Raw genomic sequence first — 57,671 nt, forward strand, 5'->3', positions numbered from 1 at the left:
GTACCTAGCATTAATGCAGCATAAACCCATAAAGCAGTAGAAGCACGCTTGTAGAGTTGCCATGCAACAATGAGGAGTAATACTCCAGCTATAATGTAGTAAATTGAACCGCCTAGTGTAGCGAGCCAAATACCTCCAATTAACAGGAATAACGCCAGTAACCCAATAATAATTACGGTAAAAGTCGTTAAACCTGATCTTGAAGTAGGTTGATTCATAAACCACCTCTTATCAATCATCATTTTTATAGGAAAGATGTGCCAAGAACCTTATAGAAAAATGGCATCACCAATACATCTAAAACAAATTCAGGCATCAAGAAAAAACGGAAGGTCAGGATAATTCAATTAATGAGTTAGCCCTCGACAATCCGTTTTTCGGAGTAATTACGCTTAGAATGCAGTTGAGAATTTAATACCGCCAACCCAAGTGTTATCACCATTTTTTAATGCGCCAACATGACGAACATATTGCACATTTGGACGAATAGTTAACCAGTTAGTGGCATGAATACCGTAGTAAAGCTCGGTATTGTATTCGGTGTCATATTCTTTAGTTTGAACATCGTTCCAGTCATCATTGATATGGATACGAGCAACACCGAGTGCCAATTCATCTTGAGGACGTTGATTGAGCAAACCTTTATAGACCAAGCCTACATTTTGCATGTTATCAATTTTGTTGGTATCAGAGTCGTGGAAAGTCAGGTTCACAAAACCTGTTAAACCGCGATCTGTTTGATCAGCAGGCTGGAATAATTTTTGTTTTGCAGTTACCCAAACACCTTGTTTATGAGAGTTTTTGGTTTCATCCGCAATTTCTTTTGCATCAGCAGTGCTGTAGTAATAACCTAAACGGTATTCACCCGCCATACTTTGAGCACCTAATTTAGGTGACCAAACCACTTCGGCAGGAATAATTGCACCGTGAGAACCATCAGTACTTAAGTTAAAACCTTTGCCTCGCTCCAGATTTTCTGGGTTATATTCATATACACCAACTTGAGTATATAAGTCAGGTTGCAAGTTATATTTAACACGCATTGCCCATTGGCTAACCGGCCAGTTATACCACTGATCACCCACCCAGTTACCGACTTGCGAACCACAAAGTGCCAAGTTCTGGAAATCACAGTCAAAACTGTTAAAGTCTTCACCTTCACCAAAACGACCAACTTTAACGTCTAATTTTTGATCCATGAATTTTTTCTTAATCCATAAATCGGTTAAACGCCAAGTTTGCTCACGCCCCCACACTTCTTGTACTGAGCTTAAGTGCCCTGCTAAAGCTGGTGAATGTTCAGAAAGGGACTGTCCATCACGATATGTTAATGTGATTTGAGCTTCAGTATCTTGCCAACCTAAAATTTTATTTAGATCAAAATGAGTTCCTAATGCCAGTTGCCCCGTATAAGCACTACCATGAGTAGATGTATTTTTTGAATCTAAAATACCGGCATATTCGCCGGTATATCCAAAAGAAAAATCATAACCTTGTGCTTGTAACGCGGTGCGTTGACCGTTCCAATCACCCAACATCCAAGGACTATTTGGGTCGAATGCAGCAGCAGCTTGTGCATGCTGTATAAAAAGAGTAATTGATAAAACGGATAAACAGGAAGCCATCAAGGATTTATGTGTTTTCATGTTTACATACCTTTTATGTCTTTGTTTATTAAGGGTACGCTAATTTTATGTAAAGAAATTATTCAAAATGTTAATCAATTGATTAATCTAATAATAATCTTAATACACATTGTATGAAAAATGGCCTCAGCTGTTTACCACTGCCCTTCACCAAGTTTTTGACCAATAAAGGAATATCTCATTTCCGATCTTGAAAACTTAATTGGACAAGCCAATTGTGGTTCTGTAACCGTCGCATTATTTTGCAAAGGTACATCCACAATCCATCCACGTTCTTGTGCTAAAGGCGAGTTTAAGGACTCTGTTAGGCTTAAAACAGGTTCTACACACACATCAAGATTTGCAAAAATTTCATGCCATTCTTTAAATGATTTCGTTTTGATTTTCTCTTGAATGGCTTGTTTAACTTCCTGTCGGTCTTCTACATCTAAGGAAGCGCCTTTTTGTAATAATAAAGGCAAATCAAGCGCCACTGATAAACCAGACATAAATTGTGGTTCAAGACTACCTATTGAAAAATAACGGCCATCTTGAGTCATATAATAGTCATAGAAAATGCCGCCATTGAGCATGCCATGCTCTGGTGCCTGTTCAACCTGTGCAGCAAGTGTGGCGGATGCCGCCATACTATTTAGGCTAGCAACACAATCAGTCATAGAAATATCAATATATTGTCCCATTCCACTACGTCCGCGTTCGACGACCGCAGCTAAAATCGCAATGACAGCATGAAGTGAACCACCTGCAATGTCTGCAACCTGAATACCGAGCGGTGGCGGACCACTGTCTTGTCGGCCGCTATATCCAGCAATACCAGCTAAAGCTAAATAGTTAATGTCATGCCCAGCCCTGTCTTTATAGCTTCCTGTTTGTCCATATCCTGTAATTGAACAATAAATGAGACGCGGGTTAATTTCGGCAAGTGTCGCGTAGTCTAATCCTAGACGGCGCATGACATCAGGTCGGAACTGCTCTATGACAATATCAAACTCAGAAATTTTGGTTTTAATCAGATCAATACTCGCCTTATCCTTTAAATCGAGAACAATCGACTGTTTATTTCGGTTTAGATAACTATGTGCTGTTGCTTGACCATTTGCGTATGGCGGCATGATTCGAATTAAATCAGGACGTGATGGAGATTCAATATGGATGACTTCTGCCCCCATATCGGCTAAATACATTGTGGCAAAAGGCCCAGGTAAGAGCGTCGAGAAATCGAGAACTTTAAGTCCATTTAATGCTGTCGTCATCGTATTTTTAACCACTATTATTCGAATTTTCTTTTATATTAGTTAAGCAAATATTCTAAAACAATGTCATGTTCAGCCATTTACCTTGATCATTTCGGCAATTTAACATGTAAAAAGTGCTTTTACTCTGTTGTAAATCGCCAATTTATTTTTTTAGACGGTCATTTAGGTCAATTTAAAGTGAACATCAAAGAGACTGAAGGATTCAATATGAGTCGCGATACGATTAGCATCCACTTCGTGAATGCGGCTTTGACAGGCGTAAAACGCCTTGGCATGGATGTTGAAATGCTCCTTTCACATGTGGGTATTGAAGCGGAATTATTACGTCAACCTAAAGCTCGAATCTCACCAGAACAATACACTCGATTTATAAAAATGTTGTGGATGGTCACACAGGATGAACACGTTGGATTTGACGTACAACCGCGTCGTCTGGGCACTTTTGCCATTATGTGTCAGTTGATTATTCACGCAAAAACATTGGGCCAAGCCCTTGAATTGTCATCTCAATTCTACAAATTATTTGGCGATGAATGGTCTGTAACTCTAGAGCGTGACAAACATGAAGCACGCCTAGTTCCCCTCATTCCAAAAACTTTAGATCCAGACCATTTCATTACTGAAAGTATGCTCATGATTTGGCACGGTCTAGCATCATGGTTGATTGAACGCCGTTTGCCATTAGAGCGCGTTCATTTTAGCTATCCACGTCCTGCACATGCAGATGAATATGATGCATTATTTTTTGCACCAGTCATGCAGTTTGATGCACCACGTACTGAAATTACATTTGCAGCTGATTATCTTGATTTACCAATCCGCCAAGATGAAAAAACGCTAGAAGAATTCTTGAAAGCAGCTCCTGCTCAGCTTTTAGTGAAATTCAAAAACACCAACTCGCTAACTTCTCGTATTCGTGAAGTACTCAAAAGCCAAATTGGTGAAGAAATGCCAACGCTTAATGACGTTGCATCAATGTTATATTTATCTCCTCAAACCTTACGCCGCCGCTTGGCCGCCGAAGGTAAAAGCTACCAAGGTGTAAAAGATGCTTTACGCCGAGATGCTGCAATTCACTTGTTACTCAACCCTGAGTTAACACTTGAAGATGTTGCTCAACAAGTTGGCTTTAGTGAAACCAGTACCTTCCACCGCGCATTTAAAAAGTGGACGGGTGTAACACCTGGCCTATATCGCCAGCTACATGGTTATCACTAATTCTCAAATCTATTTAAGTTTCACATTTAGCCCAAGTTCAACTTGGGCTTTTTTTGTATTTCTATTGGCAAAAATCATCACGTGACTGGTGCGCTTATCGTCATTGCGTTGCCTTTTAAAACCAGTACACTCAAAACACAACAAAGTTTAAGTAATAAAAAAGGAACTGTTATGAGCGAGGCTTATATTATTGATGCCATTCGCACCCCACGCGGAAAAGGAAAAAAAGATGGCTCTCTTTACGAAGTAAAACCAATTACATTACTGACCACCTTATTAAATGAATTACAACAACGCCATCAACTCGATACCTCTAAAGTCGATGACATTATTTTGGGGTGTGTAACACCAATTGGCGATCAAGGTGGTGATATTGCCAAAACTGCAGCGATTGCAGCAGGTTGGAATGATGATGTTGCTGGGGTGCAAATCAATCGCTTTTGTGCATCAGGTTTAGAAGCAGTCAATATGGCAGCAATGAAAGTTCGCTCTGGCTGGGAAGATTTAGTGGTTGCGGGTGGCGTTGAATCAATGTCACGTATCCCAATGGGTTCTGATGGCGGACCGTGGGCGTTAGATCCGGAAACCAACCTTAAATCATCTTTTGTTCCACAAGGTGTCGGCGCTGACCTCATTGCAACCTTAGATGGCTATAGCCGAGAAGATGTTGATAATTTTGCCGTAAAGTCACAACAAAAAGCAGCGGCAGCTCAAGCAAATGGTTATTTCGATCAATCAGTTGTGCCAGTCAAAGATCACGCAGGTGTTGTGATTTTAGAAAAAGATGAATTTATTAAAGGCAATACCACACTTGAAGGGTTAGCAAAGCTCAACCCAAGTTTTGAAATGATGGGGCAAATGGGCTTTGATGCTGTTGCCCTGCAAAAATATCCAGAAGCACAAAAAGTAAATCATGTTCATCATGCCGGTAACTCATCAGGTATTGTCGATGGAGCAGCTCTTGTTTTACTGGCTTCAGAAAAAGCAGTGAAAGAACAAAACTTAAAACCACGCGCTAAAGTTTTGGCGACTGCATTAGTCGGTACTGATCCAACCATTATGCTGACTGGCCCTGCCCCTGCCGCACGCAAAGCTTTGGAAAAAGCTGGTTTAACAATTGATGATATTGACCTATTTGAAGTCAACGAAGCATTTGCAGCTGTCGTGATGCGTTTTATTAATGAGCTCAATGTGCCTGCTGAAAAAGTCAACGTAAATGGCGGTGCGATTGCTTTAGGCCATCCCTTAGGAGCAACCGGTGCCATGATTTTGGGTACATTACTTGATGAGCTTGAACGTCAAAATAAAAAACGCGGTTTAGCAACGCTCTGTGTCGGCGGTGGTATGGGTATTGCCACCATTATTGAACGTGTATAAAAATTTAGGGATATATAAAGATGAGTGCAATTCAATACGAAAAAAATGCCGACAATATTGTCATTTTAACGCTTGATTCAACTGGTCAGTCTGCAAATACCATGAATGCAGAATTTCGTGACTCGCTTGATGAGGTCACCCAGAAACTTAAAGCAGAAACAGAGCTTTCAGGTGTTATTTTTCGCTCAGCAAAAAAAACTTTCTTTGCTGGTGGTGATTTAGATGAACTGATTCAAGTTCAACCTGAGCATGCAACTGACTTTTTCAATATGGTTGAGAAGTTAAAAGGTCATCTAAGAACGATTGAAACACTAGGGATTCCCGTGGTTGCAGCATTGAATGGCACGGCACTGGGCGGAGGATGGGAAATCGCATTAAGTTGCCATCACCGTATTGCAATCAATGATCCAAAAAGCAAATTTGGCCTACCAGAAGTTACCTTAGGTTTACTACCGGGCGGCGGTGGTATTGTACGTATGGTCCGTCTGCTTGGTCTTCAAAATGCATTCCCATTTTTAATGGAAGGTAAGCAGTTCGGTGTCGATAAAGCCAAATCTTTAGGCTTAATTCATGACACAGCTGAAAATGAACAAGAACTTTTAGATAAAGCGATTGCTTGGATCAAAGCCAATCCAAAATCTCAACAGCCTTTTGATGTGAAGGGTTATAAAATTCCGGGTGGTGATCCAAAAACTCCGGCAGTTGCACAAGTTCTCGCTATTGCACCAGCCATGTTAAAAGACAAAACCAAGGGCTGCTATCCTGCTCCTGAAGCGATTATGGCTGCCGCAGTTGAAGGTGCTCAAGTTGATGTCGATACCGCCTTGCGCATCGAGTCTCGCTACTTTACTCAGCTTACAACAGGTCAAATTTCTAAAAATATGATCGGCACTTTCTGGCATGGTCTAAATGCAATTAAGTCTGGTGCTAGTCGTCCTGCCGACGTTCCAAAATGGCAAGCGACTAAAGTTGGTGTATTGGGTGCAGGCATGATGGGTGCAGGTATTGCTTATTCAACAGCCATTAAAGGCATTCCAGTTGTACTTAAAGATGTATCTGTTGAAAATGCTGAGAAAGGTAAAGCTTACTCACAAAAGCTCTTAGATAAACGTGTTTCACAAGGCCGCATGACCGCAGAAAAACGTGATCAGATTTTATCTCTCATCACGGCGACAGCTTCCGCTCAAGATCTTCAAGGTTGTGATTTAATTATTGAAGCGGTATTTGAAAATCAAGAACTCAAAGCTAAAGTCACTCAAGAAGCCGAGCAATATCTAGCGCCTAACGGTGTGATGGCATCAAACACCTCAACCCTGCCAATTACAGGTTTAGCTCAGGCAAGTAAGGATGATAAAGCTTTTATCGGTCTGCATTTCTTTAGCCCTGTCGACAAAATGCAGTTGGTTGAGATTATTAAAGGTAAAAACACCTCTGCAGAGACACTTGCCAAAGCTTACGACTTTGTACAACAAATTGGAAAAACACCGATTGTTGTTAATGATAACCGTGGTTTCTTTACCAGTCGTGTGTTTGGTACTTTCATTCAAGAAGGTATGCGCTTGCTTGCCGAAGGTGTCCACCCAGCGCGTATTGAAATGGCAGCACTGAAAGCTGGTATGCCAGTTGGCCCCCTCGCTATTCAAGATGAAGTATCTTTAACATTAACTGAACATGTTGCTAGTGAAGCACGCAAAGCTCTACAAGCCGAAGGAAAAGATTTACCTAAAACTTCTGTAGATGAAGTGGTTCACACCATGATTCATGAGTTAAACCGTAAAGGTAAAGCTGCTGGAGCTGGTTTTTATGAATATCCTGAAAATGGTAAAAAGCATTTATGGGAAGGCTTAAACCGCTGGAAAAAAGATCATGATATTTCTGAACAAGATATGATTGATCGCATTCTGTTTGTACAGGCCTTAGATACTTTACGTTGTTATGAAGAAGGCGTACTGGAATCTGTAATTGATGCCAATGTCGGTTCTATTTTTGGAATTGGTTATGCACCTTGGACTGGAGGAGCAATTCAATTCCTAAATCAATATGGTACTGATAAAGCACAAAAACGCGCAGAAGAGTTGGCTGCCAAATATGGTGAGCGCTTCATACCCCCAACGTTACTAAAAACTAAAGCCGAGCAGAAACAAAATATTCAGTAATTTAGTCCTATTAAATATTTAAAAAACTGCATAAACCTTACCCATATAAATATATTTTATTTATATGGGTTTTTCTTTATGGCCTTTAAGATTTCAGCCCCCTGCCCAAATATGCTATAAATAGACTTCATTTTTGTGCTTCTATAGCACATTCGAGAAATTCTTATGTCCGATAAAAATTCTTCCGAGTCAGCAATTTTAGGCTGGAAATTTGTTCTGATCGTTGGTGTTTTAAGTGCGATTTTCCTTGGCTTTTTCTATTTAGCAATGAGTAATGAACCTGACTATATGCCAGGTGCACAGCGCAAAGCTCAACAAGAGCAAATGCAGCAAAAGGCTGAACACTCTACAGAGCAACATGCTCAGCATAGTGACAACATGCCTGAAATGGATATGCAAGAACATAAGCAATCAACTCAGTAATCAGATATTTTTCAAATGACAGATTTTTCCCGCAACGCACTGGTTGTAGAAGGTGGAGGCATGCGTGGTGCCTTTACCAGTGGTGTACTTGACTCATTTTTACAACAGCAGTTCAATCCTTTTGACCTATACGTTGGTGTATCGTCTGGTTCAACCAATGTCGCCAACTACTTAGCAGGCCAGCAAGGCCGCACTCTAACGTTTTATATTGATCACTCACTTCGTCCTGAATTCATCGATTACAAACGCTTTTTTAAAGGCGGTGATTTACTTGATTTAAAATGGATGTGGGAAATTGGTGAAAAAGAACATCCACTTGATCAACAGAGTCTTTTTGCCAAAAATCCTGATTTTTATATGGTGTTGACGCATGCTAAAACAGGCCATCCAGAATATCTTCGTGCGGGTAAAGATAATTTGCTAAATGCGCTTCGTGCTTCTAGCTCAATTCCAGTTTTAACGCGTCATCCCGTCGATATTATGGGTGAACCTTATTTTGATGGTGGCGTTGCAGATGCCTTACCCATTCGCTGGACGGCTCAGCAAAGTGGCGTAAAAAAACTGTTAGTTTTACGTAGTCGTCCGAAAAACTATTTCAAAGCAAGTAGTCGAGGTGATCAATTCCTCGCAAAATATGCTTTTAAACATCATTATGGTTTTGCAAACAGCTTGCGTAGCCGCTGTGCTCGTTATAACGCTTCGGTCGATTTTGTTCGTGGTGAAAATCCAGAACAGCAAATTTTAGAAGTGTGCCCACCACCACTTAAAAATATGGCTGGCCGTTTAACTACTAATCCGAAAAAGCTTCGCTATAGCTATGAAGTCGGTTTAGAGACTGGCTTACAAGCCATCGAAAACTGGAATGCAATGAAATAAATCTAAATTGAGATTTCTAAAAAGAAGTCTCAATTTAGCTCTAAAACCATATCAATATGTGGAATGCCACAGTCTTCGTAAATCTCACCTTGCACATGAAAACCTAAAGCTTCGTAAAAAGCTGTCACATAAGTTTGCGCAGAAAGCTTTAAGTAAGGCAGTTTATGACGACGTGCATAGTCAATAATATGCTGCATTAAAATTTTACCTACACCCTGCTTTCGATAAGGCATTAAAACAGCAACACGCCCTACGCTATGCTGCGGCAACAAACGTGCTGTAGCGATAGGCTGATCTTTGTCATAGACAATAAAATGTAGAACTGTGGCATCCAAGTCGTCCCATTCATCTTCAGGTGCAATTCCCTGTTCTTGGATAAAGACTTGTTCACGGATGTATTTGGCATCTTGCTCAAGCTGTTCCCAACCACCCTCTACAATTTTATACATCCATTCACCTTCCTAGCACTTACAGCCGATATTTTCGATCGGCAACTGATCTTGCAATAACAATTCCAACGTTTGTTTTTTAATTCCGTACATTTCTTTCAATGCTTGTATTTGAGCCATAATCTTGGCGTCAGGCTGTGAAACATTTCTACGTTTTGTCGCCAAAATCATTTTATTTTTGCTGGTATGTTCAAGAGACACAAACTCAAAAACTTTGGTTTCATAACCATACGCTTTTAAAAGTAACGCACGTAAAGTGTCAGTCAGCATCTCGGCTTGTTGTCCAGCATGAATACCAAACTGTAGCATTGGTTGTAAAACTTCTGGACTATGTAATTGAGGACGTAACTCTTTGTGGCAACATGGCGCGCACATAATCATCGAAGCGTTTAGACGAATTCCTGTATGAATAGCAAAGTCAGTCGCAATATCACACGCGTGTAAGGCAATCATTACATCCAGCTTTTCCGGTTGATAACTACGAACATCACCTTCAAAAAAGTCTAAATGATTGAAATGAACTTTGTCTGCAACGTTCTGGCAAAACTCCACCAAATTACGACGCAGCTCTACACCAGTAATTAATGGTGTTTTCTGTTGTTGTTGCAGATAATCATATAATGCAAAAGTTAAATAACCTTTACCTGATCCAAAATCGACAATGCGTAACTCTTGTTGAGACGCATCAATCTGTTCATAGGCACTCGCAAAAATTTCGATAAATTTATTAATCTGTTTCCATTTACGAGCCATGCTTGGAATGACCTGAGCTTTTTCATCAGTAATACCCAGCTCTTTTAAAAATGCATTCCCCTGCTGTACATAGCGCTGCTTTTCACGGTCATGCGCTTGAACCGTTTGTGTCGTATTTATTGCCTGCTTTTTGCCCATATTTAATATGGCTTTTTTCTTATTTTTTTTAAGTTGAATTTCTTGAGTAGTCGAAAATAAGTTTGCTTGCTTACACTGAGTGATTAATTGCTCAATCTGTTGCAAACCTTCTTGAAATGAATAGTTTTTAGTCACATCTTGGGTCGTGTGATGATATAGAGCTGAAAGCTGTTTTTGACCATGTAGCTCTACAACGCGGAAAGTGATTTTTTCCAGCTGCGCCAACTCTCCCTTATATTGGCTCAAGATCAAACGCTCAAAAGCTTGTTGGTCAAGCATTTGCTTGATTTCATGAAAGAATTGCTGTTCTTGCTCAAAGGAGAAAACCGACACAGATATACCTGAAAAATGAAGACTCATATAAAATAGAAGTTTAAAGGGTCTAGGATTAAAAATAAAATAACTTTACGACTGTTTTGTATTTCTATACATTTGTATTTTTAATCAAAAAAATTAAAGTTATGAGTAAATCTGTGTTGGAAACTTACGATCCAAAAGAAGAACTATTTAATGCCTATAGTCATGGTGCTGGTGTTGTTATGGCAGTTGTAGCGTCTATCTTTTTAATTATAAAGGGATCTTATCTTTCAACTGCTCAGTGGGTGGGCTTATGGGTATATTCATTTAGTCTAATTTTAGTTTTCACCAGTTCTACACTCTATCATTTTGCTCAAACACAAAACCTACGCTACTGGTATAAAAAACTCGATCACACTGCCATTTATTATTTAATTGCTGGAACATATACCCCATTCTTAAGCATTGCTATACCTACACAAAAAGCTCATATTTTACTTATTGCTCTCTGGAGCATTGCTGCAATTGGTACACTTTTCAAGTTAGTTTTTATTCATCGTTTTCAAAAAATTTCTTTGCTGGCCTATATTGTAATGGGATGGCTTGCCGTTTTTGTAATGGATGATATGCGTACTTATTTGAGTAAAGACGCATTGATTTTCTTGATTATTGGCGGGTTAGCTTATACGGTTGGAGCATTGTTTTACGCGTTAAAAAAGGTAAGATATACCCATGCGATCTGGCATATTTTTGTGCTTTTAGGTGCAGGAGCACACTTTCTTGCGATCTATTGGTACATTGTTTAGTCCATTTTTCACTCATATTCAGTGATCCTGAAAGAGTCATGGATGATGTTCTTTCACGCTATTCTTTGAGAAAAATACGTCTTTAAAAAGAGTAGCTATTAAAAATAAATTTTAACGGATATAAGGACTTATATGGAGTCAACTTCTGCGACTGCTGCTCCTGTAGTAGCCACTAATTCAAAAACACGAGTTTTGTTTGCAAGCTTAGTCGGTACAACTATTGAGTTCTTCGACTTTTATATCTATGCAACAGCCGCCGTGATTATCTTTCCTCACCTATTTTTCCCTGCTAGTAGTGGCAGTGCCGCAGTCTTACAATCTCTGGCAACCTTTGCAATTGCCTTTATTGCTCGTCCTATCGGTGCCGCATTATTTGGCCATCTAGGAGATCGTATCGGCCGTAAAGCAACTTTAGTTGCGGCTTTACTGACCATGGGTATTTCAACCGTATTTATTGGTTTACTTCCAACCTATGCCCAAATCGGGATTGTCGCACCATTACTATTAGCTGTTTGTCGTTTAGGACAAGGGCTAGGCTTAGGTGGTGAATGGAGTGGCGCAGTATTATTAGCGACTGAAAATGCCCCAGAAGGAAAAAGAGCATGGTACGGCATGTTTCCGCAGCTAGGTGCCCCAATTGGCTTTATTTTGGCAACAGGTTCATTCTTACTATTAAGCGCAGTTATTCCTGAGCAAGCATTCATGCAATGGGGTTGGCGTATTCCATTCATTGCTAGTGCTGTATTGGTTATTGTTGGCTTATATATCCGTTTAAAACTTCATGAAACTCCAGCTTTCCAGAAAGTCTTAGATAAGCAAAAAGAAGTTAATATTCCATTTAAAGAAGTCTTAACCAAACATACAGGTAAGCTTATTCTTGGTACAGTTGCAGCCATCTGTACCTTTGTTGTGTTCTATCTTACTACCGTATTTGCCTTAAACTGGGGAACCACTAAACTGGGTTATGCGCGTGGTGAATTTTTAGAACTTCAACTCTTTGCTACACTTTGCTTCGCCGCATTCATTCCTTTATCGGCTATTTTTGCAGAAAAATTTGGTCGAAAAACAACTTCTATTGGCGTCTGTATCGCTGCTGCGATTTTCGGCTTGTTTTTCTCTAGCATGTTAGAGTCTGGAAATACCTTAATCGTATTCCTTTTCTTATGTACTGGCTTGGCAATTATGGGCTTAACCTATGGTCCAATTGGTACAGTTCTTTCTGAACTTTTCCCAACCTCTGTTCGTTATACAGGTTCAGCATTAACCTTTAACTTGGCTGGTATTTTTGGTGCATCTTTTGCCCCACTGATTGCGACTAAACTTGCTGAAACTTATGGTTTATATGCGGTTGGTTATTATCTTACTGCTGCATCACTTTTATCATTAGTTGCGTTCTTACTTATTCGTGAAACGAAAAATGATGATGTCAATAATCAGATTTAAAGTTTTAAAGACACCCCTATAAAAAAAGCCAGTTCAATTTGAACTGGCTTTTTTTATACGTAAATGAATTAATTCATTGATGCAGGATTTGCTGGAGCAACACTATTTGTTGCAGCTGGCGCTGTTACATTACTTGCTGCAACTGCCGCTGGTCCTGCTACAGCTGCTTCACCGATTAAAGCAACTTTTGCTTTTTCTTGGCTTTTTGCAGAGAGAGCAGGGTTACTTGCCACAATACGATTAATGTTTGCTGAGTTTGCTGGAGCAATCGCAGTAGTTTGTAAAATAATTGGGCGATTACCTGTGTTACCCAACGTATAGCGAATACCTGTACGTGGACTAATCACTGTAGTATTTTCTTGCTTCACTACAGCTTGAGCCGAAGTTGGGCCTTTTGCTGCAAGTACTTTGTCAACCGTTGTCGTTTGAGGGGCTGAAGCTGCTTCTGCTGCAAAAACAAAACTTGGTACAGCAAGAACAGTTAAAAATAAAGGTTGTAATACTTTTTTCATTGTCTTTCCAACATACACTCTGGATGAGAAGTAAATAGCATTTAATGCTTAAAACTGCAAACATTATTCACAGGCTTACTACAAACATAAAAAAAGCAGAACAATTGTTCTGCTTTTTTTTGTGAAGGCAGATTAGATCTTACCGTGACATTGCTTATATTTTAGTCCTGAACCACATGGGCATGGTGCATTACGGCTTTCTGGAACAGGGAAAGCTTGCTGTTCAGCAGACTCGTTCATGGTTTCTTGAGAAAGTGTAACTTCACCAGTTAAACCATCTACATCATCATGTTCAAAAGAAAGCTTCATTGATTCAGCTTGCTGCTGCTGTTGAGCTTCCATTTCTGCAAGTTCTTCTGGTGTTGGGATATGTACACGAGACAAATCAGTCACAACATCAGTTTTAATAATACCCAACATGTTTACGAACAGGTTGAAAGCTTCTTTCTTATATTCCTGTTCAGGGTTCTTTTGCGCATAGCCACGTAAGTGAATACCTTGGCGCAAATAATCCATTGCAGCTAAGTGATCTTTCCAATGGCGATCAAGAGAGTTTAAAACGAAATGGCGCTCAAGCATTGCTGCTGATTCATCACCCATTTGAGCGCGGCGCTGACGATAACGTTCAATTACTTCATCACTAATACGCTCAACCAAACCTTCTTCATCTAAACGACGATCTTGGTCTAACCATTCTTGAATTGGCAGCTCAATACCTAAATCAATACGTAAAGCATTTTCTAAACCTTCCACATCCCACTGGTCATGAATTGACTCTGGTGGAATAAAGTTGGCAATCATGCCTTGCATCACTTCACGATGCATTTCTTCAACGTATTCTTTTAAGGTGTTTTCAGCTAATACTTCATCACGTTGTGAGTAAATGATCTTACGCTGTTCATTATTCACATCATCGTATTTCAATAAGTTTTTACGAATATCAAAGTTACGTGCTTCAACTTTACGCTGAGCATTCTCAATCGAACGGCTCACCATTTTATGTTCAATCGCTTCGTCTTCTTTCAAACCCATCGCGCGCATCATACCAACGACACGGTCGCCTGCGAAAATACGCATCAGATCATCTTCAAGAGATAAATAGAAACGAGAAACACCTGGGTCACCCTGACGACCGGCACGACCACGTAACTGGTTGTCAATACGACGTGATTCATGGCGTTCAGAACCAATAATATGCAAACCACCTGCTTGCAATACATCTTCGTGGTCTTGTTCCCATTGTGCTTTTAGACGTGCTTCATCTTCTGCAGTTGGGTTTTCAAGTTTGGCAAGCTTAGCTTTCCAGTTACCACCCAAGATAATATCCGTACCACGACCAGCCATGTTAGTTGCAATCGTTACTGCATTCGGGCTACCCGCTTGAGCAATAATGTCAGCTTCACGCTCATGTTGTTTTGCGTTCAAAACTTCATGATGAATACCAGCTTGCATTAACTTAGAAGATAAAATTTCGCTGGCTTCAATGGTTGCTGTACCAATCAGAATAGGAGCAACACCCTGCCGACGAATATTCATAATTTCTTGAATAATCGCGTTATATTTGCCGTTACGGTTTAAATAAATTAAATCGTTTTGGTCGTTACGAATCATTGGACGGTGAGTTGGAATAATCACAACATCAAGACCGTAAATTTCTTTCATTTCCGCAGCTTCGGTATCAGCAGTACCTGTCATACCCGAAAGCTTTTTATAGAGACGGAAATAGTTCTGGAATGTTGTTGTCGCTAAAGTTTGGTTTTCAGGCTGAATTTCTAAGCCTTCTTTTGCTTCGACAGCTTGATGCAAACCTTCTGACCAACGACGACCCGGCATCGTACGACCCGTATGTTCATCGACAATAACCACTTCACCATCATGAATAATATAGTGAACATCACGTTGGAATAGGAAATGCGCACGAATAGCAGCAGATACATGGTGAACAAGGTTTAGGTTTGTTGCTGAATATAAGCTTTCGCCTTCGGCCAACAAGCCCATTTGAATAAGTTCTTGTTCAACAGTTTCATAACCAACTTCGGTCATTTCAACTGAACGCTGCTTTTCATCAATCCAGAAGTGACCGCCATCTGATACTTTTTCTTCTTTTTGCGGATGCAATTTAGGTGGAATCGTATTGATTGCACTGTAGAGGTGTGAAGAGTCTTCACTTTGACCAGAAATAATTAATGGTGTACGTGCCTCATCAATTAAGATGGAGTCAACTTCATCGATAATGGCATAGTGCAAACCACGTTGTTTCTTTTCTGCTAAAGAAAACACCATGTTGTCACGTAAGTAGTCAAAACCGAATTCGTTATTGGTACCGTAAGTAATATCTGCAAGATAAGCTTCCGCTTTTTCTGATGGACCTTGCATTGAATAAATCGTACCAATTGATAGGCCCAAAAATTCAAATAATGGGCGGTTCAACTCGGCATCACGCTGTGCCAAATAATCGTTCACAGTAATGACATGTACACCCTGACCACTCAAAGCGTTTAAATAACACGCCAGAGTACCCATAAGGGTTTTACCTTCACCAGTACGCATCTCGGCAATCTTACCTTCATGTAAGGTAATACCACCAATTAACTGAACGTCATAATGACGCATACCCATTACACGTTTAGCAGCTTCACGACAAACTGCAAACGCTTCTGGAAGTAATTTATCTAAACTTTCGCCATTATTATAACGTTGTTTGAATTCTGGAGTTTTTGCAGATAAGTCTGCATCGCTTAAAGCTGATATCGTCGGCTCGAGCGCATTGATTTGCTCAACAATTTTGCGCATGCGTTTGAGTTCACGCTCATTTTTTGTACCGAAGATACCTCCGATCAGACTTGCCAACATGGATAAACTCTCTAAATCTTGCTTGGTCAAATGAATAAACTTTTTCTCAGTCGTTTATTATGGTGCCAGAAATTTGAAGTACAAGGGGTTTGCACAAAACCCCTAAAAAAAATCTGATAGTTAGACGAGTGGTTTTTCATTCATCTAATCTCCCCTTAATGTGCCGAGCACCAAAAACACACCATTAACGCTCATCGATTAAGCATAACTTCCGAGAAATCTAATTTAGCAAATTTACCTTAAAGTTACATTGATTAAGCACTTAAAATAATGAGTTTTAGTCATATATATTTACACTTATATAAAAACTTCATAATAAAATACAAAAACAATAATTTTAATCATAAAGTAAATACTGCATATTCATTCAATCAAATATCAAATTATGCGCAATTGAGGAAAGATCATGACACTACGATTAGGAGATACTGCTCCCGATTTTCAACAAGAATCGAGTGAAGGCACGATTAATTTTTATGATTTTTTAGGGGATAGTTGGGGAATCTTATTTTCACATCCAGCTGACTATACACCCGTATGTACAACTGAGTTAGGTTATACAGCAAAATTAAAAGATGAATTTACGAAGCGAAATGTTAAAGCGATTGCTTTGTCTGTAGACGATGTAGAGTCTCACAAAGGCTGGATCAACGACATCAATGAAACACAAAATACAACTGTAAACTTTCCAATCATTGCAGATAAAGACCGTAAAGTATCTGAGCTCTATGGTTTCATTCACCCTAATGCTAGCGAAACTCTGACAGTACGCTCATTAGTGATTATTGATCCTAACAAAAAAGTTCGCTTAATCATTACTTACCCTGCTTCAACTGGCCGAAATTTTAATGAAGTCTTACGTGTTGTGGATTCATTACAATTAACAGATAAGCATAAAGTCGCTACGCCTGCGAACTGGCAGCAAGGTGAAGATGTCGTTATTGTTCCGTCACTTAAAGATGAAGAAGAAATTAAACAGCGTTTCCCTAAAGGTTATACGGCTGTTAAACCTTATTTACGCCTCACGCCACAGCCTGAAAGCAATAAAACCGACTAGGTTTTATTGCTTTCAAGACAAGCGAAGCGCGTAGGCAAGCACTTGAAAGATTCGCTACAAGACAAGCAAAGCGCATAGGCACACGTAGATTAAATATCACACAAAAAAGTCATCTATAGTGATGGCTTTTTATTTATGTATTGAATAAGCATAGTTTTTATTGCTCAGATCAGTTATAACTCGAAGCGATTCGGTAAAAAAATAAAAATCATGATCTCTAAAATTCATCATTTAAAGTGTGGCAGCATGTGCCCAGTTTGCGCCCCTTTATTTGGACAAAAAGGCTTCCGAGCTGAAGTCATCTGTCATTGTCTTTTAGTTGAAACTGATCGAGGCTTAGTGCTTATCGATACGGGCTTTGGCTTGCAAGATTACTTACATATGAAGCAACGCCTAGGCTCATTAGTTAAACGTTTAGGCAAAATTGAGCCTAACCTTGAGTTTAGTGCGATCCAACAAATTCAAAAGCTAGGATTTAATCCGAAGGATGTACAGCACATCTTTATCACTCATCTTGATTTTGATCATGCTGGTGGAATTTCAGATTTTCCACATGCCACTGTGCATGTTTTAGCTGCAGAATATAACGCAGCCCAACTTCCAAATTTTAAGGGCAAACTTCGTTATAGAACCAATCAATATAAAGACCATCGCTACTGGAACTCTGTTGAATATCAAAAAGGTGAAGCATGGTTTAACCTCGAAAAAGTAAAAGGATTTCCACTGTTTCAAGATGAAATTTTAATGGTACCACTGTTGGGGCATTCAGCTGGACATTGCGGTATTGCAATAAAGCAGCAAAATCAATGGTTATTATTTTGTGGAGATGCCTACTACTCACACCTAGAGTTAAACCCTAAAAATAAATTAAGATCACTCGGTCTGTTGGAAAAAACATTTGCAGAAGATAATGAAAAGCGTCTTTTTAATCTCAAGCGTTTACAGCATTTAGCTCAACATGAACCAACGATTGAAATAATTTGTGCTCACGACCCTGATGAGCTGAAACGGTATCAAACATGAAAAAATTATCGCTCCTTACACTTATCATCTGTATAAGTTTACAAGGGTGTATGCAGCACGAAAGTATCGCCTATGAGCATCGACCACAAGATTGGGGAAGCTTAGTTTCTCAGACTCATAACTTTTATCAAATTAGTAATGATGTTTATCGCAGTGAACAGCCTGATGCTGCAATGATTTCTGAATTAAAGAATCATCAAATTGGAACGATCATTAATTTAAGAGCCAAAGACGCAGATACTTTAGTTTTTAAAAATGAAAATTTTAATCTTGTGCATATTCCTATCAACACTTGGGCAATTGACCGACAAGATCTCTTAGAAGTCATGCAACAAATCAAAATTGCCAAGCAGAATAATCAACGTGTTTTATTGCACTGTTACCATGGTTCAGACCGTACAGGTGCTAGCGTTGCCATGTACCGCATTATTTTTGAAAATTGGGCAATTGATGATGCGGTTAAGGAAATGAAAGAAGGTGGTTATGGTTATCATATTATTTGGAAGAATATTGACCGTTTATTCACACCTGAAAATGTAAAATGGATTCAACAACAACTGTCGAATCCATCTTAGTGACATCTTGAGTAGAATTTTTACTCTGGTTAACGTTGGTCTAACGGCACCCAGTCAATCACCCACGCCGATTTCATATTTAAACTTGAATCAGAAGAAATTTTCTTACGAGCAGCATCTGCTGTATCACGGTCTTTTGCAGGTCCAACCATAATACGAATACCCTTACTGGTTGGGCTTGTAGTGACCTTATAGCCTTTAGCTCGTAATTTGGAAACAACTGCATCTGCATTGGCCTGGTTAGCAGCCAAAGCGACTTGAACCATCCACTTTTTATCGCCATTTTCAAGCAATTCACGCGCTTTTTCAGCTTCAGCTTTTTTCTCAGCTTCAGCTTTTCGTTTAGCATCAGAAGCTTTTTTATCAGCTTCTGCTTGTCGTTTGGCTTCAGCAGCTTTCTTGTCTGCTTCTGCTTGCCGTTTCGCTTCTGCAGCCTTTTTATCAGCTTCTGCTTGTCGTTTAGCTTCAGCTGCTTTCTTGTCTGCTTCCGCTTGGCGTTTTGCTTCAGTTGCTTTTTTGTCTGCTTCAGCTTGACGCTTAGCATCAGCCGCTTTCTTGTCTGCTTCTGCTTGGCGTTTTGCTTCAGCAGCTTTCTTGTCTGCATCTATTTTTGAAGTATCAGTTGTTTTATTCACCGTATTGGTTTGCTGGTTTTTAGCTTTCGCCTCACCCACTAACTCCGGTGGAATATTATCTGAACTTTCTTGAGCCGCTGCACGGCGCGCATTAATCGCAGCGTACTCTGCTGCAGCTTTACGAGCAGCTTCAGCTTCAGCTTGCTGCTGCATTGCTAAGAACTCAGCTGCACGTGCTTCTTGTTCAGCAACGGCTTTTTCACGCGCACGACGCTGTTCTTCTAGCAACCGTTTTTCAGTTTCAACATCAACCGCAAGAGGTTGTAGTTGTACCATTTGCCCTTCAGTTGTCTGTTTTGGTTTAGTTTGAGTTTTTGGGGATGTGGATGCGGAGGGTTGAACTTCAACCTGTTTTATTTCCTCATTTCCTTTTAGGAGTAATGCTGCCAATAAAACACCACCTCCTAGTAAAACAACGCCACCCATCCAGCGTTGTTTGTTATTCATTGACATTCTTCCAAATACTCCCAAATCGCTTCTAAAGTATGAAACGAACCACAGGCCAAAATCAGCTGATTGTTATTTGTTTGCTCAAGCGCTGATTTAAAAGCCTCTTTGATATTGCCATATTGTTGTACTGTCTGGCCTTGCAAGGCATCATTGAGTTGCTGAATCGGTGCAGCACGCGGCACATTCAATTCAGCAATTTTCCAATGTAAAACAGTAGGTTTCAATAAATCGACTACTGATTTTATATCTTTATCTGCCAGCATTGAAAATACTGCGACAACTTCTGTGTACTGTTTATTGTATTCTAAGAAATTTCGCAATTGCTTTAACAAAAATTCAACACCATGTGGATTGTGCCCAGCATCAAAAATGACCGTCTTCCCATCCACTTGACGCTGTTCAAAACGCCCTGCTAAGCGAGCAGATTGAATACCTTTTTCTAATGCTGACTGAGAAATATCAAGTCCGCTATTTAAAATGGCCGCAACTGCTCCCGCAATATTTTCAATCGCTAATGTACCTAAAGGAAGTTTTAAAGTGGTTCCTTCCGAAGCAAAGTACCAGTTTTGTCCATCTTCTGCGAGCTTATAGAAATAATCACGATTAACGGTATATAACTCTGCTTGTGAACTTTGTGCTTTATCTTGAATTACTTGCGGTAATTGTTGCTCACCCGCAAAGATAACCGGAATATGTGGACGAATAATGCCTGCTTTTTCAAAAGCAATTTTTTCGATGGTATCGCCTAACCAGTCTGTGTGATCTAGGCCAATATTAGTAATCACTGCAACGTTGGGATCAATCACATTGACGACATCTAAACGCCCGCCCAAACCGACTTCGAGCACCCATACATCACATTGTTGTTGTTTAAAAATAACAAAAGCAGCCAATGTGGTTGCTTCAAAAAAAGATAAGCTTAAATCACAATCGCGACGAGCCTGATCGACTTGAACAAAAGCATCAATCAGACTTTGATCATCGACTTCGACTCCACCTAATTTGACTCGCTCATTAAAGCGATAGATATGTGGTGACTGATATAACCCAACTTTATAACCCTGTGCGTTTAATATCGCAGCCAGTGTGGTTGTGGTTGAGCCTTTACCATTCGTTCCGGCTACTGTAAAAACTTTAGCATTAGGCTGAGTTACACCCAGCTTTTCTGCAACAGGAATTACACGTTCCAGACCAAGATCTATCCCTGTAACGTGAACATGGCTCCAATAATTGAGCCATGTATCTAAAGAGTCTATTGAAAGTGGAGCTTGTTGGTTCAAGGTAAGTTCATCAATTTCGATACAAGTCGAGATACAGTATCACGTAAAGCGTGGCGATGAACAATCTGATCGATTACACCATGATCAAGCAAATATTCAGCACGTTGGAACGGTTCTTCAAGAGTTTCACGTACAGTCTGCTCAATTACACGTTTACCAGCAAAGCCAATCATCGCTTTAGGTTCAGCAATATGGATATCACCCAACATTGCTAAAGAAGCTGTTACACCACCATAAACAGGATGTGTTAATACAACGATATATGGTAAGCCAGCATCTTTTAATTTTTGAATCGCAGCAGAAGTACGCGCCATTTGCATAAGCGATAACATACCTTCTTGCATACGTGCGCCGCCAGAAGCTGCGAAACAGATTAATGGCTGACGTTTTTCAATTGCAAGCTCGGCAGCCTGTACAAAACGGTCACCTACAACTGTACCCATTGAGCCGCCCATAAAGTCGAACTCAAAAGCACATGCAATCATATCTACGCCATTTAAGTTACCTTGCATGGCAATTAATGCTTCCGTTTCACCAGTTTTGCTTTGCGCTTCACGCATACGATCTGGATACGGTTTAGAGTCAACAAACTTTAATGGATCTTTAGCAGTAAATTCTTGACCCAATTCAGTTACAACATTATCGAAGAACCAGTTCAAGCGGTCACGAGCTTTCATTCGTAAGTGTTCGTCACATTGCGGACAAACATATGCATTGAAAGAAATTGCTGTACGTGTCACTAGTGCATGACATTCAGGACATTCAATCGTTGGCTCAGTAAATGTTGCTTTGAGAATTTGTTGCTCATCTGCGACTTCAATACCTGGAACCGGACGTTTTGTCCATGGTGTCGAAGGGCTAAGAACTTTCCCTGGTTTCACTTCTTGATTCATACTAACTCATCGAGCGCTGCTCGAAGCTCCTTGACTTTACTCACCGTCTGTTCAACAGCGTCATCCGCTGCCAACGTTGCAAAATTTTTAACGAAAGCACTACCTACAATCACGGCATCAGCAACGTTACCCATTGCTTTTGCTGAGGCGGCATCACTAATACCAAAACCAACACCCACTGGAATATTAGTGGCATTTTTGATTTTTTGAATACGCGCAGCAGCTTCTGCCGTATCAAGTGTTGCTGCTCCAGTTACACCCTTAAGTGAAACGTAGTAAATAAAACCACTTGCCTGATTTGTCACATGTTGAATGCGTTGATCTGTAGAAGTTGGCGCAAGTAAGAAAATTTGGTCCATATCATGTTGTTTCAACACAGCACCAAACTCTTTTGACTCTTCTGGTGGTAAATCCACAAGTAATAAGCCATCTACACCACATTGTTTAGCATGAGAAACAAACTTCTCGTAACCAATCACTTCAACTGGATTCAGATAACCCATTAAAACAACAGGTGTTTCCTGATCCTTCTCACGGAACTCTTTTACCATGTTGAGTGCATCCAACGTGTTAGTCCCTGCTGCAAGCGCACGTTCAGCTGCAAGCGCAATTACCGGACCATCAGCCATTGGATCTGAAAATGGTAAACCAAGCTCAATGACATCTACTCCTGCCGCAACCATTTTATGCAGTAACGGAACCGTTACTTGTGGCTGTGGATCACCCGCCATAACATAAGATACAAGCGCTTTACGTTGTTGGGACTTAAGCTTTTCAAAACGGGTGGCAAGACGTGACATAGGGTTGTGCTTTCCTTGAATTATTTAAAATTGAGGAGTTGTTTGTAGAAATACAAGAACATCGCATTTTAACGCTATTTTTTGTCCATTGAACAGGTCTAACGTTATGGCGATATTCGATTGTATGATTCATACAACCCATGGTGTACATTTATCAATATTTTGAAACTTTTCTCAATGATCAAAGCTTCCTATTTTCGAGCCATTATTAGATCGTCAACTGACCAAAAAACCACCACACAAAGTTTATTTCTCAATATTTTTATTGGCGAGTTGTAATTCCCTTTTCCGCGCAAGTAAAGTTTGTCCTGTCAAATTTTTATGAGCCCGTGCAAGTGCCGACTGATCCGAATATCCCAACTGTTCAGCAATTGTGGTGAGGCTTTCATTTTGGTGAAGTAATATTTCACAGCGTTTCATGCGTTCAGTATCTAAAATTAATTTAAATGAAGTATTTAATGACTGTAATTGACGCTGCAAGCTTCGTACTGAAATATTCAACTCGATGGCAATATCCTCTATTTTCGGGGCTTGTTGCTTGTGTTTGAAATATTCATGAACAATCCAATGTATTTGCTGAGCTAAATCTGTATGTATTTTCCGCTGAGCCAATGCCTCTTCTGCTTGTTTCACTAAAAGTTGCATTAAGCTAGGGTCTGCATGTCGAGGACGAACATTCAATCCCTCACTTGCAAAAGTTAATGCATAGTAAGGTTGCTCAAATGACAATTTGCATTGAAAGAAACGCTGATAGTGAACTAATGGGCCACGTGAACGGTGCACGAACTCAACATGCTGCAAGAGAAAATCATGGAAAGGGGCAATTTGTTTAGCAAGCTGAACCATAGCAGCTAAAGTCAGCTCACAAAGTATGATATTACTGGCATCAACTAGCGGCCAGTACAAACGAATGTTAGAGGCATCTTGTTCAACTTGCATAGGCACGACTTGCTCACCGTCAATCACGAGACGATGAAATTTCATGACATATTCAAGAACCTCTGCGAAGCTGCCACTTCGAGAAGCCATATATCCCAGTACACCAAAATTGGCAGGTGTAATACAAGTTGCCATTTCTAGGACTAAATTAGAAACTTGTAGACGAGACTCTGTCAGCTCTAAAAGTTCAAGAAAAAAGTTTAAAGAAGATTGAGCATCAATAGATGAAGCTAAAATATTTTGAACTTGACGGGCCTGAACATCTGTAAGGTTTAATGCCTGCCAATCGATTCCTTTTTCTTTTAGATAAGTATTCCAAAGATAAAAATAACCATTTGAAATCGTAAAATCCTGCATGGCTCATCCTTTTTTTAATGCCATCTTGTCGCAAACTGTATAAAAATTGGCAATAACTGTCAAAACAAAGCCGACTATTGGCGACATACTAATCAACATGTTAGATGCGAGAAATAAAAATATGAACGCACATGTTTCTTATCAGGTCGAGCCAGTAGTTCGTAAAGATCTGGATTTTCATTTAAACGAAGCACCTCGCTTTTGGTTTAATAATGATCCTTTTTTGACTCGTATGTTTGATGCGCTCAGCTTAACCTTTCCAGATGGAGAGCGTTATTTTATTGAATGTGTCCGTATGTTCCGAGACAAAATTGATGATCCCGAACTACAAAAACGGGTTGCAGACTTCATTAAACAAGAAGCTCAACACGGTATTGCACATGACAAAATGAATCAGCTCATGAAAGAGCAAGGCATGCCTGTTGACCAGTTCACAGCCACACTTAAAAGAATTTTTCGTTTTGAACTCACCAAACGCTCACCGCAATACAATATTGCAATGACGGCGGCAGCTGAACATTTAACAGCGCTAATGGCAGAAACCTTTTATAGCCATAAAAAAACTTTGGAAAATGCTCACCCCTATGTTCGAGCACTGTTTGCTTGGCATGCCATTGAAGAGATGGAGCACCGTGATGTTGCTTTTGATGTCATGAAACAAGTAGGTGAAGTTCCTGAGTCGACTCGTCGATTTGTATTGGTTCTTACGACAGTACTGATGTTTGGCTTTACACTCTACCGCACGAATATTATGTTGAAATGTGATGGTTTTAGTTCTAGAGAACGACTATTAATGAGCCTTAAAGGCTTACCGTGGTTCTTTGGCAAAAAAGGGACATTAACAGCTATGAAAAGCCAATATTTAGATTGGTTTAAAAAAGACTTTCATCCAAGTCAGCATCCAGTCATTCGTCAATATCCTGTTTGGATTGAAACACTCGAAAAGACAAATGACCCAATTGCAGCTGGTGAAGCATTCTGGCAAGCAGGTTTATAACCTGCTTGTTACCATTTTGCATAATGTTGTTCTAGTAAACCGTATTGCTCATTGCAATTGATTATATCGGTTGCTTCATGCTCAATCGTGCCGCTAATTTTAGCTTGCCACTGGTTAAACTGACTACCAATCATTCTTAAATTAATATTTTCGTACCTGCACCAACCAATATGGACCTGTAGATTAAGTTTTTGATCTAGAGAGCTAATTTGCCAAAGTTCATCATTTACTTTTTCAAATAAAACATCAGTCAGTGGAAATAAAACTCCGTTAATCCATAAGCAATTTTCATTACCAAAGCTTTCATTCACACCAGAAGCTAAATTTAAACCGATACGTCGCCCTTGCTCATCCCAAAAATTACATGAAAGCCAGAACCAAGCTGTTTCAGGTCGCAAAAAACCGCAGGTATCATCTAAGGATGCAAATGTCTTTTCATCAAATTGTACGACTTGGTTTTGCTTATTAATAAACATTCCCTCTACAGCCAACGTGGTCTGCTTTTGGGTATAAGTCCAACCATTGATGCCAGTTGGTGTACACAAACTTAATATATCGGTCCCAGCACAAAAAATACGAGCGCTGAGTTGAATCTCACCATATTTGGTCACTCGGATATATCGCACACCATTGGCATGCTGGATATCAAACTGATAAGGAGATTTAGAAAAATAACTTTGATTAAATAAGGGTTGTTCATCAAGATAGGTTTTATGCCCCAAAGGCTGAATGGCATTCCACTCAATAACCTGCCCTGTTTCATGGTCATAAATATAGAAAAAGCCATGCCCGACCCAGCCGATATCTGCAATTGCCAGACCAATACTATAGTGTTTATGTTGAATGCCACAGAATTTAAATTTTTTATATTTTAATTGCTTACGCCAGCCTTTAAGGACCTTACCGTAAGGGGTTTTATAAATATAATGTTGTACGTGAATGGTTGACGGTACAGATTCAAAACGCCCGTAGCGAGGCTGTCCATTTTCTTGAATTAAATCCATTTACCCACTTCCATATGAATATTAGATTTCAAATGACCTATACCACGGTCAAATACGTATTTTCCCAAATTGTTTCAGCAAAATCGCCTTTTATTAAATGAATATAGCGTCCTGCTACACAATCTATCGCTAAGCAGTCATCAATATCAATGACTCGATCTGTATGTGCTTTTTGCCACTGCCGATCTATAAATTGTTTACCTAATTGTTTGGCAGCTACCGCATTCGGTGCAACCACAAACTCATAACGGTGAAGTTCACCGAATTCACTTGCATTATATCCACCTAGATTAATTAAATATAATTTTAAATCATCTGGTTGTGGAGCAGCGTCTGTAAAGTGAATTTGATAATTTTGTCCTTGAGAGCTAACGCCAGAGAGCTTGGCCCAAGCATCAATATGCAATCCTTGAGCCTCACCAAACCAAGCCTGTTTAAGTTGAGGATAAACTTCTTCCAAAGTATCTCCTACAGCCATGACAACATCATGAACTTCGGTATTAGCGCGTGCATGACGCCCGCCTAACATTACCATAAACAAACTTGACATTTTTTCCTCTTACATTTCAACCATTTCTACGCCATCAATGCGTGCAACTGTCATTAAATCTTTATCACCGCGACCTGAAACAGTCGCAATAATAATCTGATCTTTAGACATTGTCGGTGCAAGCTTAGACACATAGGCCATCGCATGCGAGCTTTCAAGCGCAGGAATAATCCCTTCAATTTTAGTTAAGTCACGGAAACCTTGTAGAGCTTCTGAATCGTTAATTGGCACGTACTCTACACGCTTCATATCTTTCAAGAAGCTATGTTCAGGGCCAACACCCGGATAATCAAGGCCCGCTGAGATACTATGTGTCTCAATAATCTGGCCCTGTTCATCACTCATCAAGTAAGTACGGTTACCATGCAATACACCAACATGACCCGCATTTAACGGCGCAGAGTGTTTACCAGTTTCAATACCAAAACCAGCTGCTTCAACACCATACATTTTCACATTGGCATCGTTTAAGAATGGATAGAACAAGCCCATTGCATTTGAACCACCACCCACACAAGCAACCAATGCATCTGGTAAGCGACCTGCTTGCTCCAAAATCTGTTTACGCGCTTCACGCCCAATAATTGACTGGAAATCACGTACAAGTTGTGGGTACGGATGCGGGCCTGCAACTGTACCAATCACATAGTACGTCGTATCAACATTAGTTACCCAGTCACGCATCGCTTCGTTCATGGCATCTTTCAGCGTTTTAGAACCACTTTGTACAGGAACAACTGTAGCACCCAACAAACGCATACGATAAACATTCATCGCTTGACGCTTAACATCTTCAGCACCCATATAAACAACACATTCAAGACCTAAACGTGCTGCAATTGTTGCTGTTGCTACACCATGCTGCCCTGCACCAGTTTCGGCAATAATACGTTTTTTGCCTGAAAGCTTTGCAAGTAATGCCTGACCAATCGTGTTATTTACCTTGTGTGAGCCTGTATGGTTCAAGTCTTCACGTTTAAGGTAAATTTGCGCACCACCTAACTCTTTTGACCATCGCTCAGCATAATAAAGTGGACTAGGACGACCTACATAGTAGGCGAGGTCACGGTCGAATTCTGCCAAAAACTGTTCATCATTTTTCATGCGGGAATAGAGATTTTCTAAATCTTCTAATGCCGCCATTAAAGTTTCTGACACAAAACGTCCGCCATGGATACCGAAATGCCCTGCAGCATCTGGGTACTGTGTATAGTCAATCACATTGTTTTGCTGATCCACGTTGGACTCCTTGCATAAATCGTTCAATGAGTTGTTGGTCTTTTATACCTTTTGCGGACTCTACGCCTCCGCTCACATCTACTGCAAAAGCACCGGTAGTATGAATAGCGTCAATGACATTGTCAGGGGTTAAACCGCCTGCCAAGATTAATGGAATATCAAGTTTTGGGAATTTAGACCAGTCAAACTGATGTCCTGTGCCCCCTTTGAGCTCAGGATGCCACGCATCGAGCAATACAGCACTGGCACCAGCTGCCTGATATTTTTGAATTTCAGCAACTACATCCAGATCAGGTTTAACCTGAATCGCTTTATACCAGCGACGTTTACAATGGCGAGCAATTTCCTGACATTGTTCTGGAGTTTCATCGCCATGTAGTTGTAATACATCTAGGGGAACACAATCAAGTACCTCCTGAATTTCAGTAGCACTCGCATTTACAAACAAACCTACCATTTGTACATAAGGTGGAATTACTTTTGCTAATTCTTGGGCCTGTTCAACCGTTACATGTCTTGGACTTGGCGGAAAAAAAACAAAACCAATCGCATCAGCTCCAGCAGCAACAACTGCCTGAACATCTTGAATGCGAGTAATTCCACAGATTTTTGCTCGTGTACGTTTTTGGTTTGATGGGCTCATGATCTGCCTAAACTACAACCATTTCTTAAAATAAGCGCCATTGTAATGCAATTTTTGTCCCTTGCGTAAAAGTTCTCTGGGAATTGCTCCAAATGACATTGTATGAAGTAAATCGCCACTTTATACTGCGTAAAATTGGAAGCAAGTGTAAGCAATTCATGCTTTAGGGAAGCTGGTGAAAGTCCGGCACTGCCCCCGCAACGGTAACAATGTAAAGCATATTTTTTAAGTCGTTCTCGACTTACACCACTGCAGTGATGTGGGAAGGTGAATATGTCCATAAATTAAATATGGCGCTGAAGTCCGGAGACCTACTTGTTTCATCTATCTACCCGATCATTCACGTGGGGTGAATGTATGGAGCATGTTATGTCTAAGTCTTTTCAACCTACTCGTCTAGTAGGGGCTATCGCTATTGCGATGGGGTTTTCATCTGTTATTTTTGCTGAAGATACAACGAATGTAACTCAGCTTGATCCAATTGTAGTGACTGCTTCAAAAAGTGCTGAAAAAGCAAGTGAAGTTCCGGCGCGTATTAATATTATTGAACCAAAAGTTCTCGAACAATCTCCTATCGCTTCTTTACCACAATTATTACAAACCGATGCTTCCATCAATATGGTGCAAAGTGGTGGTATGGGACAACTTGCAGAGATTTATTTAAGAGGTACAGAATCTGATCATACTCTCGTGCTACGAGATGGAATTCGACTAAATAATGCATCCTCAGGAACAGCAAGTCTTGCATTTATTGACACAACAGATATTAAACAAATTGAGGTATTGAAAGGGCCTGCCTCTGTTCTCTATGGTACTGATGCCATTGGCGGAGTAATTCAGCTCGTTTCAAAAACACCTGAAAAGAATAGAGCTTTTATCACAGGTGAAATTGGTGAGAATAAAACTTATAAATCAGTTATTGGTGCTGATTTATATGAAGATGGTTTTTATGCCCAAATTCGTGGACAACGCTTAGAGTCTGATGCAACCAAAGTAACTAACCAAAAAACTAACTCATCGGATACAGCATCATTTGATCAGAAAGGTTTTAGTACAAAGTTTGGTGTTGAGCAGAAAGATTACGGTATTTCTGTCGACTATAGCCATAATGAAGGTTCAAGTCTTTATGATGCTTATACATTTAATGGTGCATTGCTTAAACAAGACTTCGAAAATGAGATTATCAATTTACGTAGCCGTTTAAATGTAACAGATAACTTAGAATTAAATACTCGTTTATCACAATTCAAAGATGAAGTTAATCAAAAAGACTCTACTGATTTTGTTCATAGCAAAACTCAGGAAGTAGAACTATATAGCAAATGGAAGTTTTTACCACAGCAAACACTCTTAGTTGGTGCCACCCACCGTACATTGGATGGAGATATTCTATCTTATGGAGCACCATACAATGAAAACGTAGACTCGACAGGGTATTATCTTCAACATCAATTCAATGGTGATAGATTAAACACTCAAGCCGGTATTCGTATAGAAGATAATGAAAAATATGGCTCACATACTGTTGGTCAAATTGCTGCACGTTACCAACTTTTAGATAAAACAAGTATCTATACCAATATTGGTACTGCTTTTAAATCACCAACGCTTAATGAACTTTTCAACTCATGGAACGGCAACCCAGATTTAAAACCAGAAGAAAGTACATCTTATGAAATTGGTATAGATCAAACTCTACCAGCAGGTTTTAAAACAGGTTTATCTGCTTACTATACTGAAGTTGAAGATCTTATCGGTTCAGTGAATTTTGGTAAATTAACTAATATTAATAAAGCAACTTACCAAGGTGGTGAATTTTATGTTGGTTGGCAGAAAGATGATCTATTTGCAAAAGCAACTTATAGCTATGTCAAACCTGAGAATGAAGAGACTCATCAGGATTTAAACCGCCGCCCTCGTCAAGGATTGACCTTAACAACAGGTCTGCAAAATGAAGTGTATGGCATTAGTGCTTCGCTTGTTGCAAAATCAAAGTCGAAAGACTGGGATAGTAATTACAAGAATCCAGGTTACGCAACTGTAGATATTAATGCTTATTGGAATATGAATCCGCATATTAAATTGTTTACTAATATCCAAAATATTGGAGACGTGGATTATAAAACAGCTTATCAAGACCAAGGATACTACTATGTAAATGGTGGCCGCCTTGCATCAGCTGGTGTGACCTTAAGCTACTAAGCAAAACTTTATTATAAAAATATTTTCTTAACTCCAGTTTCGGGGTAATGTTCTGACCGACATTATCCCTTTTTTATGTTCAGGATATCCATCATGGGACACCGTTTAAGCAAAATCTATACACGCACAGGCGATTCAGGTACCACTGGTTTAGGCGATGGTTCTCGTGTTGCCAAGGATGATTTACGAATTACGGCACTTGGTGATGTTGATGAACTCAACGCCATTATTGGGGTACTTCGTGCTCAAATTACAGATAGCCAAGTAACTAATAAGGCTGATTGGGATAAAAGCTTAAGTCTGATTCAACATTGGCTTTTTGATTTAGGTGGAGAGGTTTGTATTCCAAATTACAATCTACTCCAGCCCGTTTGTATTGAATTTCTTGAAAAAGAAATTGACCGTATGAATGAAGACTTACCGATGCTTAAGGAGTTTATTCTACCATCTGGTTCTTTATCTTGTAGTTATGCTCATCAAGCTCGTGCCGTTTGTCGTCGTGCAGAGCGATCACTCATGTCGGTGCAAACTCGTGATCAAAATATTCAAGCTACAGCACTTCAACTTTTAAACCGTCTATCTGACTGGTTATTTGTCGCATCGCGTGCTTTACAGCGTGCTGAGGGTGGACAAGAAGTGCTTTGGCAAAAAAATATTAATGAGATTATTTAAAAATAGATTAGATTAAACATGGTCTCTACTCTTTTTAAAAGAGACCATAATCAAAAGATTTCATAGAAGAAAATTATGCGCATTATTGGTCATCGTGGTGCACGCCGAGAAGCTCCTGAAAATACACTTGGTGGGTTTCAGCACATAAAAAATTTAGGTATTCGTGGTGTCGAATTTGATATTCGTCAGCTTCAAGACCAAGAGTTAGTTGTTATTCATGATGACAATTTTTTACGTACAGCTGGAGTCGATCAAATTGTAGAGCAGTCGACTTTGGCTCAAGCGTTATCATTCGATCATCGTCAAAGCTGGCCCAATTGGCCAGCTTCTGAACCAACACCTACACTTAAAGGTGTTTTAAACTTACTTGATAATTTCGATCATATTGAAGTTGAGGTTAAAGCTGTAAGAGATATGGCGTTAGCCGAACAATTCGTTCAAAAGCTTGAGACGGAATTACAGGGCTTTGAGAAAGTCGTAACAATCACAAGTTTTGATCTTCAAATTCTAACTGCTTTACGCGATATAAACTCTCAATTTAAATGCGGATTGTTAGTTGAACTTCCAGTTGGCGCAACAGCGATTGAACTCGCGCATCAATATGGTTGCGGTCATATTGGTTGGCACGACCAGCTTGCAACAGATGAAGTGATTGAATTATCACATCAAGCTGGTTTGAACATCAGTGTCTGGACAGTAAATGATGTAGAAAGAGCAAAAAGGCTGCGTGATTTAGAGGTTCAGGGCTTAATTACAGATATTCCAACCACGATGTTACAAGCTTTATAAATATAAAAAAGGTGGTAAAAACCACCTTTTATTTCTTTTGTGCCTGAATGAGGCGCTGACCACTCTGGTCAAGTAGATATAGCGTATTACCTACGAGTTGAAAGCGTTGAATACGTTGCAAAGCATCTACCAGCTCTGCTTCTTGAGCCAAAGCACCATCACAGCTTGAATGACCTGCATTTACTTGCATATCAAGTTTTTGCTGACTGAAATTAAAGGTATAACGACCAAAAACAGCATTACAGCCCGTATGGCCCGATACTGTTTTGACTGCTGAGTTCAGTGAAAGAGTTGGCCATTGGTTAAAGAATTTTGCCTTATGACCACTGATCTGAGTGATCTGCCAATCAATATCTTGAATGCCATCTGGACTCACTCTCTTTTTTACAACAGGTGCTTGAGTCTGATGAGCTGTTCTTTTTGTTTGAACTTTTTTCGTACTTTGTTCGGGTGCACTTTGACATGCGGCTAATACAAGACTGATTGTGACCAAGACACATTTCAATGATAATTTTCTTGCAATATCAATGCTGTTCTTTTTTTTCAATCGTTGTACGTTCATTAAACAACTTCTCCTGCTTGAAAAACTCTTTGACATAGTTTAATTCTGTTACGGTTCTTTCAATACATCTGTACAATAATGCTAGTGATTCTCACTAAGCACGTGCTAATATGAAGGATAGAATAGCAATATATCTTGATGATTGGTTTTGCTATGTCGTTTTGTCTTTGTACCTTGTTTCACAAGGATTCTAGGAGCGCTGCCGGATATGACTTCCGCCCCACTCAAAGCCCCAATTAACTGGACCGCTAGCATTACCTTAATTGGTTTACCAATTCTTGCCGCAATAATAATCCCGATTTATGCGTATTATTATGATTTTAGTGTAAGCGCATGGGTAAGCTTATTTTTTCTTTTAGCTCTAAGTAGTATGGGGATTACTGCTGGTTACCATCGCCTTTGGGCTCACCGAGCTTATGAAGCGTCGTTACCGCTTAAAATTCTTTTAATGATCGGTGGAACATTTGCCGTGCAAAATAGTATTTTGTTCTGGGCATCTGGTCACCGTACTCACCATCGACATGTTGATGATGTTGATGAAGATCCATATTCAATTGAGCGTGGTTTTTGGTATGCGCATATGGGTTGGATGATCCGTGATCATTCACCATCTGAGCCAGACTTTAAAAATGCACCAGACCTACTCAATGATAAATTGGTCATGTTCCAGCATAAATACTATGGTTTACTCGTAGTTGCTGTTCATGTTGGTATTTTAGGCTTAATCGGTTGGGCAACTGGCGACCTATGGGGTGTAGTACTCTTGGGTGGTCTAGTACGTTTAATCATTAGCCATCAAGTTACATTCTTTATTAACTCACTTTGTCATATGTTTGGTAAACGTCCTTATACAGACGAAAACTCAGCACGTGATAATTTCTGGTTAGCCATTGCCACTTGGGGCGAGGGTTACCACAACTATCACCATATCTTCCAATACGACTATCGTAATGGTGTGAAATGGTGGCAATATGACCCAACTAAATGGTTGATCTGGTCATGTTCTAAAATTGGTTTAGCTAAAAATTTACGTCGTATTCCAAGCTTTAATATTAAGAAAGCAGAACTGGCGATGAAATTTAAATACGCTGAACAAGACCTCGCTATTTATGGTCATGATGTAAATGCAGACATTACTCAAATGAAGCAACGTATTGCACAAGAGTACGAAGCATTTACACACACCTTAAATGATTGGGCAAAACTTAAAGAACAAGAGTTACAAGCGAAAAAAGCAGCAATGGCTGAAAAGATTCATAGAATGGATCATAAGCTTAAAGTTGATTTCCAATTGCTTGAACATCGTCTAAGTCATCACCGTGAATGCTTAGAAACACTTATGCGTAGTGTTAAAAAGAATACCAACGTGGTGTCAGACTAAAATAAATTCTGATCTAAAATAGCTCTTTCGGGAGCTATTTTTATGCCTACTTTTTAACTATGGTATAGTGAAACCTGCTCTTTCTATTTTGCTAAGCCTATGCAGTTTAATCCGCTCTACCCTTCACTTCCGTCTAAATTATTTCATGTTCAGCAGCCATCACCTTTACGTGGTGCAAAAGTAGGACATTTTAACAGTGCTTTGGCTGATGAACTACAATGGTCAGAAGACGATAAAAATGCATGGGTTGAGATCTGTAGTGGACAGCGTACATTCCCTGAATTTCTACCTTTGGCAATGGTCTATGCTGGCCACCAATTTGGACAATGGGCAGGACAACTCGGCGATGGACGTGGCTTACTGATTGCGCAAATACTCAATACAAAGGGTCAAACCATCGATCTACACCTCAAAGGTGCAGGCCCTACCCCTTATTCAAGAATGGGAGATGGACGAGCAGTATTACGCTCTGTGGTACGTGAATATTTAGCCGGACATGCTTTAAATGCTTTAGGTGTCGCATCTAGTCATGCAGTCGGTTTCACAACCTCGACTCAAGGCGTACAGCGCGAAAAACTAGAGTTAGGCGCAATGCTACTCAGAACATCTGAATGTCATATCCGTTTAGGGCATTTTGAATGGATTAATCAATATGCGCCTGAATTGCTGTCAGAATTCACTCAAAAATGTATTGAATGGCATTATCCAGAATGCCTAGAAACCGAAAATCCAACTCTATCTTTTGCAAAAAAGGTGGTTGAGCGTACTGCGATCATGATTGCAAAATGGCAATTGGTTGGATTTGCTCATGGTGTGATGAATACTGATAACTTAAATATTACCGGCTCAACACTCGATTTTGGGCCATATGGTTTTATGGAGCGTTTCCGCCCCAACTGGATCAACAATCACTCAGATTACCAAGGTCGTTATACTTATCAAAATCAACCGAGTATAGGCCATTGGAACTTATGGACGTGGCTAAACAACTTAATTCCTCTCGCTGAATCTGAACAAAAAGATGAGTTCAAAGAAGAGTTAGCACGTTGCTTAGAACAATTTGAACCAATCTTTTTAGAACACTATGGACAAGGTTTATGTCAAAAAATGGGACTTCCTCATTTCCATAAAGACAGTCTTGATTGTAGTTTTGCGTTTTTAAGAATCTTACAAACTGAACAACTCGATTACACTCAAAGTTTTATTCGTCTTCAAAATAAAGAATTCAAAGCTTTACGAGATGATTGTCTTGATATTCGACAGTTTGATGAGTTTCTTAGCCAATATGAAAGCATTCGTGAACATCAAGATATTGATGAGCTGGATGCGAATATGCAAAAAGCAAATCCAGTTTATATTTTGCGTAATCACATGGCGCAGCGTGCTATTGAAGCAGCTGAACGAGATGATTTTAGTGAAGTAGATCGTTTATTTAAACTACTTAATCATCCTTACACAAGACAACCAGAGCTTGAGCAACCACAAGATTTAGGGCCGTTACCAAGTGATGTTCCAGATGTAGCAGTGAGCTGTTCGTCTTAATATTAAAAAACTAAACTCTCTTAAGTCATTCTCAACACTTAAGAGAGTTCATTGAGTATAAAAAATAATATATGAAAATTAGCCCCTTCATTATTTGCACACTTCTTATCATTCCACTGGGAATCGCTTTTTATAATTATGAAAAATATTTACCGACTTTTACGTCAAGTCATCAAGCACTCTCAAATGAAGAAATATTAGAACTCATAAAGACCAAGCAAGTTACCTCAATTGAAGTGTTTAAAAACCAACGCCTACTTCTACTTAAAAATAATGAAGAGGTAATTCGGCAATATCCGATTCGTCTCGGCTTTAATCCCAAAGGACATAAACACTTTAAAAATGATGGTAAAACACCAGAAGGGATTTATTCTATAGATTGGCGAAACTCACAAAGTGCTTACTATAAATCGCTGCATATTTCCTATCCCGATGCGAAAGATATTGCTTATGCCAAGCAACATAATCAACCAACGGGAGGAGATATCATGATTCATGGATCCGTTCCAAAATCATTAATATCGATGCCTTTTAGCTCGACTTATATGCCCCATAAGGATTGGACCTTAGGATGTATCGCTGTTAGAAATGTAGATATAGATGAAATTTGGCAATTAGTACCCAATCACACCAAGATTATAATTTATCCATAACTCTTTAAAACTATCCACATTTTCTGTGGATAACATTGTGGTTATCCACAGAATAACTTTTATGAAGACTTACTCTTCAGGATATTCAAAGCGATAACCTACACCATAAACTGCTTGAATCCACTCATGACGGTTACCAGTTTCAGCCGCTTCACTAATTTTTCGGCGCAAGTTTTTGATATGGCTGTCAATCACACGATCGGCAACATCAAAGCTATCTGGATTAATGTGATCTAATAATTGTGCACGTGAATAAACTTGCCCCACATGCTCTAAAAATAGCTCAAGTAAGCGAAATTCGGTTGGCGTTAAGCTCAACGATTTTTGTTGATACCAAATTCTTTGTTGTGCTTTATCAATTCGGAAAGAATCATTTTGCTCAGGCTCGGCCTTACGCTCTAAACGACGTAGCACAGCTTGTACACGAGCAACTAACTCTTTGGGACTAAATGGCTTACAGACATAATCATCAGCACCCATGTTAAGACCTAATACTCGGTCAATTTCTTCGGTGCGGGCCGTAACCATAATAATCGGTAAATCTGATTGTTCACGAACCTTACGGCAAATCGTTAAACCATCCATTCGTGGAACCATTAAGTCCAAAATCATCAAATTTGGTTTACGTTGCTGGAAGCTCGCATAGGCATCTTGACCATCATGAAACATACTTACTTCAAAACCGGCAGCTTCAAGATAATCACGCACCAAATGCGCTAATTCGACTTCATCTTCAACCAACATCACATGCTTCATGAGATATTTTTCCTTTTATATTTAACTCTGCTTTTTAAAAGTAAGTACACAACGTAAACCACCTAATGGTGAATGTTCAAAACTGAGTGTACCACCAAGTGCCTGCGCAATCTTACAAGACAAAGCTAAGCCCAGCCCTGTTCCACCTGTACTACGCGTACGCGAATCATCTACGCGATAGAAACGTTCACCTAAACGGGATAACTGCTCATCACTTAAACCAAACGGACTGTCATCCACATACAAAGTCCACTCTTGAGGAGTCTGACTTGTATGAATATGAATTTTGCCACCTGTTTCCGTGTAACGAATACTATTACTAATTAAATTAACAACAATCTGTTTAAACCGATCACGATCTAATAATAGCGGAGAACTTGTTCCTTCAACTTGAATTTCGAGACCAGCCTGCTCAAGTTTTGGTTTAAAGTTTTCAACTTCTTGTAATACTACTTCCCAAGGATTTACAGAACTCAAATAACACTTAAGCTGCTGAGCATCTGCCTGCGCTAAGTCTGCAAGATCTTGGGTCAATTTTTTCAGACTTGAAACCTGACGCATCATCGCATCTAAATGTTCTGGGGTTGCTTTTCGAATCCCGTCTTGCATCGCTTCAATTTGCGCTTGCAATACAGCCAAAGGAGTTTTTAACTCATGAGAAGTATCGGCCACCCATTGACGTCGTGACTCTTCATGCTGATGTAAAATCTCTGCCAAATGGTTCAATTGAGTTGATAAATCACCTAACTCATCATTTCGCTTAATGACTACTTGATGTTGATAATTTCCTTTGGTTAATTCATTGGTTGCATTTAATAAACGCTGAATTGGCTTTTTAAAATAAGTCGCCATTAACAGCGCTGCAACTAGACTTGATAGTAAAGTTAAAGCATAAATTAAGAGTAAATAACGCTTTTGATTACTAAAGAAATTAATACTCAAAGCATCTTCTTTATCTAAAACTGGCTTTAAACCTAAATATCCAACAACTTGATTGTTTAAGATAATCGGCCGAAATGACATCTGATCTGAAGAAGGCGGCTCACCTACAACAAACTGGTGCCGTGCATCATATAAAGATAAACGGGAACTCAAACCCAAACGGTCAGGCAAAGCAATAAAACGCTTCTTCCCATTTTGGGTTTCAATATCTTTTAAGCTCCCCTTCTTTGATTTATTTTTATCATCACTTGGGCGAAATTGGTTTGCACTTAAGGGGAATCTTAGCCCTTCAAAGGGTTGATATTGAGAAGGTAAATTTTGCTCAAGCGTTCTTAACTCTTCATCACTAAAAATAGTATTTTTATTGGTCGGTGCAACTTGCGGTGAAATATTAATAAGGGCATGTTCATCGAAAGAATGCTGCTGTATGGCAATATCATATTGTCGACGAAGCCACCACTGTGAGAGACGATCATAGTCGTCAGGAGCTGCGGTTCCTTCAATTTGTAAAATCTGTGCCTGAATCGCATTTCCCCAATCATGGTACACGGTATAGACATCACCCAGATTGGTAATGAGACGATCTAGCTTCTGCATTTCAACGTCAGCCACGTATTTGGCAAAGTTCTTTTGCATTGTCCAGTGCAAAACGCTCAAGCTTGCAGTCGCAATAAGCAATGTGGTGAACAAGACTGTCAAAAATAACCGTAATGCAATGGGAACACGTAGAACGTTCAAAAGCACTCTCTCATTTTTACCCTATATTTTGCATTGTAACCAACAACGAAAAGAAAAACTCTCCATTGTTTCTACATCTTTATTATCTAATCTTTATTATCTAATCTTTAACCCATCAGTAAACACAACATTAAAGGGCTTTAGATATGAAAATGACGGCAAAAATTGCATTATTCAGTGCGGCAATTGTAACAATGGGAAGTTTGGCTGCGTGTCAATCGACAACTCAACCACCTAAACCAGAGCGTGGAATGATGCAAGATGGCCCACGTGAGGGTCACCACCGTATGAAGCACCGTGAGTTCACTCCAGAACAAAAAGCTGCATGGGAACAGCGCCGCGCAGAACGTCAAGCTCGCTTTGAACAAATCCAAAAAGCATGTGATGGTAAAGCGAATGGACAAACAGTAAATGTTCAAGTTGGAGATAAGACACTTGAAGGTACTTGTAACCTTCGTTTTGAACCAAAGCGCCCTCAACCTCCAGTTAACGCTCCTGCTCCAGTACCAACTCCAGCAAAATAATTCTAAAATTATGAAACAAAAAGGCGCCTATAGGCGCCTTTTTGTTTATACATAACTGTTTACGATTTTGACTATTTGTATCATATAAACATAACCAAAAGTGTTTACACTCAAAGCACTTAGCTAGTTTAAGCATTTTTTTCTTGACTTTGCAGTCACAAAGTAAAGGTCCTGAGGTGCTTGTGCAGTTATGCAAGTTGTTGCACGATGTAATAGTCCAAGGTGCCTCATGGCACATTCTCATAGATTAAGATTATAACTCTGGTTTCACCAGTATTGAGGAACCCGATATGCCACAATACAAAGCGCCCTTACGTGATATGCAATTTGTTTTGCATGAATTATTAAATGCTGAAGAACACTATGCAAAATTACCTGATTTCCAAGGTAACGTAAGCCGTGAATTGGTTGATCAATATTTAGAAGCTGCTGCTGACTTCTGTGAAAATGAACTTTCTCCTTTAAACCAAGTTGGCGACCGCGAAGGTTGTACTTGGAATGATGGCGTAGTCACTACTCCAACAGGTTTTAAAGAAGCTTATCAAAAATATATTGAACTTGGCTTTCCGTCTTTATCAGCTGAAGAACAATACGGTGGTCAGGCCTTACCTAACTCTTTAGGTATTGCAATTTCTGAAATGGTAGGTAGCTCGAACTGGGCATGGGGCATGTACCCAGGCTTGTCTCACGGAGCTGTACGTACATTAGAACATCACGGTTCTGATGAACAAAAAAATACTTATTTACCAAACCTTGTTTCAGGTGTTTGGACAGGTACGATGTGCTTAACTGAGTCTCATGCAGGTTCAGATTTAGGTATTATCCGTACTAAAGCAGAACCAAATGCAGATGGTAGCTATGCAATCTCTGGCGAGAAAATCTTTATCTCTGCTGGTGAACATGACATGGCTGAGAACATCATCCATATCGTTCTTGCTCGCCTACCTGGCGCACCAAAAGGTACTAAAGGTATCTCATTATTCATCGTTCCTAAATTCAATGTAAATGCAGATGGAACTATTGGTGAACGTAATGCGGTACGTTGTGGTTCTATCGAACACAAAATGGGTATTCACGGTAACGCGACTTGTGTCATTAACTTTGACCAAGCTAAAGGTTACTTGATTGGACCTGAAAACCGTGGTTTGAACTGTATGTTCACCTTCATGAACACAGCACGTATTGGTACTGCGGTTCAAGGTTTAGCAGCGTCTGAATCATCTTTCCAAGGTGCGTTGACTTACGCGAAAGAACGTTTAGCAATGCGTTCACTTTCTGGTCCTAAAGCTCCTGAAAAAGAAGCAGATCCTATTATCGTTCACCCTGCTGTTCGTAACATGCTTTTAACTCAAAAAGCGTTTGCTGAAGGCGGTCGTGCTCTTGTTTACTTACTTGCTCAATACGCAGATATCGTTGAAAAAGGCGAAACTGAAGAAGAGCGTAAGTTTGCTGACAACATCTTGTCTTTATTGACTCCAATTGCTAAAGCATTCTTAACTGAAACAGGTTCTGAATCTGCTAAGCACGGTGTACAAGTCTTCGGTGGTCATGGCTTTATTTCTGAGCATGGCATGGAGCAAATCGTACGTGATACACGTATTGCTTGCTTATACGAAGGTACAACTGAAATTCAAGCACTTGATTTGTTAGGTCGTAAAGTATTGCAAACTCAAGGTGCAATGCTACGTGACTTCACTAAGATCATCCATAAATTCGTAGAAGCAAATAAAGACAACGCTGCTATGAAAGAATTTGTTGAACCGCTTGCGGCACTTAACAAAGAATGGGGCGACCTTACTATGCAAATCGGTATGCGTGCGATGCAAAACCCAGATGAAGTCGGTGCTGCTGCTGTAGATTACCTATACTTCGCAGGTTATATCACTTTAGCTTACCTATGGGCTCGTATGGCGCTTGTAGCACAAGAGAAATTGGCAGAAGGTACTACCGATGTTGACTTCTACAATGCGAAAGTAACTACTGCTCGTTTCTACTTCAAGAAAATCTTGCCACGTGTACGTTCTCACGTAGATGTGATCGCTGGTGGTCTAGATCCATTAATGTCATTAGACGCTGAACATTTCGCTTTCTAACCATAGTTAGTTGCGATATGCAATGTTAAAAAACAAAAAAGGACTGCTCAGTTTTGACGGTCCTTTTTTTATAAAATCAATGATAAATTTACACTTTAAATTCCATATCCATTTCGTTTTACAGGATATCTAGCACAGGCCAATGTGCACAAAAAAGGTGAACGATTATGCCAATTTACAATGCTCCTTTAGCTGATATGAAATTCATCTTAAATGATGTATTTAAAGCAGAACAATTTTGGCAGTCTAATGAGAAACTCGCTCATGTAGATGCTGCAACAGCTGAAGCAATTTTAGAAGAAATGGCTAAATTTGCTCAGAACGTGACTCATCCATTAAACCGTACCGGTGACGAAGAAGGTGCTCGCTATGAAAACGGCGAAGTATTCACACCAGCTGGTTTTAAAGATGCATTTCGTCAATATGCAGAAGGTGGTTGGATTGGCCTAGGTGCCGATGAAGAATGGGGCGGTCAAGGCATGCCAAAAATGCTCACCGTTCTTTCTGATGAAATGTTATTTGCGACTAACCCATCTTTCATGCTTTACCCGCTTCTTTCAGTGGGTGCAGGTATGGCTTTAAGCAGCTACGCATCTCAAGAACAAAAAGAAACTTATTTACCTAAGATTTATTCAGGTGAATGGTCAGGCACCATGTGCTTAACTGAGCCACATGCAGGTACTGACTTAGGTATTATCAAAACTAAAGCAGAACGTAATGAAGACGGTACTTATAACATTACTGGTACTAAAATCTTCATCACTGGCGGTGACAACGATTTAGCAGAAAACATCATTCACTTGGTACTTGCTAAAACTCCAGATGCCCCTGCTGGTTCCCGTGGTATCTCGTTATTTATCGTACCGAAATATCTTGTAAATGAAGATGGTTCTTTAGGCGACCGTAACCATGTTGGCCCAGGTTCAATTGAACATAAAATGGGTATCAAAGCATCTGCAACTTGTGTAATGAACTTTGATGGAGCTAAAGGTTACCTCGTTGGTAAAGAAAACGAAGGCCTTGCTGCAATGTTCGTGATGATGAACTACGAACGTTTATCAATGGGTATTCAAGGTTTAGGCGCATCTGAATTTGCATATCAAAATGCTGCTCAATACGCGACTGACCGTTTACAAGGTCGTAGTGCAGCTGGTGTTCAATCACCAAATAAACCTGCTGACAGCATTTTAGTGCACGGCGATGTACGTCGTATGTTGTTAAACGTACGTGCAAACAATGAAGCATCTCGTGCATTTGCAGTTTATGTAGGTCAACAACTCGATATTACTAAATTCTCAACTGATGCAGCAGCAGTGAAAAAAGCCAATGACCGCGTTGCGCTTTTAACTCCAATTGCAAAAGCTTACCTCACAGATACAGCATTCCAAGCGACTTTAGATGCTCAAATGGTATTTGGTGGCCACGGCTATATCCGTGAGTGGGGCATGGAACAATGTATTCGTGACCTTCGTATTGCTCAAATCTATGAGGGAACGAATGGTGTTCAATCACAAGACTTAATCGGTCGTAAAGTGATTAAGAATGGTGGTGCTTTCATCGCTGAATACATCTCTGAAATTCGTGACTTTGCAAATACATTAGATGCAGATTTGAACTTCATTAAAGATGCAACTTTAGATGCTGCAACTGAAATTGAAGCAATCACTCAGTTTATTATTGAGCAAGCTGCTGAAAATGTAGAGTTCCCGAACTCAGCTGCGGTTGATTATTTACATGCGGTTGGTTTACTCAGCTTCTCATATATGTTTGCAAAAATTGCTGCCGCTGCTAAAGATAAGTCTGGTGATTTCTATCAGAACAAACTTGCTTTGGCTCAGTACTTTGTTGAACGTATCTTGCCGGATATTGATGCGCGTATTGCTAAAATCAAAGCTGGTTCTGACTTAATTATGGGCTTTAGTGAAGATTACTTTACAAATCAAGCTTAATTAAGTTCTTCATAAAAACGCCTGAATAATCAGGCGTTTTTTATTTTATATTTACTATTTCCATTGGCACAAAATTTGTTTAATTTCTAAATATTATGAAGTAAACAAAAGATCTCATTATGCCTGATTCTAAAAAATACGAACGGATACTTGACCGCTTCGGACATTACGCCGTAGAAGCCTTCCATTATTTAGCCTTGTTTATTATCGGGTGTATGGTGGCATGGTCGGCAGCCAATACCGTTTTTGAAATTCTGACTGTCAAAAAGTACGCTTCAATTGATGATATTTTATTATTATTTATCTACTTGGAATTGGGAGCAATGGTTGGAATTTACTTTAAAACCAATCATATGCCTGTGCGCTTTCTTATTTATGTTGCAATTACAGCCTTAACCCGACTACTCATTTCAGATATTCAACATGATCATAAAGCGGATATCGATCAAGTCATTATTACTGGCTCAATTTTGATTTTAGCCCTATCTATTTTAGTCGTACGATTTGCGTCATGGCACTACCCATCAGTGATGAAAGAGAAACATGCAAAAACCTCAAATAATTTGAAAACCCCTCAACCGCAAGATGACGAGTTAGCATAGAAAAAGGCCTCAAAATAGAGGCCTTTGTTATTTTACTTTTAACGAACTCGATAAATGTTATGTCTTGAGTCTACTAATAAGTATTGATTAGGGGTTTTAACCCAATGGTATCCACGTGGTGGCGCATATAAACGGTGCGCTCTCCAGTCCGAAACATAATAGCGGCTATGGCGATATTGAGTAGGAATACGTTCACCACGTTTAAAAGCAACATAGTTACCATAATGCTTACCACGATCAGCATTTGACCAAACTGGCGCTCGATGATCATTACGATAATCATGACGGCGGTCATCACGATGCTCATATCGATCATAGTTTTTACCATGTTTATTGTCCCAACGATGACCTGAATCAGCCATCGCGGTAGCTGATATACCTAACATCAATGTTGAAAGTACAAGAACGATTGGCTTTTTCATGGCCTATTTCCTTTTAATCTTGATATGGAGCTAGATTAGAAGACAGTCGAGGAGAAACCATGAATAAAACAGCTTTGATTGCTAAACTTTGTAATGACTATAAAGAAAATATGAAGAATCTGTATCTGTGCTACCATTAGCATTTTTCAAACTAGGTCAATTGCTGTGTCTGAAATCAGTTTTGAGCGTCTTCATCAATTCTTTTGCAAAGTTCCAAGTGTACAAGAAGCCCGTATCATGGCTCATGGAGCAGACGGCGAACATGCTTGGTGGTTTAAGTTCAGTATTGATGTAGAACATCCGCTAGCATGGCAAACAGTTCAAGAATTAGGGCATGTTTTAAACTATCTATCGACGAACGAACGTCTACCGACTTTATTCTTCCCTGTTTCTCCACCACCTTATATGAATGGTGAAGCCAAAGATTTTTTATCGTGGATTATTCAGTGTAACCATCCTGAATTTAATCCAGATGTAGTCTGTGACTGGCTTGAGGCTCGTTTACCAAATCCTGTAGATGATGAGTCGCAGTGGAAAATTAAGACTGATTTGAGTGAAATAGAAAAACTTGATGATAAAGCGTTGGATCAATTGATTCCGCCTACACCTTAAATCGGACTTATAGCACAGCCTTTGCTTACAGTGATGTTCTCGTGTCTTTTGTATAGGCTAATACCTCACTTTTGAGAGGTCAAAAGTGACAAAAACCTTTGTTTCACTGATGTTGCTTCCCTGCAACACAGTGAAACGGCGACATCCATGCCGCCAATCATCTTGCTATTTTTTGGAAAACTCCAAAGATAGTGATTAAAAAGTCGACAACCCTGACCATTCCATAAAACGATAAATCCAATACTTCACTTTAGACTCATCTGCATACTTCGCATAATCCACACTCATCTGTCTATCTTTTAGGTTTGACCACGAGGTATTGAAGTAATCTTGTGCATCTTTAAAAACTTGATCTTGGACTTTGCCAATGACCAACATATCTGTTTCAAGGTTATAATTTTTTAAATTACGGGCCGTAAAGTTGGCAGATCCTACGATCAACTCAGCGTGTTGGGTATTATATTTTAAGATCATTTTGCTATGGTTCTGCTCGCCATGGGTATCACACCAACGGATTGGAATACCAGCAGCATGTAGCTCTGAAGCCACCTGACGGTTTGGAATACCATTCTTTTGTCTACCAAATGCATCTTTATTTGGATCGAGTAAAACACGAACAATAACACCTCGCTCTTGAGCATTTTTTAGTGCTTGAATAATCTTGCGTTCAGATAGATAGAACATACTTAAATCAAGATGCTCTTTCGGCTTCGCTGAGTTAATCAATTTCAATACAGATTCATAAATTGCGCCCTCAGTTAAAACTTGCACTTGAGGTTTAGTTACGTCTTTCTCAAAGTCACCTAAAATGAGCGATGGGGAGCTACTGCCTGACATTTGTGCAACTGCAGCTTCAGTTTGAAGAACATCAGCAGCTGTCGCCCCTGTTACAACCAACGCGACATTAGAGTGTCTAGAGCTGCCATCGTGTGGATTTGCTGAGGTCACCAATGACTTCCAACCAGCATCGGTATCAACAACAACTGTTTTACGGTGATTGGCCTTAAAATTAAATAAGTTTAAATAACTGCGCAGTGTAATTTTTTCATCACCGAATGGATTTGGTAACCAGCCCTTTTCAGGGTTATTGCCAATATTTTGACAGCAGATGTACCAGAAGCCTGACCAGAATGGGTTAGAAGCTCGCAAAGGGGCTAAATTCGTTTCAATCACATCAACACCTGCCTGACGTAACTGACGGTAATGTTCAGGGCTGATACCACCGTATACCGAGTTAATCGGGTCAGTAATCATAACGATCTGAATTTGGCGATTTTGTCTTTTCTTACTTACTAATGCATCTGTTAACTCTTGCATTAGTGGTCTTTGCTTCAGCTTTGAATCACCCACTTCTGAATTAAACAAGAACATATCCACCACAATCGTGGTTTTTGCCTCATCAATCATTTTCAAGATTTCATCAAAGATGTGCTGGTCAACCTGCTGTTGCCCTTTTGCATCAAGATAAGTTTTGTCTGCTAAAAATTTAACATCGGCATGTCTAAGCTTGCCACTAAAGTTAATCCCTTGTGGTAATGGTTTTACTGTGTGGTAAATCGCCGATGCAACATATGCAATAGCAACAACGCAAAGTAATACCGCCATATAACGACGCCCTGACCAATTTAACTTTTGATGAATTCGTTGAAAAATACGCATAAAAAAGACCTAACTTGATGGTTTCAAATTAGGTCTTTTGGCTTGATTTTTCAAGTTTAGTTTCGTGTTAAAGCCTTAGAAACTAAAATCAACACCCACAGTAAAATTACGTCCAACTTGTGGAATATTTGATAAGAATGAAGCATGTTGATAAACCGTGTCATCTAACAAGTTATTTGCTTTCATATAAACACGATAATTTGTTTTTGCACCATATTGTCCAGAGTATGCCACGCCAAGATTAAGCATGTTATAGCCTTCAGTTTCAGTCTCGTAAGCTGCGATCTTATCTTGGTTAAAGACATGATAGTACTCGGCAGAACCACTAAAACCATCGCCAAAGTCTGCATCAACTTTAGTACCTAAACGTCCCGCTGGAATACGTGGAGCGTTACCCTCTGCATCAATTTTACCACGTACATAGTCACCAAAAGCACTGATCTTGTACATTGGGGTAATTTGATAACCAATTTCACCCTCTGCACCATAGAAACGAGCTTTATCTTGAGTGTATTGAACTAAACGGAAGTCTTTATAACGATCAAGGGTTTGCGCATAGATGTAGTCATCAAACCAGTTATGGTAAACATGAAGATGATAATCGAGTTTGTCATTATCAAAATGCAAACCTAACTCAACATTATTCGATTTTTCCTTACTGAGTTGATCATTTCCTAACTCATAAGTATTCGTCGCAAAATGTCCACCATTTGCATATAACTCTTGAGCTAAAGGTAAACGTTCCTGATGTGAAGCGACAAAAGACAGTTTATAGTTCGGTGTAAACTCCCAATTCGCAGCACCTGCGTATGAGAATGCCGAACCATCAAAATCCTGTTTAGAATTATCGTCTACATCAATTTCTTGCTGATCTGCACGGGCAGAAAGCTCAAAATGTACATCTTTCCATTGTTTATGTTCTAAAGCAAATACGCTCCACTTTTTGGTAGTGGTCGGAGCCATAAATGCTTCTTCGCCAGTTAAATCCAATTTCTGTTGACCTAACTGTGCGCCAATTACCCCTTCCCAACTTGCAATCGGGTTATGTACTAACTCAATGCGTCCATCATAACCTTTGTTTTGGAATCGAGTCGCAATTGTGCCTTCTTCAATTTCGTCATGTTGATAGTCTGTATAGCTTGCTTGTGCACGTAACTTTTGGAAGCCTGCAAATGGCTCATTTAACTCGGTTTTAAAATCATAACGCTCAGACTTTAAATCAATCCATGGGCCGCCATGTTCGTGTTCATGTTCTTCATGGGCGTGAGCCTCTTCACCATCTTCATGTTCATGCTCATGTTCGTCACAATGCAAATGTGGTCTTCCGCCTAGATGAGCCTTACAATTTTCATATTCATGGCTATGGCCTGGTAAGCCATACTGGTCTCTGCGGTTGCTATAAGAAATACCTGTATAGCCACGGTCATAAATCCAAGACAAACCAACGTTAACTGAGTCACCCTGCGCAAAAGTATTGTCTACACGGCGCTCTTTTTCACCTTCATGAATATAATTGGGCGCAATATAATTATTCGCATCACGAGTTAACCCCTCAACACGTAAAGCAACTTGGCTGCCCAAGCCAACAGTTAGGCCAGCGCTCGCCAGTTTTTCATCACTTCCAGTGTTGTAACGTAAGCCAACTTGTCCTTCATAACCGTTTTCAGGCATTTGCGTAGGGATCTTGTTATCAATAACGTTGACTAAACCTCCGACAGTCCCCGCACCAAACAGTAAAGTTGAAGGGCCGCGAATTACTTCGACTTGTTTCGCAAGCACAGGATCTACAGTGACGGCGTGGTCAGGAGACAACGTCGAGACATCAATATTTTCTGATGAATTTTGAAGTACTTTAACGCGTGGTCCATCTTGTCCACGGATGACTGGACGACTTGAACCTGCCCCAAACTGATTCGCGTAAATTCCGACTTCACTACTGAGTGCATCCCCAATGGTAGCAGCGCCTTGCGACAGATGCTTTTGATCAACAACAGTATCCGCTACAGCAAAATCTTGTGAAGTTTGCTCAAGTGGATGAGCCTTAATTCGGATGGTTTCTAGCTTTTCAACATTTTCACTTTCTGCTGCAAACGAAGGTACGGATATGACAGCTAAAATGGATAAGGTCAAAATATTTTTATGGAACAACATGAGGTGATTCTCTGATCGCTACGCCTTTGTTTTGTTATATTATAACATTTCAGTCTTTTTGCAATAAAAAACATTTCTAATCAGATGATTCGTTAGACTGGCAATTAAATGATGTGAGTAATCTCTGTTTTATAATGCCTTTTACAATCTCTCATGCCGTTATAGCGCTTCCTCTTTCAAAGCTTAGCCGAAACACTTTACCAGTTGCAGCTCTAGCAATTGGAAGTATGACACCCGATCTTTACCGCTTATTTACAATGCAATCAGGTATGTTGACACATCAATGGAAAGGCCTGATTTATCCTAACCTTACCTTAGGCCTTATTTTTTGTGCTATTTGGTACTTTCTATATCGACCTGTAATTTACCGTTTTTTCGGCATTCAGCATGATCTTGGCCTCAACTCTTTAAAACGTATTTTTTTATTTTTGGTTGGAACATTACTCGCACTTACTTTAGGAATTGCAACACATTTAATATGGGATGGTCTAACACACTCAGACTTTCGGACTTTTGTATTTAAAGGTGTATTAGCGACCACAGTTCATCTTTTGGGACACCCATACCCCTTACATCGTCTTTTGCAGTTAGGCTCCTCTGCTCTTGCTTTACCTTTTATTGTTTGGATGTGTATTCACTATTATCAGCGCTATAAACAACACTGGAAAGTAAACTATAAAATTAAAATTTTTGCATGGTGTCTGTTGATTTTATCTACATTGTTAGGCCTATTTTCTTTTTGGGATTATGCCCGCTCCATTCCTCATGAAGTTTGGCATGCTGATACCTATTATTTCACTGGTCGTTCTATTAATGAATTTATGCAAGGTTGGTTAAGTACCTTTAGCTTAGGATGCTTACTATTCTTGGTTTTAGATCGACAACAAAGAATGGGATGAATAACTAAAATCGCTGCCAAATTGCTCATTTTCAGCTTAATTTCTGCGGTTTTTTGATCTAGTTCTTGTGACAAACCATCCAACAAGGCATAATCGAAAACTTACTTTTTTGACGGTGCGCGGTTTACGCATCCGTCCTTTCAGCCAATATAGTTTGGATAATCTTCATCATGATGCGAACTCATTACTGTGGCTCTTTAACTGAAGCCCAAATCGACCAGACCGTTACACTATGCGGTTGGGTACATCGTCGCCGTGACCATGGCGGTGTTATTTTCCTTGATATGCGTGATCGTGATGGTCTCGTTCAAGTGGTTATTGACCCAGATACTCCAGAAGCATTTGCAACTGCAGATAAAGCACGTTCTGAATATGTATTAAAAATTACAGGTCGTGTTCGTCGCCGTTATGAAGGTACTGAAAACCCAAATATGGTGAGTGGTCAAATCGAAGTTTTAGGCAAAGAAATCGAAGTTCTTGCTGCTTCTGAAACTCCGCCATTTCCGTTAAATGATGACACCATCAACGTGTCAGAAGAACACCGTTTAAAATATCGTTTCTTGGACATCCGTCGTCCAGAAATGTTAGATCGCTTACGTTTCCGTTCTAAAGTAACTAACTTGATCCGTAATTATTTAGACGATCACGGTTTCTTAGACGTTGAAACTCCGATTTTAACTCGTGCAACTCCTGAAGGCGCACGTGATTATTTAGTACCAAGTCGTGTACAAAATGGTAGCTTCTACGCACTTCCACAATCACCACAATTGTTTAAACAATTATTGATGGTTGGTGGTATCGATCGTTACTACCAAATCGCGAAATGTTTCCGTGATGAAGACTTACGTGCTGACCGTCAGCCAGAATTTACTCAAATCGACATTGAAACATCGTTCTTAAATGACGATGAAATCATGGATTTGATGGAAGGCATGACTGTTAAACTATTTAACGACTTGCTTGGCGTAAAATTTGAAAAATTCCGCCGTATGCCATATAGCGAAGCAATGCGTGACTATGCATCTGACAAACCAGATTTGCGTATTCCGTTGAAACTCGTTGACGTTGCAGACTTAATGCAAGAAGTAGAGTTCAAAGTATTTGCTGGTCCTGCAAAAGATCCTAAAGGTCGTATTGTTGCTTTACGTGTTCCTGGTGCAGCTTCATTGCCACGTAGTGCAATCGATGAATACACCAAATTCGTTGGCATCTATGGTGCTAAAGGTTTAGCGTATATTAAAGTTAATGAACTCTCTAAAGGAATTGAAGGTCTTCAATCTCCAATCGTGAAATTCATTGAACCGATTGTACTTGAACTGTTGGAACGTGTTGGCGCACAAGATGGCGATATCGTATTCTTCGGTGCTGATAAAGCTAAAGTTGTAAATGATGCAATGGGTGCGCTTCGTGTCAAGATTGGTCACGACTTGAACCTTTCAACTTGTGAGTGGGCTCCACTTTGGGTTGTTGACTTCCCAATGTTTGAAGAAACTGACGATGGTAAATGGACTTCTGTTCACCACCCATTCACTCTACCTAAATCTAGCGTAGAAGACGTGAAGAGCAATCCAGGTGAAGCACTTTCTGTTGCTTACGACATGGTATTGAACGGTACTGAAGTTGGTGGTGGTTCTCTTCGTATTTACACATTAGAAATGCAAAAAGCGATTTTTGAAGCGCTTGGTATTTCTGATGAAGAAGCAGAAGAGAAATTCAGCTTCTTGCTTAACGCACTTCGTTATGGTGCTCCTCCTCACGGTGGTTTGGCATTTGGTCTTGACCGTTTAGTGATGCTTATGACTGGCGCGACTTCAATTCGTGACGTTATTGCGTTCCCGAAAACTAAGACTGCTGAATGTCCACTTACTCAAGCACCTGCCCCTGTTGAAGCAAACCAGCTTCGTGACTTGGGCATCCGCTTACGTGAAAAGCCAAAAGCTGAAGAATCTAAATAATTTTTAGATTTTCAAATTAAAAAACCCTGCTTATGCGGGGTTTTTTTAATGGGAAATTTCAGCTATATATTCGACTTACCTAAGCTATGCTTTGCGAAAAAGCAGGTCAGTGGCATAATAAGCTGCTTTCAATTAAGAGGTCAGCTTTATGGCTATGCGCCCTGATGTACGTCGACATGCTTTAGTCGTGATTGTATTCTCCCTCGCACAATGGTTTTTCATGCGCTATATTCTTGCAAATGAATTATTTAACATGACTACAAATCAACGTATTTTATTTTTCTGTGCAAGTAGCTTGGTTGGTGCTTTACTGATTTTTGTTGCACTAATTTATATGGTTCTAAAAGGAAATGCGGATAAAGAGTAATGCAAAAGAAATTACTCATCATTGGCAAACGTGGCGGCATATTGCAATGGTACGAAAATATTCTTGCTGCTGCCCACCAAAGCCCAAATTATGACATTCAAGGTTTTGCCTTAAATCACAATAATGTCACTGAGCGATTTCTAAAAAAAATTTTGCCAAACAAAGATATATATACAGCAAACCTACTCCATAAAAAACTACAAACCTTTCAACCCGATTTAATTTTAATTGCCGATCTTTTTTATTTTAATGACGATCTACTCCAAGTTCTAGCGAACTTTCCATGTAAAAAGGCGCATTGGATTGGAGACTTTTTCGATGAACGATTATTAAAGTCTAAGAACATCATCGATCTATATTGTTTTACCGACTCAAGTTTCATTGAGGATGCCAAAACAATGGGGCTCGAACATTCTATTTATCTTCCCCTTGCTTACAATCCTGAAGTATTCTTTCCTAACAACGAACAAAAAAAAGATCGCCTTTTATTTGTAGGGGCATGGTCTCCAGACCGACAAGAGCTTATTGAGCAAATTCCACTTCCAATCACAGTTTATGGCAAGGGTTGGGATAAACTCAGCAAAGCAAATAGCATTGTTCATCCTCACAATATTCCTTTGACTGAAGTTGCTGAACTCTACAGAAAGCATCGCTATATCTTAAATGTCATTAATAAGAAGAATATTCGCCAAGGCATGAATATGCGTTGTTTTGAAGCTCCTGCTTGTGGTTGTATTTTAGTAAGTGAATATGTTGAAGACCTAAACTATGTTTTTGATATAAAAAATGAAATAATTTCATTCACGAATCCACAAGAATTGCAAATAAAACTGAAAGACTCAATAATGAGTGTTGAAGCAGCCATGTATAAAGTTCAACAGAGTCATACTTATAAAAATAGGTTAGAGACCATTGTTGACGCACTGTTTCAAACTTAATTCTTGTATTTTAACTTTTTATAGGTCTCCCCCCCCCGTGTTTGTTAGTGTTATTGTACCAAGTTATAACCACGCGCAATATTTAGAAGACAGAATTGAGAGCATTCTTAATCAAAGCTATTCGCAATTTGAAGTGATTCTTTTAGATGATCTTTCCCCAGACCATAGTGCAGAAATTTTAGAAAAATATAAAAACCACCCTAAGGTTTCACACTGTATTATTAATGAACAAAACTCAGGCTCAACCTTTTGCCAATGGAATAAAGGAATGCATTTGGCAAGAGGAGATTTGATCTGGATTGCTGAGTCTGATGATGTCGCGGATGCAAAATTTTTAGAAAAATTAGTACCTCATTTTGAAAAAAACTCAAAACTGGTTCTTGCCTACAGTCAGTCTTACCGTATGAATGCACACGGCAAAGTTACAGGGACATGGAAAGATTTTACAGACAATGTTGACTCAGAATTATTCAAAAATGATTTTAAAATGACTGGTCTTGAGTACATCGAAAGATTTCTAAATGCACAAAATACCATTCCAAATGCCAGCGGTGTAGTTTTCAAAAAGCAGACGTATTTCGATGTTGGGGGCGCCAATCCAAGTTTACGCTTTATCGGTGACTGGGAAATTTGGGCAAAAATTGTCTCCCAAGGTGATATTTTCTTTACAGCTGAGTGCTTAAACTATTTCCGTTACCACGACACCAGCGTTATTGCCCAAGCCAAAAAGAAAAAAGATCACTTTGAAGTGAGACGACAAGTGATTTTATTTCGTCAAAGCATGTCACAATTTTTAAAAGACTATAGTAAAACACACCCTGAAGCGAATAGAGCTTATTGTATCAATCAAAAAAGCTTATCTATAGAATTAAGAAAAAATGCATCTTTAGCTATCCGTCGTCGATACTATGACCGAATTATTCCCACAAGTGTAATAGCACTTCATACTTTACCCTTCTATATCATCCCTTTTTATATACTAAAATTACTTGTTCAATTCATTTTATCAATCTGCTTGGTTGCACCATACAAGATGCTATTAAAACAACCTAAATAAAAAGAGGAGATTAACTCCTCTTTTTATTATGCTTTAAATGTATCAGCAATTTGGTCTTTGTCACTCACCAACACCTCACCAACCTCATCTACAGGCCAGTCAATCGCAAGTGTCGGATCATTCCAAATGATCGCACCTTCACTTTCTTTATTATAGTAATTAGTGGTTTTATACAAAAACTGCGTATTGTCTTCGAGTGCGATAAAACCATGTGCAAAACCTTCAGGTATCCAAAACATCGTTTTGTTCTCTGCACTAAGTTCTAGTCCAACCCATTCACCATAGGTTTTTGAGTCTGGGCGAATATCTACAGCGACATCCCAAACACGCCCTTGTACTACACGGACTAGTTTACCTTGTGCATATGGCGCATTTTGATAATGTAAACCACGTAACACCCCTTTTTGAGATAGAGAGTGATTGTCTTGTACAAACGTCGGTATAGTTAAGCCTTGTTCTTCCAGCATCTGTCCAAAACGTTGTTGATTAAAGCTTTCCATAAACCAGCCACGGTCATCACCAAACACATTTGGATGTAGAATCAAAAGCCCCTCTATTTTAGTCGTTTCAACCCGCATTTGATTCTTCCCATATTTTTTTCAGATATTGACCATATTCCGTTTTTTGCAACGCCTCAGCACTTTCCAAAAGTTGTTCTTTACTAATCCAGCCTTGATGGAAACCAATTTCCTCTAAACATGCAACTTTTAATGATTGTCGTTTTTCTATGGTATAAATAAAGTGACCTGCCTCTAAAAGTGACTCATGGGTACCTGTATCTAACCAAGCAAAGCCCCGACCTAGAAGCTCTACATTAAGTGAACCATCTTTAAGATAAGCATTATTGATGTCTGTAATTTCCAGCTCTCCGCGAGCTGATGGCTTTACTTGTTTGGCAAATTCAACAACACGGTTATCGTAAAAATACAAACCTGTCACAGCATAAGGTGATTTTGGTTTCGATGGTTTTTCTTCAATACTCAACACTTTTCCAGATGGGTCAAATTCTACCACCCCAAAACGCTCTGGATCTGTAACATGATAACCAAATACAGTTGCACCATACTCACGATTACCTGCTGCTTCTAATTGTTTACCAAAACTCTGACCATAATAAATATTATCACCCAAGATTAAGCATACATTGTCTTGACCAATAAACTCTTCTCCAATCAAGAATGCTTGCGCCAAACCATCTGGAGACGGTTGTATTTTATAAGTAAGCTCTATACCAAATTGTGAACCATCACCCAACAACTTTTCATACTGTGGTAAGTCTTCTGGAGTTGAAATCAATAAAATTTCACGTATCCCTGCAAGCATTAATACAGACAGCGGATAGTAAACCATTGGTTTATCGTAAATCGGTAAAAGTTGTTTCGACACACCTTTGGTAATCGGATGTAATCGTGTACCAGACCCACCTGCTAAAATAATACCTTTACGTTTTAAACTCATTTAGTTAATAACTCCGCTAATGTTCGTTTCACACCTTCTTGCCAAACTGGCAGAGTCAGTCCGAAAGCTTGCTGTATTTTCTGATTATTTAATCGTGAATTGTGTGGTCGTGCTGCTGGTGTTGGGTAAACCGCTGTTGGAATTGGATTAACCTTTTGTATCGCCAACTCTTGCCCCAATGAACGTGCGTGTTCAAACACATAGCTTGCATAGCCAAACCAAGAGGTTTCACCACTTGCAACAAGGTGATAAATACCGCTTTTATTTGTATCAGTTCTCGCTTGATGAATAGCATGAGCAGTGATGTCGGCAATCAATTCAGCAGAAGTCGGTGCCCCTACTTGATCATCAATAATTGAAAGTTCTTCACGCTGCTGAGCCAAATTCAACATTGTTTTTAAAAAATTTTTGCCTTTGGTGCCATACACCCACGATGTTCTAAAAATAAGATACTGACATCCACTCTCAACAATAGCCAGCTCACCCAATGCTTTAGTTTTACCATAAACATTCAATGGCGTAATTACATCAGTTTCTACGAAAGGTAATGTTCCCGTACCGTCAAATACGTAATCTGTTGAGTAATGTATCAATAAAGCATTAACTTTTTGACATGCTTGAGCCACAGATTTTACTGCTTGATGATTGACAATATCAGCCAGCTCTTGCTCTGTCTCAGCCAAATCGACTGCTGTATATGCAGATGCATTGACCACAACATTAGGTTTCACACTTAAAATGGTATCAAAAATCGCCTGTGGTTGTGTCATATCTCCAGACAAACTATCTTGCCCATATCGATCTAATCCAATTAACTCACCCAAAGGGGAAAGAGCACGTTGTAGTTCCCACCCTACTTGTCCATTTTTTCCAAGCAATAAGATTTTCATAATTATCCTTGATACTGCTTGTTTACCCAAGATTGGTATTCACCGCTTTGAACGTGTTCAACCCACTCTGTATTGTTTAAATACCATTCAACTGTTTTACGTAGACCTGTTTCAAATGACTCTTGTGGAACCCAACCTAAATCATTTTTAATTTTTGTTGCGTCAATTGCATAACGAACATCATGGCCAGGACGATCTTTAACGTAAGTTATTAGATCTTTATATTGTGCAACGCCATTCGGTTTATTCGGTGCAAGTTCTTCGAGCAAACTACAAATCGCATGAACGACATCGAGGTTAGCTTTTTCATTATGGCCACCAATATTATACGTTTCACCAACAATACCCTGTGTGACTACCATAAATAATGCACGAGCATGGTCTTCTACAAACAACCAGTCACGAATTTGCTGACCATTGCCATATACTGGTAAGACTTTGCCTTGTAAAGCATTTAAAATCATGAGTGGAATAAGTTTTTCGGGAAAATGGAATGGACCATAGTTGTTAGAACAATTCGTCACGAGTACAGGCAAACCGTAAGTTCTGTTCCACGCACGAACCAGATGATCTGAACTTGCTTTGCTCGCTGAATACGGTGAACTTGGCGAATATGATGTCGTTTCAGTAAATAAGTCTGTGGTACCTTCTAGATCACCATATACTTCATCAGTTGAAATATGATGGAAGCGGAACGCTGCTTTCTTTTCATTATCTAAACTTAACCAATATGCACAGCTAGCTTCTAACAACTGATAAGTACCAATAATGTTAGTTTCGATAAAAGCATAAGGACCTGTAATTGAACGATCTACATGTGACTCTGCTGCTAAATGCATAACCGCATCGGGTTGGAAACTTTCAAACAATTTATCCAAAGCAGCACGGTCACATATGTCTGTCTGTGAAAACTGATAACGTGGATTATCTGACACAGAAATTAATGATTCTAAGTTCCCCGCATAAGTAAGTTTATCTACATTTAATACTTCATGTTCAGTATTTTGAATAATATGGCGGATAACTGCTGAACCAATAAAACCAGCACCACCTGTAACTAAGAACTTCATAATAAATCATTTAACTCCGCATTCTTAGCATCAGATTTTATCATTTATTTTTTGTTTAATTTAGCCTTCAGTAGATAAAGCCTTTTCGCTTTAACAACAATCATCAGATTAATTTGAACTTTGACTTATCTCATAGCTAAAGG

General features: G+C 39.5%; 54 protein-coding genes and 1 riboswitch (2 of these 55 cut by a window edge). Of the genes, 27 read left to right on the forward strand and 27 right to left on the reverse strand.

The window, feature by feature from the left end; translation table 11 throughout:
• From HJG58_RS06515 to HJG58_RS06525, 3 genes are all read right to left on the reverse strand, one after another.
• Positions 1 to 218 carry the 5' portion of a glucose/quinate/shikimate family membrane-bound PQQ-dependent dehydrogenase gene (locus HJG58_RS06515; protein ID WP_170248314.1) on the reverse strand. The gene continues 2,188 nt to the left of window position 1, outside the view, so the window shows 218 of its 2,406 coding nt (coding positions 1–218); the start codon lies at positions 216 to 218; the stop codon falls past the left edge of the window.
• Positions 219 to 392: 174 nt separating this feature from the next.
• The gene (locus tag HJG58_RS06520; RefSeq protein WP_080612991.1) at positions 393 to 1,625 is read right to left on the reverse strand and encodes a carbohydrate porin; all 1,233 of its coding nucleotides are present in this window, start codon (positions 1,623 to 1,625) and stop codon (positions 393 to 395) included.
• A 155-nt stretch (positions 1,626 to 1,780) separates the two neighbouring features.
• Positions 1,781 to 2,899: a CaiB/BaiF CoA transferase family protein gene (locus HJG58_RS06525; RefSeq protein ID WP_170248315.1), complete on the reverse strand. Its 1,119-nt coding sequence runs from the start codon at positions 2,897 to 2,899 to the stop codon at positions 1,781 to 1,783.
• A gap of 210 nt (positions 2,900 to 3,109) precedes the next feature.
• On the opposite strand from HJG58_RS06525, the gene HJG58_RS06530 reads away from it, so the two are divergent.
• The 5 genes from HJG58_RS06530 to HJG58_RS06550 all read left to right on the forward strand — a co-directional run bounded on the left by HJG58_RS06530 (position 3,110) and on the right by HJG58_RS06550 (position 8,952).
• Positions 3,110 to 4,120 (forward strand): AraC family transcriptional regulator, encoded by a 1,011-nt coding sequence (locus tag HJG58_RS06530; protein WP_002116561.1) that lies wholly within the window; start codon positions 3,110 to 3,112, stop codon positions 4,118 to 4,120.
• A gap of 171 nt (positions 4,121 to 4,291) precedes the next feature.
• A complete protein-coding gene (locus tag HJG58_RS06535; protein ID WP_216076527.1) occupies positions 4,292 to 5,497 on the forward strand; it encodes an acetyl-CoA C-acetyltransferase in 1,206 nt (401 codons plus the stop codon).
• Between the two features lie 20 nt (positions 5,498 to 5,517).
• Complete coding sequence (locus tag HJG58_RS06540) at positions 5,518 to 7,653, forward strand: 3-hydroxyacyl-CoA dehydrogenase NAD-binding domain-containing protein (RefSeq protein WP_170248316.1); 2,136 nt, start codon at positions 5,518 to 5,520, stop codon at positions 7,651 to 7,653.
• Positions 7,654 to 7,818: 165 nt separating this feature from the next.
• The gene (locus tag HJG58_RS06545) at positions 7,819 to 8,076 is read left to right on the forward strand and encodes a hypothetical protein (protein ID WP_001280981.1); all 258 of its coding nucleotides are present in this window, start codon (positions 7,819 to 7,821) and stop codon (positions 8,074 to 8,076) included.
• A 15-nt stretch (positions 8,077 to 8,091) separates the two neighbouring features.
• Positions 8,092 to 8,952: a patatin-like phospholipase family protein gene (locus HJG58_RS06550; RefSeq protein WP_170248317.1), complete on the forward strand. Its 861-nt coding sequence runs from the start codon at positions 8,092 to 8,094 to the stop codon at positions 8,950 to 8,952.
• Between the two features lie 29 nt (positions 8,953 to 8,981).
• Here HJG58_RS06550 and HJG58_RS06555 read toward each other — a convergent pair whose 3' ends face one another.
• A complete protein-coding gene (locus tag HJG58_RS06555; protein ID WP_170248318.1) occupies positions 8,982 to 9,401 on the reverse strand; it encodes a GNAT family N-acetyltransferase in 420 nt (139 codons plus the stop codon).
• Positions 9,402 to 9,413: 12 nt separating this feature from the next.
• Complete coding sequence (locus HJG58_RS06560) at positions 9,414 to 10,625, reverse strand: class I SAM-dependent methyltransferase (RefSeq protein WP_170248319.1); 1,212 nt, start codon at positions 10,623 to 10,625, stop codon at positions 9,414 to 9,416.
• Positions 10,626 to 10,753: 128 nt separating this feature from the next.
• On the opposite strand from HJG58_RS06560, the gene trhA reads away from it, so the two are divergent.
• Both trhA and HJG58_RS06570 read left to right on the forward strand, forming a co-directional pair.
• Positions 10,754 to 11,395: a PAQR family membrane homeostasis protein TrhA gene (gene trhA / locus HJG58_RS06565; protein ID WP_170248320.1), complete on the forward strand. Its 642-nt coding sequence runs from the start codon at positions 10,754 to 10,756 to the stop codon at positions 11,393 to 11,395.
• A gap of 132 nt (positions 11,396 to 11,527) precedes the next feature.
• Entirely contained in the window at positions 11,528 to 12,838 is a 1,311-nt protein-coding gene (locus HJG58_RS06570) for an MFS transporter (RefSeq protein ID WP_170248321.1), read from the forward strand.
• A gap of 68 nt (positions 12,839 to 12,906) precedes the next feature.
• Here the strand turns inward: HJG58_RS06570 and HJG58_RS06575 are convergent, their stop codons facing one another.
• Together HJG58_RS06575 and secA are read right to left on the reverse strand one after the other, a co-directional pair.
• Positions 12,907 to 13,350, reverse strand: coding sequence for a hypothetical protein (locus tag HJG58_RS06575; protein ID WP_002116535.1), 444 nt, complete (start codon positions 13,348 to 13,350; stop codon positions 12,907 to 12,909).
• A 132-nt stretch (positions 13,351 to 13,482) separates the two neighbouring features.
• On the reverse strand, positions 13,483 to 16,203 hold the full coding sequence (secA, locus tag HJG58_RS06580) for a preprotein translocase subunit SecA (RefSeq protein WP_170248322.1): 2,721 nt from the start codon (positions 16,201 to 16,203) through the stop codon (positions 13,483 to 13,485).
• 406 nt (positions 16,204 to 16,609) lie between these two features.
• Between secA and HJG58_RS06585 the strand changes: the two genes are divergently transcribed.
• The 3 genes from HJG58_RS06585 (at position 16,610) to HJG58_RS06595 (ending at position 18,858) form a co-directional block, all read left to right on the forward strand.
• A complete protein-coding gene (locus HJG58_RS06585; RefSeq protein WP_005050084.1) occupies positions 16,610 to 17,260 on the forward strand; it encodes a peroxiredoxin in 651 nt (216 codons plus the stop codon).
• 210 nt (positions 17,261 to 17,470) lie between these two features.
• On the forward strand, positions 17,471 to 18,283 hold the full coding sequence (locus HJG58_RS06590; RefSeq protein WP_171545240.1) for an MBL fold metallo-hydrolase: 813 nt from the start codon (positions 17,471 to 17,473) through the stop codon (positions 18,281 to 18,283).
• Complete coding sequence (locus HJG58_RS06595; protein ID WP_216076528.1) at positions 18,280 to 18,858, forward strand: dual specificity protein phosphatase family protein; 579 nt, start codon at positions 18,280 to 18,282, stop codon at positions 18,856 to 18,858. The genes HJG58_RS06590 and HJG58_RS06595 overlap by 4 nt, the downstream gene beginning before the upstream one ends.
• A 29-nt stretch (positions 18,859 to 18,887) precedes the next feature.
• On the opposite strand, the gene HJG58_RS06600 is transcribed toward HJG58_RS06595, so the two are convergent.
• The 5 genes from HJG58_RS06600 to HJG58_RS06620 all read right to left on the reverse strand — a co-directional run bounded on the left by HJG58_RS06600 (position 18,888) and on the right by HJG58_RS06620 (position 24,212).
• A complete protein-coding gene (locus HJG58_RS06600) occupies positions 18,888 to 19,946 on the reverse strand; it encodes an SPOR domain-containing protein (protein ID WP_170248323.1) in 1,059 nt (352 codons plus the stop codon).
• A complete protein-coding gene (folC, locus tag HJG58_RS06605; protein ID WP_170248324.1) occupies positions 19,937 to 21,223 on the reverse strand; it encodes a bifunctional tetrahydrofolate synthase/dihydrofolate synthase in 1,287 nt (428 codons plus the stop codon). The genes HJG58_RS06600 and folC overlap by 10 nt, the downstream gene beginning before the upstream one ends.
• Positions 21,220 to 22,116, reverse strand: coding sequence for an acetyl-CoA carboxylase, carboxyltransferase subunit beta (accD, locus tag HJG58_RS06610; protein ID WP_086265215.1), 897 nt, complete (start codon positions 22,114 to 22,116; stop codon positions 21,220 to 21,222). The genes folC and accD overlap by 4 nt, the downstream gene beginning before the upstream one ends.
• Positions 22,113 to 22,916 carry a tryptophan synthase subunit alpha gene (trpA, locus tag HJG58_RS06615; protein ID WP_170248325.1) on the reverse strand — a complete coding sequence of 268 codons (804 nt, stop codon included), beginning with the start codon at positions 22,914 to 22,916 and terminating at the stop codon, positions 22,113 to 22,115. The genes accD and trpA overlap by 4 nt, the downstream gene beginning before the upstream one ends.
• A 246-nt stretch (positions 22,917 to 23,162) precedes the next feature.
• Positions 23,163 to 24,212 (reverse strand): AraC family transcriptional regulator, encoded by a 1,050-nt coding sequence (locus tag HJG58_RS06620; RefSeq protein ID WP_170248326.1) that lies wholly within the window; start codon positions 24,210 to 24,212, stop codon positions 23,163 to 23,165.
• A gap of 121 nt (positions 24,213 to 24,333) precedes the next feature.
• Between HJG58_RS06620 and HJG58_RS06625 the strand changes: the two genes are divergently transcribed.
• Complete coding sequence (locus HJG58_RS06625) at positions 24,334 to 25,209, forward strand: metal-dependent hydrolase (protein ID WP_199978012.1); 876 nt, start codon at positions 24,334 to 24,336, stop codon at positions 25,207 to 25,209.
• Between the two features lie 8 nt (positions 25,210 to 25,217).
• Here the strand turns inward: HJG58_RS06625 and HJG58_RS06630 are convergent, their stop codons facing one another.
• The 4 genes from HJG58_RS06630 to HJG58_RS06645 are packed head-to-tail and all read right to left on the reverse strand — an operon-like array spanning position 25,218 to position 28,645.
• The gene (locus HJG58_RS06630) at positions 25,218 to 26,213 is read right to left on the reverse strand and encodes a DUF2804 domain-containing protein (protein ID WP_032056703.1); all 996 of its coding nucleotides are present in this window, start codon (positions 26,211 to 26,213) and stop codon (positions 25,218 to 25,220) included.
• A 37-nt stretch (positions 26,214 to 26,250) separates the two neighbouring features.
• Positions 26,251 to 26,763: a DUF1543 domain-containing protein gene (locus tag HJG58_RS06635; RefSeq protein ID WP_170248328.1), complete on the reverse strand. Its 513-nt coding sequence runs from the start codon at positions 26,761 to 26,763 to the stop codon at positions 26,251 to 26,253.
• A gap of 9 nt (positions 26,764 to 26,772) precedes the next feature.
• Positions 26,773 to 28,002: a tryptophan synthase subunit beta gene (gene trpB, locus HJG58_RS06640; RefSeq protein WP_170248329.1), complete on the reverse strand. Its 1,230-nt coding sequence runs from the start codon at positions 28,000 to 28,002 to the stop codon at positions 26,773 to 26,775.
• On the reverse strand, positions 27,977 to 28,645 hold the full coding sequence (locus tag HJG58_RS06645; protein ID WP_170248330.1) for a phosphoribosylanthranilate isomerase: 669 nt from the start codon (positions 28,643 to 28,645) through the stop codon (positions 27,977 to 27,979). Before HJG58_RS06645 ends, trpB begins: the two co-directional genes overlap by 26 nt.
• A gap of 126 nt (positions 28,646 to 28,771) precedes the next feature.
• A riboswitch (cobalamin riboswitch) is annotated at positions 28,772 to 28,978 on the forward strand.
• A 36-nt stretch (positions 28,979 to 29,014) separates the two neighbouring features.
• Between HJG58_RS06645 and HJG58_RS06650 the strand changes: the two genes are divergently transcribed.
• The 3 genes from HJG58_RS06650 to HJG58_RS06660 all read left to right on the forward strand — a co-directional run bounded on the left by HJG58_RS06650 (position 29,015) and on the right by HJG58_RS06660 (position 32,308).
• Positions 29,015 to 30,847: a TonB-dependent receptor plug domain-containing protein gene (locus tag HJG58_RS06650; protein WP_170248331.1), complete on the forward strand. Its 1,833-nt coding sequence runs from the start codon at positions 29,015 to 29,017 to the stop codon at positions 30,845 to 30,847.
• A 93-nt stretch (positions 30,848 to 30,940) separates the two neighbouring features.
• Positions 30,941 to 31,519 carry a cob(I)yrinic acid a,c-diamide adenosyltransferase gene (locus HJG58_RS06655; protein WP_032005538.1) on the forward strand — a complete coding sequence of 193 codons (579 nt, stop codon included), beginning with the start codon at positions 30,941 to 30,943 and terminating at the stop codon, positions 31,517 to 31,519.
• A gap of 75 nt (positions 31,520 to 31,594) precedes the next feature.
• A complete protein-coding gene (locus HJG58_RS06660) occupies positions 31,595 to 32,308 on the forward strand; it encodes a glycerophosphodiester phosphodiesterase (protein ID WP_170248332.1) in 714 nt (237 codons plus the stop codon).
• A gap of 28 nt (positions 32,309 to 32,336) precedes the next feature.
• On the opposite strand, the gene HJG58_RS06665 is transcribed toward HJG58_RS06660, so the two are convergent.
• Positions 32,337 to 32,870 (reverse strand): META domain-containing protein, encoded by a 534-nt coding sequence (locus HJG58_RS06665; RefSeq protein WP_068564948.1) that lies wholly within the window; start codon positions 32,868 to 32,870, stop codon positions 32,337 to 32,339.
• A 208-nt stretch (positions 32,871 to 33,078) separates the two neighbouring features.
• Between HJG58_RS06665 and HJG58_RS06670 the strand changes: the two genes are divergently transcribed.
• The 3 genes from HJG58_RS06670 to HJG58_RS06680 all read left to right on the forward strand — a co-directional run bounded on the left by HJG58_RS06670 (position 33,079) and on the right by HJG58_RS06680 (position 36,446).
• A complete protein-coding gene (locus HJG58_RS06670) occupies positions 33,079 to 34,251 on the forward strand; it encodes an acyl-CoA desaturase (protein WP_016143072.1) in 1,173 nt (390 codons plus the stop codon).
• A 99-nt stretch (positions 34,252 to 34,350) separates the two neighbouring features.
• Entirely contained in the window at positions 34,351 to 35,793 is a 1,443-nt protein-coding gene (locus HJG58_RS06675; RefSeq protein WP_170248333.1) for a protein adenylyltransferase SelO, read from the forward strand.
• A gap of 71 nt (positions 35,794 to 35,864) precedes the next feature.
• The gene (locus HJG58_RS06680) at positions 35,865 to 36,446 is read left to right on the forward strand and encodes a L,D-transpeptidase family protein (protein WP_170248334.1); all 582 of its coding nucleotides are present in this window, start codon (positions 35,865 to 35,867) and stop codon (positions 36,444 to 36,446) included.
• Positions 36,447 to 36,515: 69 nt separating this feature from the next.
• Here the strand turns inward: HJG58_RS06680 and HJG58_RS06685 are convergent, their stop codons facing one another.
• A complete protein-coding gene (locus HJG58_RS06685; RefSeq protein WP_002116101.1) occupies positions 36,516 to 37,202 on the reverse strand; it encodes a response regulator in 687 nt (228 codons plus the stop codon).
• Between the two features lie 21 nt (positions 37,203 to 37,223).
• Complete coding sequence (gene baeS / locus HJG58_RS06690) at positions 37,224 to 38,882, reverse strand: sensor histidine kinase efflux regulator BaeS (RefSeq protein ID WP_170248335.1); 1,659 nt, start codon at positions 38,880 to 38,882, stop codon at positions 37,224 to 37,226.
• A gap of 146 nt (positions 38,883 to 39,028) precedes the next feature.
• Here baeS and HJG58_RS06695 point away from each other — a divergent pair, with 146 nt between their 5' ends.
• The 4 genes from HJG58_RS06695 (at position 39,029) to HJG58_RS06710 (ending at position 44,050) form a co-directional block, all read left to right on the forward strand.
• Positions 39,029 to 39,406: a hypothetical protein gene (locus HJG58_RS06695; RefSeq protein WP_170248336.1), complete on the forward strand. Its 378-nt coding sequence runs from the start codon at positions 39,029 to 39,031 to the stop codon at positions 39,404 to 39,406.
• Between the two features lie 290 nt (positions 39,407 to 39,696).
• Entirely contained in the window at positions 39,697 to 41,499 is a 1,803-nt protein-coding gene (locus HJG58_RS06700; protein ID WP_046811894.1) for an acyl-CoA dehydrogenase C-terminal domain-containing protein, read from the forward strand.
• A 167-nt stretch (positions 41,500 to 41,666) separates the two neighbouring features.
• Positions 41,667 to 43,448 (forward strand): acyl-CoA dehydrogenase C-terminal domain-containing protein, encoded by a 1,782-nt coding sequence (locus HJG58_RS06705; protein ID WP_133481526.1) that lies wholly within the window; start codon positions 41,667 to 41,669, stop codon positions 43,446 to 43,448.
• 119 nt (positions 43,449 to 43,567) lie between these two features.
• Positions 43,568 to 44,050: a phosphate-starvation-inducible protein PsiE gene (locus tag HJG58_RS06710; RefSeq protein WP_086265224.1), complete on the forward strand. Its 483-nt coding sequence runs from the start codon at positions 43,568 to 43,570 to the stop codon at positions 44,048 to 44,050.
• A gap of 38 nt (positions 44,051 to 44,088) precedes the next feature.
• Here HJG58_RS06710 and HJG58_RS06715 read toward each other — a convergent pair whose 3' ends face one another.
• Positions 44,089 to 44,472, reverse strand: coding sequence for an RcnB family protein (locus HJG58_RS06715; protein WP_002116024.1), 384 nt, complete (start codon positions 44,470 to 44,472; stop codon positions 44,089 to 44,091).
• A 165-nt stretch (positions 44,473 to 44,637) separates the two neighbouring features.
• Here HJG58_RS06715 and HJG58_RS06720 point away from each other — a divergent pair, with 165 nt between their 5' ends.
• Positions 44,638 to 45,084 (forward strand): hypothetical protein, encoded by a 447-nt coding sequence (locus HJG58_RS06720; protein WP_170248337.1) that lies wholly within the window; start codon positions 44,638 to 44,640, stop codon positions 45,082 to 45,084.
• 195 nt (positions 45,085 to 45,279) lie between these two features.
• Here HJG58_RS06720 and HJG58_RS06725 read toward each other — a convergent pair whose 3' ends face one another.
• Both HJG58_RS06725 and znuD read right to left on the reverse strand, forming a co-directional pair.
• Positions 45,280 to 46,743 (reverse strand): phospholipase D family protein, encoded by a 1,464-nt coding sequence (locus HJG58_RS06725; protein WP_170248338.1) that lies wholly within the window; start codon positions 46,741 to 46,743, stop codon positions 45,280 to 45,282.
• A gap of 75 nt (positions 46,744 to 46,818) precedes the next feature.
• Positions 46,819 to 48,894, reverse strand: a complete 2,076-nt coding sequence (znuD, locus tag HJG58_RS06730; RefSeq protein WP_170248339.1) for a zinc piracy TonB-dependent receptor ZnuD — start codon at positions 48,892 to 48,894, stop codon at positions 46,819 to 46,821.
• A gap of 134 nt (positions 48,895 to 49,028) precedes the next feature.
• On the opposite strand from znuD, the gene HJG58_RS06735 reads away from it, so the two are divergent.
• From HJG58_RS06735 to HJG58_RS06755, 5 genes are all read left to right on the forward strand, one after another.
• Positions 49,029 to 49,793, forward strand: coding sequence for a DUF4184 family protein (locus HJG58_RS06735; protein ID WP_170248340.1), 765 nt, complete (start codon positions 49,029 to 49,031; stop codon positions 49,791 to 49,793).
• Positions 49,794 to 49,963: 170 nt separating this feature from the next.
• A complete protein-coding gene (gene aspS / locus HJG58_RS06740; protein ID WP_170248341.1) occupies positions 49,964 to 51,748 on the forward strand; it encodes an aspartate--tRNA ligase in 1,785 nt (594 codons plus the stop codon).
• Positions 51,749 to 51,896: 148 nt separating this feature from the next.
• A complete protein-coding gene (locus tag HJG58_RS06745) occupies positions 51,897 to 52,115 on the forward strand; it encodes a hypothetical protein (RefSeq protein WP_170248342.1) in 219 nt (72 codons plus the stop codon).
• Positions 52,115 to 53,053 (forward strand): CgeB family protein, encoded by a 939-nt coding sequence (locus tag HJG58_RS06750; RefSeq protein ID WP_170248343.1) that lies wholly within the window; start codon positions 52,115 to 52,117, stop codon positions 53,051 to 53,053. Before HJG58_RS06745 ends, HJG58_RS06750 begins: the two co-directional genes overlap by 1 nt.
• A 37-nt stretch (positions 53,054 to 53,090) precedes the next feature.
• The gene (locus HJG58_RS06755) at positions 53,091 to 54,110 is read left to right on the forward strand and encodes a glycosyltransferase (protein WP_170248344.1); all 1,020 of its coding nucleotides are present in this window, start codon (positions 53,091 to 53,093) and stop codon (positions 54,108 to 54,110) included.
• Between the two features lie 26 nt (positions 54,111 to 54,136).
• Here the strand turns inward: HJG58_RS06755 and rfbC are convergent, their stop codons facing one another.
• The 5 genes from rfbC to HJG58_RS06780 all read right to left on the reverse strand — a co-directional run.
• Complete coding sequence (rfbC, locus tag HJG58_RS06760) at positions 54,137 to 54,688, reverse strand: dTDP-4-dehydrorhamnose 3,5-epimerase (RefSeq protein ID WP_170248345.1); 552 nt, start codon at positions 54,686 to 54,688, stop codon at positions 54,137 to 54,139.
• A complete protein-coding gene (rfbA, locus tag HJG58_RS06765) occupies positions 54,678 to 55,568 on the reverse strand; it encodes a glucose-1-phosphate thymidylyltransferase RfbA (protein ID WP_170248346.1) in 891 nt (296 codons plus the stop codon). Before rfbA ends, rfbC begins: the two co-directional genes overlap by 11 nt.
• Entirely contained in the window at positions 55,565 to 56,458 is an 894-nt protein-coding gene (gene rfbD, locus HJG58_RS06770; RefSeq protein WP_170248347.1) for a dTDP-4-dehydrorhamnose reductase, read from the reverse strand. The genes rfbA and rfbD overlap by 4 nt, the downstream gene beginning before the upstream one ends.
• Before the next feature lie 2 nt (positions 56,459 to 56,460).
• Positions 56,461 to 57,528 (reverse strand): dTDP-glucose 4,6-dehydratase, encoded by a 1,068-nt coding sequence (rfbB, locus tag HJG58_RS06775; protein WP_170248348.1) that lies wholly within the window; start codon positions 57,526 to 57,528, stop codon positions 56,461 to 56,463.
• Between the two features lie 125 nt (positions 57,529 to 57,653).
• Positions 57,654 to 57,671, reverse strand: partial view of an ELM1/GtrOC1 family putative glycosyltransferase gene (locus tag HJG58_RS06780; RefSeq protein ID WP_170248349.1) — the 3' portion only. 1,029 nt of this gene lie beyond the right edge of the window; the window shows 18 of its 1,047 coding nt (coding positions 1,030–1,047); its start codon lies off the right edge, out of view; the stop codon is at positions 57,654 to 57,656.

Source organism: Acinetobacter geminorum (genome assembly GCF_013009345.1).
GTDB lineage: Bacteria > Pseudomonadota > Gammaproteobacteria > Pseudomonadales > Moraxellaceae > Acinetobacter > Acinetobacter geminorum.

What these genes read in the sequence shown, in the direction of transcription:
- HJG58_RS06525 (WP_170248315.1), bottom strand. Translation starts at nt 2,899, where the DNA reads ATGACGACAGCATTAAATGGACTTAAAGTTCTCGATTTCTCGACGCTC.
- HJG58_RS06710 (WP_086265224.1), top strand. Translation starts at nt 43,568, where the DNA reads ATGCCTGATTCTAAAAAATACGAACGGATACTTGACCGCTTCGGACAT.
- HJG58_RS06570 (WP_170248321.1), top strand. Translation starts at nt 11,528, where the DNA reads ATGGAGTCAACTTCTGCGACTGCTGCTCCTGTAGTAGCCACTAATTCA.
- HJG58_RS06750 (WP_170248343.1), top strand. Translation starts at nt 52,115, where the DNA reads ATGCAAAAGAAATTACTCATCATTGGCAAACGTGGCGGCATATTGCAA.
- HJG58_RS06600 (WP_170248323.1), bottom strand. Translation starts at nt 19,946, where the DNA reads ATGTCAATGAATAACAAACAACGCTGGATGGGTGGCGTTGTTTTACTA.
- rfbA (WP_170248346.1), bottom strand. Translation starts at nt 55,568, where the DNA reads ATGAGTTTAAAACGTAAAGGTATTATTTTAGCAGGTGGGTCTGGTACA.
- HJG58_RS06680 (WP_170248334.1), top strand. Translation starts at nt 35,865, where the DNA reads ATGAAAATTAGCCCCTTCATTATTTGCACACTTCTTATCATTCCACTG.
- HJG58_RS06655 (WP_032005538.1), top strand. Translation starts at nt 30,941, where the DNA reads ATGGGACACCGTTTAAGCAAAATCTATACACGCACAGGCGATTCAGGT.
- HJG58_RS06635 (WP_170248328.1), bottom strand. Translation starts at nt 26,763, where the DNA reads ATGTCAAGTTTGTTTATGGTAATGTTAGGCGGGCGTCATGCACGCGCT.
- secA (WP_170248322.1), bottom strand. Translation starts at nt 16,203, where the DNA reads ATGTTGGCAAGTCTGATCGGAGGTATCTTCGGTACAAAAAATGAGCGT.
- HJG58_RS06735 (WP_170248340.1), top strand. Translation starts at nt 49,029, where the DNA reads ATGCCTTTTACAATCTCTCATGCCGTTATAGCGCTTCCTCTTTCAAAG.
- HJG58_RS06715 (WP_002116024.1), bottom strand. Translation starts at nt 44,472, where the DNA reads ATGAAAAAGCCAATCGTTCTTGTACTTTCAACATTGATGTTAGGTATA.
- HJG58_RS06685 (WP_002116101.1), bottom strand. Translation starts at nt 37,202, where the DNA reads ATGAAGCATGTGATGTTGGTTGAAGATGAAGTCGAATTAGCGCATTTG.
- HJG58_RS06575 (WP_002116535.1), bottom strand. Translation starts at nt 13,350, where the DNA reads ATGAAAAAAGTATTACAACCTTTATTTTTAACTGTTCTTGCTGTACCA.
- rfbD (WP_170248347.1), bottom strand. Translation starts at nt 56,458, where the DNA reads ATGAAAATCTTATTGCTTGGAAAAAATGGACAAGTAGGGTGGGAACTA.
- aspS (WP_170248341.1), top strand. Translation starts at nt 49,964, where the DNA reads ATGATGCGAACTCATTACTGTGGCTCTTTAACTGAAGCCCAAATCGAC.
- HJG58_RS06670 (WP_016143072.1), top strand. Translation starts at nt 33,079, where the DNA reads ATGACTTCCGCCCCACTCAAAGCCCCAATTAACTGGACCGCTAGCATT.
- HJG58_RS06555 (WP_170248318.1), bottom strand. Translation starts at nt 9,401, where the DNA reads ATGTATAAAATTGTAGAGGGTGGTTGGGAACAGCTTGAGCAAGATGCC.
- rfbB (WP_170248348.1), bottom strand. Translation starts at nt 57,528, where the DNA reads ATGAAGTTCTTAGTTACAGGTGGTGCTGGTTTTATTGGTTCAGCAGTT.
- HJG58_RS06630 (WP_032056703.1), bottom strand. Translation starts at nt 26,213, where the DNA reads ATGGATTTAATTCAAGAAAATGGACAGCCTCGCTACGGGCGTTTTGAA.
- HJG58_RS06530 (WP_002116561.1), top strand. Translation starts at nt 3,110, where the DNA reads ATGAGTCGCGATACGATTAGCATCCACTTCGTGAATGCGGCTTTGACA.
- trhA (WP_170248320.1), top strand. Translation starts at nt 10,754, where the DNA reads ATGAGTAAATCTGTGTTGGAAACTTACGATCCAAAAGAAGAACTATTT.
- HJG58_RS06700 (WP_046811894.1), top strand. Translation starts at nt 39,697, where the DNA reads ATGCCACAATACAAAGCGCCCTTACGTGATATGCAATTTGTTTTGCAT.
- HJG58_RS06520 (WP_080612991.1), bottom strand. Translation starts at nt 1,625, where the DNA reads ATGGCTTCCTGTTTATCCGTTTTATCAATTACTCTTTTTATACAGCAT.
- HJG58_RS06725 (WP_170248338.1), bottom strand. Translation starts at nt 46,743, where the DNA reads ATGCGTATTTTTCAACGAATTCATCAAAAGTTAAATTGGTCAGGGCGT.
- HJG58_RS06620 (WP_170248326.1), bottom strand. Translation starts at nt 24,212, where the DNA reads ATGCAGGATTTTACGATTTCAAATGGTTATTTTTATCTTTGGAATACT.
- HJG58_RS06650 (WP_170248331.1), top strand. Translation starts at nt 29,015, where the DNA reads ATGTCTAAGTCTTTTCAACCTACTCGTCTAGTAGGGGCTATCGCTATT.
- trpA (WP_170248325.1), bottom strand. Translation starts at nt 22,916, where the DNA reads ATGTCACGTCTTGCCACCCGTTTTGAAAAGCTTAAGTCCCAACAACGT.
- HJG58_RS06550 (WP_170248317.1), top strand. Translation starts at nt 8,092, where the DNA reads ATGACAGATTTTTCCCGCAACGCACTGGTTGTAGAAGGTGGAGGCATG.
- HJG58_RS06745 (WP_170248342.1), top strand. Translation starts at nt 51,897, where the DNA reads ATGGCTATGCGCCCTGATGTACGTCGACATGCTTTAGTCGTGATTGTA.
- accD (WP_086265215.1), bottom strand. Translation starts at nt 22,116, where the DNA reads ATGAATCAAGAAGTGAAACCAGGGAAAGTTCTTAGCCCTTCGACACCA.
- HJG58_RS06595 (WP_216076528.1), top strand. Translation starts at nt 18,280, where the DNA reads ATGAAAAAATTATCGCTCCTTACACTTATCATCTGTATAAGTTTACAA.
- HJG58_RS06590 (WP_171545240.1), top strand. Translation starts at nt 17,471, where the DNA reads ATGATCTCTAAAATTCATCATTTAAAGTGTGGCAGCATGTGCCCAGTT.
- znuD (WP_170248339.1), bottom strand. Translation starts at nt 48,894, where the DNA reads ATGTTGTTCCATAAAAATATTTTGACCTTATCCATTTTAGCTGTCATA.
- HJG58_RS06705 (WP_133481526.1), top strand. Translation starts at nt 41,667, where the DNA reads ATGCCAATTTACAATGCTCCTTTAGCTGATATGAAATTCATCTTAAAT.
- HJG58_RS06535 (WP_216076527.1), top strand. Translation starts at nt 4,292, where the DNA reads ATGAGCGAGGCTTATATTATTGATGCCATTCGCACCCCACGCGGAAAA.
- HJG58_RS06660 (WP_170248332.1), top strand. Translation starts at nt 31,595, where the DNA reads ATGCGCATTATTGGTCATCGTGGTGCACGCCGAGAAGCTCCTGAAAAT.
- HJG58_RS06540 (WP_170248316.1), top strand. Translation starts at nt 5,518, where the DNA reads ATGAGTGCAATTCAATACGAAAAAAATGCCGACAATATTGTCATTTTA.
- HJG58_RS06675 (WP_170248333.1), top strand. Translation starts at nt 34,351, where the DNA reads ATGCAGTTTAATCCGCTCTACCCTTCACTTCCGTCTAAATTATTTCAT.
- HJG58_RS06695 (WP_170248336.1), top strand. Translation starts at nt 39,029, where the DNA reads ATGAAAATGACGGCAAAAATTGCATTATTCAGTGCGGCAATTGTAACA.
- rfbC (WP_170248345.1), bottom strand. Translation starts at nt 54,688, where the DNA reads ATGCGGGTTGAAACGACTAAAATAGAGGGGCTTTTGATTCTACATCCA.
- HJG58_RS06585 (WP_005050084.1), top strand. Translation starts at nt 16,610, where the DNA reads ATGACACTACGATTAGGAGATACTGCTCCCGATTTTCAACAAGAATCG.
- HJG58_RS06625 (WP_199978012.1), top strand. Translation starts at nt 24,334, where the DNA reads ATGAACGCACATGTTTCTTATCAGGTCGAGCCAGTAGTTCGTAAAGAT.
- HJG58_RS06645 (WP_170248330.1), bottom strand. Translation starts at nt 28,645, where the DNA reads ATGAGCCCATCAAACCAAAAACGTACACGAGCAAAAATCTGTGGAATT.
- HJG58_RS06665 (WP_068564948.1), bottom strand. Translation starts at nt 32,870, where the DNA reads ATGAACGTACAACGATTGAAAAAAAAGAACAGCATTGATATTGCAAGA.
- HJG58_RS06545 (WP_001280981.1), top strand. Translation starts at nt 7,819, where the DNA reads ATGTCCGATAAAAATTCTTCCGAGTCAGCAATTTTAGGCTGGAAATTT.